The sequence below is a fragment of the Streptomyces sp. NPDC054975 genome, from assembly GCF_053609105.1.
In genome coordinates, this window is the sequence record NZ_JBSGWV010000051.1 from 1 (window position 1) to 44,957 (window position 44,957).

Annotated in this window: 41 protein-coding genes and 1 rRNA gene; 34 read left to right on the top strand and 8 right to left on the bottom strand. The window is 72.3% G+C overall.

Annotated elements, in window-relative coordinates:
• Positions 1 to 92 (top strand): 5S ribosomal RNA (gene rrf, locus ACWF79_RS29380); the annotation flags it as partial.
• A gap of 1,083 nt (positions 93 to 1,175) precedes the next feature.
• A complete protein-coding gene (locus tag ACWF79_RS29385) occupies positions 1,176 to 1,982 on the top strand; it encodes a hypothetical protein (protein ID WP_453731229.1) in 807 nt (268 codons plus the stop codon).
• A gap of 52 nt (positions 1,983 to 2,034) precedes the next feature.
• On the opposite strand, the gene ACWF79_RS29390 is transcribed toward ACWF79_RS29385, so the two are convergent.
• Complete coding sequence (locus ACWF79_RS29390; RefSeq protein WP_453731193.1) at positions 2,035 to 3,309, bottom strand: DUF1015 domain-containing protein; 1,275 nt, start codon at positions 3,307 to 3,309, stop codon at positions 2,035 to 2,037.
• An 86-nt stretch (positions 3,310 to 3,395) separates the two neighbouring features.
• Between ACWF79_RS29390 and ACWF79_RS29395 the strand changes: the two genes are divergently transcribed.
• The 4 genes from ACWF79_RS29395 (at position 3,396) to ACWF79_RS29410 (ending at position 7,513) form a co-directional block, all read left to right on the top strand.
• Positions 3,396 to 4,466, top strand: coding sequence for an HAD hydrolase-like protein (locus ACWF79_RS29395; RefSeq protein ID WP_453731230.1), 1,071 nt, complete (start codon positions 3,396 to 3,398; stop codon positions 4,464 to 4,466).
• Between the two features lie 61 nt (positions 4,467 to 4,527).
• The gene (locus ACWF79_RS29400; RefSeq protein WP_453731194.1) at positions 4,528 to 5,583 is read left to right on the top strand and encodes a FecCD family ABC transporter permease; all 1,056 of its coding nucleotides are present in this window, start codon (positions 4,528 to 4,530) and stop codon (positions 5,581 to 5,583) included.
• Positions 5,580 to 6,629: a FecCD family ABC transporter permease gene (locus ACWF79_RS29405; RefSeq protein ID WP_453731195.1), complete on the top strand. Its 1,050-nt coding sequence runs from the start codon at positions 5,580 to 5,582 to the stop codon at positions 6,627 to 6,629. The genes ACWF79_RS29400 and ACWF79_RS29405 overlap by 4 nt, the downstream gene beginning before the upstream one ends.
• Positions 6,630 to 6,682: 53 nt before the next feature.
• A complete protein-coding gene (locus tag ACWF79_RS29410) occupies positions 6,683 to 7,513 on the top strand; it encodes an ABC transporter ATP-binding protein (protein WP_453731196.1) in 831 nt (276 codons plus the stop codon).
• On the opposite strand, the gene ACWF79_RS29415 is transcribed toward ACWF79_RS29410, so the two are convergent.
• The gene (locus ACWF79_RS29415) at positions 7,502 to 7,849 is read right to left on the bottom strand and encodes an SCP2 sterol-binding domain-containing protein (protein WP_453731197.1); all 348 of its coding nucleotides are present in this window, start codon (positions 7,847 to 7,849) and stop codon (positions 7,502 to 7,504) included. The genes ACWF79_RS29410 and ACWF79_RS29415 overlap by 12 nt on opposite strands.
• Positions 7,850 to 7,892: 43 nt before the next feature.
• Here ACWF79_RS29415 and ACWF79_RS29420 point away from each other — a divergent pair, with 43 nt between their 5' ends.
• The 6 genes from ACWF79_RS29420 to ACWF79_RS29445 all read left to right on the top strand — a co-directional run bounded on the left by ACWF79_RS29420 (position 7,893) and on the right by ACWF79_RS29445 (position 13,847).
• Entirely contained in the window at positions 7,893 to 8,270 is a 378-nt protein-coding gene (locus tag ACWF79_RS29420) for a hypothetical protein (protein ID WP_453731198.1), read from the top strand.
• A gap of 7 nt (positions 8,271 to 8,277) precedes the next feature.
• On the top strand, positions 8,278 to 9,093 hold the full coding sequence (locus ACWF79_RS29425) for a TlyA family RNA methyltransferase (RefSeq protein ID WP_453731199.1): 816 nt from the start codon (positions 8,278 to 8,280) through the stop codon (positions 9,091 to 9,093).
• Positions 9,090 to 10,019, top strand: coding sequence for an NAD kinase (locus tag ACWF79_RS29430; RefSeq protein ID WP_453731200.1), 930 nt, complete (start codon positions 9,090 to 9,092; stop codon positions 10,017 to 10,019). Before ACWF79_RS29425 ends, ACWF79_RS29430 begins: the two co-directional genes overlap by 4 nt.
• 137 nt (positions 10,020 to 10,156) lie before the next feature.
• On the top strand, positions 10,157 to 11,875 hold the full coding sequence (gene recN / locus ACWF79_RS29435) for a DNA repair protein RecN (RefSeq protein ID WP_453731231.1): 1,719 nt from the start codon (positions 10,157 to 10,159) through the stop codon (positions 11,873 to 11,875).
• A 70-nt stretch (positions 11,876 to 11,945) separates the two neighbouring features.
• On the top strand, positions 11,946 to 12,671 hold the full coding sequence (locus ACWF79_RS29440) for a hypothetical protein (protein ID WP_453731201.1): 726 nt from the start codon (positions 11,946 to 11,948) through the stop codon (positions 12,669 to 12,671).
• Positions 12,672 to 12,761: 90 nt separating this feature from the next.
• Entirely contained in the window at positions 12,762 to 13,847 is a 1,086-nt protein-coding gene (locus tag ACWF79_RS29445) for a glycosyltransferase family 4 protein (protein ID WP_453731202.1), read from the top strand.
• A 177-nt stretch (positions 13,848 to 14,024) separates the two neighbouring features.
• Here ACWF79_RS29445 and ACWF79_RS29450 read toward each other — a convergent pair whose 3' ends face one another.
• Positions 14,025 to 15,647 (bottom strand): PucR family transcriptional regulator, encoded by a 1,623-nt coding sequence (locus tag ACWF79_RS29450; RefSeq protein ID WP_453731203.1) that lies wholly within the window; start codon positions 15,645 to 15,647, stop codon positions 14,025 to 14,027.
• Between the two features lie 161 nt (positions 15,648 to 15,808).
• Here ACWF79_RS29450 and ACWF79_RS29455 point away from each other — a divergent pair, with 161 nt between their 5' ends.
• Positions 15,809 to 17,329, top strand: a complete 1,521-nt coding sequence (locus tag ACWF79_RS29455; protein WP_453731204.1) for an APC family permease — start codon at positions 15,809 to 15,811, stop codon at positions 17,327 to 17,329.
• A gap of 25 nt (positions 17,330 to 17,354) precedes the next feature.
• The gene (locus tag ACWF79_RS29460) at positions 17,355 to 18,980 is read left to right on the top strand and encodes a flavin monoamine oxidase family protein (RefSeq protein WP_453731205.1); all 1,626 of its coding nucleotides are present in this window, start codon (positions 17,355 to 17,357) and stop codon (positions 18,978 to 18,980) included.
• A gap of 1 nt (position 18,981) precedes the next feature.
• Here ACWF79_RS29460 and ACWF79_RS29465 read toward each other — a convergent pair whose 3' ends face one another.
• Positions 18,982 to 20,370: an FAD-binding oxidoreductase gene (locus tag ACWF79_RS29465; RefSeq protein WP_453731206.1), complete on the bottom strand. Its 1,389-nt coding sequence runs from the start codon at positions 20,368 to 20,370 to the stop codon at positions 18,982 to 18,984.
• 154 nt (positions 20,371 to 20,524) lie between these two features.
• On the opposite strand from ACWF79_RS29465, the gene ACWF79_RS29470 reads away from it, so the two are divergent.
• Together ACWF79_RS29470 and ACWF79_RS29475 are read left to right on the top strand one after the other, a co-directional pair.
• On the top strand, positions 20,525 to 21,385 hold the full coding sequence (locus ACWF79_RS29470) for a hypothetical protein (protein WP_453731207.1): 861 nt from the start codon (positions 20,525 to 20,527) through the stop codon (positions 21,383 to 21,385).
• 9 nt (positions 21,386 to 21,394) lie between these two features.
• Complete coding sequence (locus ACWF79_RS29475; protein WP_453731208.1) at positions 21,395 to 21,706, top strand: hypothetical protein; 312 nt, start codon at positions 21,395 to 21,397, stop codon at positions 21,704 to 21,706.
• A 28-nt stretch (positions 21,707 to 21,734) separates the two neighbouring features.
• Here ACWF79_RS29475 and ACWF79_RS29480 read toward each other — a convergent pair whose 3' ends face one another.
• Entirely contained in the window at positions 21,735 to 23,537 is a 1,803-nt protein-coding gene (locus ACWF79_RS29480; protein ID WP_453731209.1) for a glycoside hydrolase family 15 protein, read from the bottom strand.
• Positions 23,538 to 24,000: 463 nt separating this feature from the next.
• Between ACWF79_RS29480 and ACWF79_RS29485 the strand changes: the two genes are divergently transcribed.
• The 13 genes from ACWF79_RS29485 to ACWF79_RS29545 all read left to right on the top strand — a co-directional run bounded on the left by ACWF79_RS29485 (position 24,001) and on the right by ACWF79_RS29545 (position 38,547).
• Complete coding sequence (locus tag ACWF79_RS29485; protein ID WP_453731210.1) at positions 24,001 to 25,650, top strand: CTP synthase; 1,650 nt, start codon at positions 24,001 to 24,003, stop codon at positions 25,648 to 25,650.
• A gap of 80 nt (positions 25,651 to 25,730) precedes the next feature.
• Positions 25,731 to 26,357 carry an NUDIX domain-containing protein gene (locus tag ACWF79_RS29490; RefSeq protein WP_453731211.1) on the top strand — a complete coding sequence of 209 codons (627 nt, stop codon included), beginning with the start codon at positions 25,731 to 25,733 and terminating at the stop codon, positions 26,355 to 26,357.
• 184 nt (positions 26,358 to 26,541) lie between these two features.
• Positions 26,542 to 28,527 carry a tetratricopeptide repeat protein gene (locus tag ACWF79_RS29495; RefSeq protein ID WP_453731212.1) on the top strand — a complete coding sequence of 662 codons (1,986 nt, stop codon included), beginning with the start codon at positions 26,542 to 26,544 and terminating at the stop codon, positions 28,525 to 28,527.
• Positions 28,528 to 28,674: 147 nt separating this feature from the next.
• The gene (gene ald / locus ACWF79_RS29500; RefSeq protein WP_453731213.1) at positions 28,675 to 29,790 is read left to right on the top strand and encodes an alanine dehydrogenase; all 1,116 of its coding nucleotides are present in this window, start codon (positions 28,675 to 28,677) and stop codon (positions 29,788 to 29,790) included.
• A gap of 435 nt (positions 29,791 to 30,225) precedes the next feature.
• Positions 30,226 to 31,251, top strand: coding sequence for a ParA family protein (locus ACWF79_RS29505; RefSeq protein ID WP_329125763.1), 1,026 nt, complete (start codon positions 30,226 to 30,228; stop codon positions 31,249 to 31,251).
• A complete protein-coding gene (locus ACWF79_RS29510; protein WP_453731214.1) occupies positions 31,236 to 31,772 on the top strand; it encodes a hypothetical protein in 537 nt (178 codons plus the stop codon). The genes ACWF79_RS29505 and ACWF79_RS29510 overlap by 16 nt, the downstream gene beginning before the upstream one ends.
• Before the next feature lie 46 nt (positions 31,773 to 31,818).
• Complete coding sequence (locus tag ACWF79_RS29515; protein WP_453731215.1) at positions 31,819 to 33,000, top strand: segregation and condensation protein A; 1,182 nt, start codon at positions 31,819 to 31,821, stop codon at positions 32,998 to 33,000.
• Positions 32,997 to 33,617, top strand: coding sequence for an SMC-Scp complex subunit ScpB (gene scpB, locus ACWF79_RS29520; RefSeq protein ID WP_453731216.1), 621 nt, complete (start codon positions 32,997 to 32,999; stop codon positions 33,615 to 33,617). Before ACWF79_RS29515 ends, scpB begins: the two co-directional genes overlap by 4 nt.
• On the top strand, positions 33,617 to 34,819 hold the full coding sequence (locus ACWF79_RS29525) for a pseudouridine synthase (RefSeq protein ID WP_453731217.1): 1,203 nt from the start codon (positions 33,617 to 33,619) through the stop codon (positions 34,817 to 34,819). Before scpB ends, ACWF79_RS29525 begins: the two co-directional genes overlap by 1 nt.
• A 113-nt stretch (positions 34,820 to 34,932) precedes the next feature.
• Positions 34,933 to 35,589: a nicotinamide riboside transporter PnuC gene (gene pnuC / locus ACWF79_RS29530; protein ID WP_453731218.1), complete on the top strand. Its 657-nt coding sequence runs from the start codon at positions 34,933 to 34,935 to the stop codon at positions 35,587 to 35,589.
• Positions 35,586 to 36,665, top strand: a complete 1,080-nt coding sequence (locus ACWF79_RS29535) for an AAA family ATPase (RefSeq protein WP_453731219.1) — start codon at positions 35,586 to 35,588, stop codon at positions 36,663 to 36,665. Before pnuC ends, ACWF79_RS29535 begins: the two co-directional genes overlap by 4 nt.
• Positions 36,662 to 37,507, top strand: coding sequence for an NUDIX hydrolase (locus ACWF79_RS29540; protein ID WP_453731220.1), 846 nt, complete (start codon positions 36,662 to 36,664; stop codon positions 37,505 to 37,507). Before ACWF79_RS29535 ends, ACWF79_RS29540 begins: the two co-directional genes overlap by 4 nt.
• Positions 37,504 to 38,547, top strand: coding sequence for an ADP-ribosylglycohydrolase family protein (locus ACWF79_RS29545; RefSeq protein ID WP_453731221.1), 1,044 nt, complete (start codon positions 37,504 to 37,506; stop codon positions 38,545 to 38,547). Before ACWF79_RS29540 ends, ACWF79_RS29545 begins: the two co-directional genes overlap by 4 nt.
• 62 nt (positions 38,548 to 38,609) lie before the next feature.
• On the opposite strand, the gene ACWF79_RS29550 is transcribed toward ACWF79_RS29545, so the two are convergent.
• The 3 genes from ACWF79_RS29550 to ACWF79_RS29560 all read right to left on the bottom strand — a co-directional run bounded on the left by ACWF79_RS29550 (position 38,610) and on the right by ACWF79_RS29560 (position 40,223).
• The gene (locus tag ACWF79_RS29550; protein ID WP_453731222.1) at positions 38,610 to 39,308 is read right to left on the bottom strand and encodes a nucleotidyltransferase domain-containing protein; all 699 of its coding nucleotides are present in this window, start codon (positions 39,306 to 39,308) and stop codon (positions 38,610 to 38,612) included.
• A gap of 10 nt (positions 39,309 to 39,318) precedes the next feature.
• Positions 39,319 to 39,807, bottom strand: coding sequence for a Rieske (2Fe-2S) protein (locus ACWF79_RS29555; RefSeq protein ID WP_453731223.1), 489 nt, complete (start codon positions 39,805 to 39,807; stop codon positions 39,319 to 39,321).
• A gap of 80 nt (positions 39,808 to 39,887) precedes the next feature.
• Positions 39,888 to 40,223 carry a DUF952 domain-containing protein gene (locus tag ACWF79_RS29560; protein ID WP_453731224.1) on the bottom strand — a complete coding sequence of 112 codons (336 nt, stop codon included), beginning with the start codon at positions 40,221 to 40,223 and terminating at the stop codon, positions 39,888 to 39,890.
• A 235-nt stretch (positions 40,224 to 40,458) separates the two neighbouring features.
• Between ACWF79_RS29560 and aroH the strand changes: the two genes are divergently transcribed.
• The 5 genes from aroH (at position 40,459) to der (ending at position 44,882) form a co-directional block, all read left to right on the top strand.
• A complete protein-coding gene (gene aroH, locus ACWF79_RS29565; protein ID WP_453731225.1) occupies positions 40,459 to 40,821 on the top strand; it encodes a chorismate mutase in 363 nt (120 codons plus the stop codon).
• Positions 40,818 to 41,906, top strand: coding sequence for a prephenate dehydrogenase (locus tag ACWF79_RS29570; protein ID WP_453731226.1), 1,089 nt, complete (start codon positions 40,818 to 40,820; stop codon positions 41,904 to 41,906). Before aroH ends, ACWF79_RS29570 begins: the two co-directional genes overlap by 4 nt.
• 129 nt (positions 41,907 to 42,035) lie before the next feature.
• Positions 42,036 to 42,722, top strand: coding sequence for a (d)CMP kinase (gene cmk / locus ACWF79_RS29575; protein WP_453731227.1), 687 nt, complete (start codon positions 42,036 to 42,038; stop codon positions 42,720 to 42,722).
• Positions 42,723 to 42,775: 53 nt separating this feature from the next.
• Entirely contained in the window at positions 42,776 to 43,363 is a 588-nt protein-coding gene (locus tag ACWF79_RS29580) for a lysophospholipid acyltransferase family protein (protein WP_453731232.1), read from the top strand.
• 70 nt (positions 43,364 to 43,433) lie between these two features.
• Positions 43,434 to 44,882: a ribosome biogenesis GTPase Der gene (gene der / locus ACWF79_RS29585; protein ID WP_453731228.1), complete on the top strand. Its 1,449-nt coding sequence runs from the start codon at positions 43,434 to 43,436 to the stop codon at positions 44,880 to 44,882.
• Positions 44,883 to 44,957 lie beyond the last annotated feature (75 nt).

Sequence of the window (44,957 nt, forward strand, 5' to 3'; positions counted from 1 at the left end):
CGCCCGGTTACATTCCGAACCCGGAAGCTAAGCCTTTCAGCGCCGATGGTACTGCAGGGGGGACCCTGTGGGAGAGTAGGACGCCGCCGAACAATCTTTCAGGACCCTTGGTCCCAGCGTTCACGCTGGGACCAAGGGTCCTTTTGTTTTTCTGATTCTTTCCGAAGCGCGTCGGGGTGCCGACTGCGCGAGAATGACTGCAGTACCCGAAGACAGGAGTCACGCCGATGTCCACCAACTCTCCCGACGACCGTCCGGAGCGCGAGCCGCGTCGCAGGGACGGTGGCGACCGGGGCGGCTTCCGTGGCCCACGTCGTGACGACAACCGGGGTGGTGGCGGCTTCCGCCGTGACGACCGTCCGCGTGACGATCGCCGTGATGACCGTCCGTCGTTCCGTCGGGACGACCGTCCCCGCGACGACCGTCGTGATGACAACCGTGGCGGTGGCTTCCGCCGTGACGACCGGCCCCGCGACGACCGTCGTGATGACAACCGTGGTGGTGGGTTCCGTCGTGACGACCGGGGCGGTGGCTTCCGTCGCGATGAGAACCGTGGCGGTAGCTTCCGGCGCGATGACCGCCGCGAAGAGCGTCCCTCGTTCCGTCGTGACGACCGTCCTGACAGCCGTGGCGGTGGTTTCCGCCGTGACGACCGTCCGCGTGACGACCGGCGTGATGACCGTCCGTCGTTCCGTCGGGACGACCGTCCCCGCGACGACCGTCGTGACGACAACCGTGGCGGTGGCTTCCGCCGTGACGACCGTCCCCGTGACGACCGTCGTGACGAGCGGCCGGCCTTCCGTCGTGACGACAACCGCGGTGGTGGGTTCCGTCGGGACGACCGGCCGCGTGACGACCGTCGTGACGAGCGTCCCTCGTTCCGTCGGGACGACCGTCGTGACGACAACCGTGGCGGTGGCTTCCGCCGTGACGACCGGCCCCGTGACGACCGGCGTGATGACCGTCCGTCGTTCCGTCGGGACGACCGTCCCCGCGACGACCGTCGTGACGACAACCGCGGTGGTGGCTTCCGTCGTGACGACCGGGCCCGTGGGCCCCGTCGTGACGACCGGCGTGACGACAGCCGGGGTGGGTACCGCGGGCGGGACGACAACCGGGGTGGCTACGGGCGGCGTGACGACCGTGACCGGCCCGACCGGGCGCCGATCAAGCGGCTGCCGATCCCGCCGGAGGTCACCGGTGAGGAGATCGACGACGATGTGCGCCAGGAGCTCATGAGCCTGCCCAAGGGGCTCGCCGAGGATGTCGCGCGTAACCTCGTCATGGTCGCCGACCTGATCGACGAGGACCCGGAGCAGGCCTACGCGTACTCGCGTATCGCCCTGCGGCTCGCCTCGCGTGTCGCCGCCGTCCGCGAGGCCGCCGGTTTCGCCGCGTACGCCACGCAGAAGTACTCCGAGGCGCTGGCCGAGTTCCGGGCCGCGCGGCGGATGACGGGTGGTGTCGAGCTGTGGCCCGTGATGGCCGACTGCGAGCGCGGCATGGGCCGGCCCGAGCGGGCGCTCGCCATGGCCGGTGAGCCCGAGGTGCAGAAGCTGGACAAGGCCGGGCAGGTCGAGATGCGGCTCGTCGCCGCCGGTGCCCGTCGCGACATGGGGCAGCTGGACGCCGCCATCGTGACGCTGCAGAGCCCCGAGCTCGCGTCCACCGCCGTTCACCCGTGGACCGCGCGCCTGCGGTACGCCTACGCGGACGCGCTGCTCGCGGCCGGTCGTGAGACCGAGGCCCGTGAGTGGTTCGCCAAGGCGCTGGAGGCGGACAAGGACGGGGCCACGGACGCCTCCGACCGCCTCGCCGAGCTGGACGGTGTCGAGTTCGTCGACGCCATCGACGAGTTGGACGAGGACGAGGACGCGGACGGAGTCGACGCCGGCTCTGCTGACGTCGCCGGTCCGGCCGACGAGGACGACCAGGCCGACGAGGCCGACGAGGACCGGGACGACCGGGACGACCGGGACTGATTGTGTGCGAAAGGGCGGCACCCCCTCGGGGGTGCCGCCCTTTTTCATGCCCTCAGTCGAGTGCCAGGCTTCTGAGCACCAGGCCCGTCGCCGGCTTCGGGCCGAACGACGTCGATTTGCGGGGCATGGTGACGCCTTGCCGTGCCAGGTCCCGTACGACGTCCTCCCGTACGGGATGCATGAGCACCGCCGTACCGCCCCGGCGTTCCGCCTGGGCGACGGCCGCCTCGGTGTCGTGGATGTAGCTGATGTCCTCGGGGGCGTCCGGGATGTGCCAGAGGTGGTCGAGGAGCGTGGCGTGCAGGACCGTGGCGTCCAGGGTGCGCCAGGCCTGCGGGCGGTCCGCCGGGATCGTGCGGGCGAGGAGTTCCGGGTCGGGACGGTCCACCAGGTGGAAGGCGCCGTCGCCGGCGAGGAGGAAGGCGTTGCCGTCCGAGGCGGCGGACGCCAGGGCCTCCATGGCCTCCGGCAGGGCGGCGTCGACGGTCCGGACCCGGAAGTCGTCGCCGAGGGCGGCGAGGGCGTCCGCCACGGGGAGGCGGTTGAGGAGGCGGTGGATGGCGCGGACGCGCAGGGGGTAGCGGGCCGTGTCGATGAGGAGGACGAGGCCGTAGTTCCAGGGGCCGGGCTGGGCGTGTTCCTCGCGGAGGCGGAGGTACGTCGCCCAGCGGTGGTGGCCGTCGGCGATCAGCGCCTGGTGCTCGGCCAGGCCGGCGGAGACCAGCGCGAGTTCGGCCGGGTCCGTGACCGCCCAGAGGCGGTGGCTGAAGCCGTCCTCGGTCGTGGTGGCCAGGAGGGGGGCGCGCCGGACGGTGCGTTCGATGACGTCGGCCGCTCCGTTGCCGTTGCCCCGGTAGGTGAGGAGGAGCGGTTCCAGGTTGGCGGCGGTGGTCCGCATCAGGGCGGCGCGGTCCTCGACGACGTGCGGCATGACGTCCTCGTGGGGCAGGACGATGCCCTCGGCCGGGGTGGAGAGTTCCAGGGCGCCGATGATGCCGCGCTGCAGGAGGCCGTCGCCGCTCTGCTCGTACACGTACAGCGCGGGCTCGGGGTCGGGCGCGAGGACGCCGTCCGCGAGCCAGCGGTCGAGGGTGACGGCGGCCTTGCGGTGGCGGGTGCCCGGGCTGAGGGCCTGCGGCAGGATCAGCCGGACGATGTTGTGGGGGTCGGCGGACTCGAGGTGGTGGAGCCCGTCGGGCCGGACGACGACGTCGTACGGGGGCGAGGTCACGGCGGCCAGGCTGCCGACCCGTTCGGGGACGTAGCGGAGTCCCCGGAAGGGGACCAGGCGCAGACCGTCTTCGGCCGCATGACCACGGGTGTTCATTGAGCAATCGTAAGTGCGCGGTGGCAATGAGCGATGATCGGGGGAGCGGGGACGGTCGGCCGACGGGTGAGGAGTACGTGGTGGGTATGGGTGACGGTGGTCAGGGTGGGCGGCCCAGGCGGGTGCCCGGTGGCAGTGTGGCGGCGCTGAGCGAGGCGTACGACACGGCGCTGCTCGACCTGGACGGTGTCGTGTACGCGGGCGGCGAGGCGATTCCGCACGCCGTCGACGCGCTGGCGGCCGCCCGGGCCGGCGGGATGCATCTCGCGTACGTCACCAACAACGCGCTGCGGACGCCGGACGCGGTGGCCGCGCACCTCACCGAACTGGGGGTGCCGGCGGAGGCCGGGGACGTCATCACGTCCGCGCAGGCGGTGGCGCGCCTCATCGCCGACGAAGTGCCCGCCGGTTCGCCGGTGTTGGTCGTCGGCGGGGAGGGGCTTCGGGTGGCGCTGCGCGAGCGGGGCCTGGAGCCGGTGGAGTCGGCTGACGTGGCGGGACTGGCGGCCGTGGTGCAGGGATACGGCGGGCCGGACATGCCGTGGTCGCGGTTCGCGGAGGCGGGCTACGCCGTGGCGCGGGGTGTGCCGTGGTACGCCTCGAACACCGACCTGACGATTCCGGGGGCGCGGGGGATCGGGCCGGGGAACGGGGCGGCGGTGGAGGTCGTACGGATCGCCACCGGCGGTGTCGTGGACCCGAAGGTGGCGGGGAAGCCGCTGCCGCCGATGCACCGGGAGACGGTGCTGCGGACGGGGGCGGAGCGGCCGCTGGTGGTCGGGGACAGGCTGGACACGGACATCGAGGGGGCGTTCAACGGGGGCGTCGACTCGTTGTTGGTGTTCACCGGTGTGACGGATGTGGCGCAGCTGCTGGCGGCGGTGCCCGAGCACCGGCCGACGTATGTGTCGGCGGACCTGCGGGGGCTGTTGGTGGGGCAGCCGGATGTGGTGGCGACGGGTGGGGAGTTCGTGTGTGGCGGGTGGCGCGCCCGGGTGAGTGGGGGCGCGCTGGTGCTGGAGGGCGGTGACGCCGACGGGGGCGCGGTGGACGTCATGGACGGGGTGCGGGCGCTGTGCGGGGCGGCGTGGTCGGAGGCCGGGGCGGGGGCTTGCGGCTTGGACGCGGGGAAGGCGCTGGGGGTGTTGGGGATGTGACGGCGGGGAGGGGCGGGGCCCGCGGGGAGGAGGGGAAGATAGGGTAGGTTAACCTAACCTCGTGTTGGTCGAGACTTCCTCCCGAGCGAGCGCGGAGGCCACCGAAACCCCTCAGACGACGGGCCGCAGGCATTCCGTGCGGGCGTTCGGGCTGGTCGTGGGCGTCGTGGTGCTGCTGCTGGTCTGTGTCCTGAGCATCGTGGTCGGCGCCAAACCGGTGCCGCTCGGCGATGTCTGGCACGGGCTGTTCCAGAACACCGGTACCGGGAACGACGTCATCGTCCATGACGTCCGTGTGCCCCGGACGCTGCTCGGGCTGTTGGTCGGCGTCGCCCTCGGGCTGTCCGGGGCCGTCATGCAGGGCCTCACCCGTAACCCGCTCGCCGAGCCCGGGCTGCTCGGCGTGAACGCCGGGGCCGCCGCGGCCGTCGTCTCCGCGATCGCGTTCCTCGGGATCACCGACGTCGACGCCTACGTCTGGTTCGCGTTCCTCGGCGCCGCCGTCGTCTCCGTTCTCGTGTACGTCCTCGGCGGCAGCCGCAGCGCCACGCCCGTGCGCCTCGCGCTCGCCGGGACCGCCGCCACCGCCGCGCTCTACGGGTACGTCAACGCCGTCCAGCTGCTCGACTCCGCCGCCCTCGACCGGCTCCGCTTCTGGACCGTCGGCTCGCTCGCCTCCGCCGACATGGACACCGTGCGCCGCGTGGCGCCCTTCATCCTCGTCGGCGTCGCCCTCGCCCTGCTGATCTCCCGGCCGCTCAACGCCATGGAGATGGGCGACGACACCGCCCGCGCGCTCGGCGCGAACCTCAACCGCACCCGCGTCCTCGCGATGGTCGCCGTCACGCTGATGTGCGGCGCCGCGACCGCCGCCTGCGGGCCGATCGTGTTCCTCGGGCTGATGGTTCCGTACCTCGTACGCGCCCTGACCGGCCCGGACATGCGCTGGATCCTTCCGTACGCCGCCGTCCTCTCGCCCGTCCTGCTCCTCGGCTCCGACGTGGTCGGCCGGCTCGTGGCCCGCCCCGCCGAGCTCCAGGTCGGCATCGTCACCGCGCTCGTCGGCGGACCCGTCTTCATCCATCTCGTACGCCGCAAGAGGATGGCCCAGCTGTGACGTCCAAGGCCGCCCCCACGCGCTCGATACGACCCGGCGGGGGGTTCTCCGTGCGGTACGAGCCCCGCGCCGCGCTCTCCGTGGTCGCGCTGCTCGCGCTCACCCTCGGCGCCGGGGTCGTGCTGATCGGCAGCGGAGACTTCCCCATCGCCCCCGGCGAGGTCGTCGCCACCCTCCTCGGCGACGGCACCCCCGTCCAGGAGTTCGCCGTCATGGACCTGCGGCTGCCGCGCGTCCTCGTCGCCGTCTTCGTCGGCGCCGCGCTCGGCATCGGCGGAGCCGTCTTCCAGTCGGTCTCCCGCAACCCGCTCGGCAGCCCCGACGTCATCGGCTTCGGCCAGGGCGCCACCGTCGGTGCCCTGGGCGTCATCGTCCTCTTCCAGGGCAGCGCCACGGCGGCCGCGGGCGGCGCCGTCGTCGGAGGCCTGATCACCGGCGCCGTGATCTACCTCCTCGCCTGGAAGCGCGGCGTCCACGGCTACCGGCTCGTCCTCGTCGGGATCGGCGCGGCCGCGATGCTCACCGCCGTCATCCACTTCCTCATCACCAAGGCCAACCTGGTCGACGCCACCCGCGCCACGGTCTGGATGACCGGCTCGCTGGAAGGGCGCGACTGGGCGCAGTTCTGGCCGCTGCTCGCCGTCTGCTGCGTGCTGATCCCGCTGGTCCTCGGGCACGGGCGGGCGCTACGGATGCTGGAGATGGGCGACGACTCCGCGTACGCCCTCGGCGTGCGGGTCGAGCGGGCCCGCATCGTGCTGATGGCCTCCTCCGTCGTGCTCGTCGCCGTGGCCACCGCCGCCGCCGGGCCCATCGTCTTCGTCTCCCTGAGCGCCCCGCAGCTGGCCCGCCGGCTGACCCGCTCGCCCGGCCCGAACCTCGCCGCCTCCGCCCTCATGGGCTCCGCGCTGCTGCTCGTCGCCGACTGGACCGCGACCAACGCCTTCGGCGACCGGCAGCTGCCGGTGGGAGTCGTCACCGGAGTCCTCGGCGGCTGCTATCTGCTCTGGCTGCTCGTCACCGAACGCAAGGCCGGGCGCATATGACGAAGACGGCGCAGATGGCCGACCCTCACGCGACACCACTCAGGAGTACCTCCATGGACCGTCAGGCCCAGCGGCTCACCGCCGAGTCGGTCACCCTCGCCTACGACCAGCGCGTCATCGCCCGCGAGCTGTCCGTCGCGATCCCCGACAACTCGTTCACCGTCATCGTCGGGCCCAACGCGTGCGGCAAGTCGACCCTCCTGCGCGCCCTCTCGCGGATGCTCAAGCCCTCGGAGGGCCGGGTGCTCCTCGACGGGCAGAGCATCCACAGCATGCCGGCCAAGAAGGTCGCAAGGACCCTCGGTCTGCTGCCGCAGTCCTCCGTCGCGCCCGACGGCATCACGGTCGTCGACCTGGTGGCCCGGGGCCGCTACCCGCACCAGGGTCTGCTGCGGCAGTGGTCGCCGGAGGACGAGCGGATCGTCCAGGAGTCGATGGCGTCCACGGGGGTCGCGGAGCTGGCGGAGCGGTACGTCGACGAGCTGTCCGGCGGCCAGCGCCAGCGGGTGTGGATCGCGATGGCGCTCGCCCAGCAGACCCCGCTGCTGCTCCTCGACGAGCCGACGACCTTCCTCGACATCCAGCACCAGATCGACGTCCTCGACCTGTGCGCCGAGCTGCACGAGTCCCAGGGCCGGACGCTCGTCGCCGTCCTCCACGACCTCAACCACGCGGCCCGGTACGCCACCCACCTCATCGCCTGCCGGGACGGCGAGGTCGTCGCGGAGGGGCCGCCGGCCGAGGTCGTCACGGCCGAGCTGGTCGAGCGGGTCTTCGGGCTCCGCTGCCAGGTCATCGAGGACCCGGAGACGGGAACGCCGCTGGTCGTGCCCGCGGGGCGGAAGGCGCGCGCCCAGCGGCGCCCGGCCGCGCTACAGAAGTGAGCGCAGTCTCAGCAGATCGCGGAAGCCGGCCTCCAGCCTGACCCGGCCGGAGCCCCAGGCCTTCGCGAAGTTCAGCTCGCCGTCCACCATCGCCACCAGGTCGTCGCCCGTCATCGCCAGGCGGATCTGCGCCTTGTCGGGCGGCGGGCCCGGGACCGTGTCCTGGACCCGGATCCGGCCGTCCGCGAGGCGGCCGGTGAACGTCGTGTCCAGGTCCGTGATGTGGCAGCTCAGGCTGCGGTCGAGCGCGGCGGCGCTGCGCACACCGCCGTCGGCGCGCGTGAGATTGTCCGAAAGTCTGTCGAGTGCGCTGCGGCACTCCTCGATCGTGGCCATCGCCGTCGACCGTACCCCAGAGCTTCGCGATAGCGTCGGGTACATGAACGACGTGACGGACGCAGCGCCGGAGGCGGACGCGGAAAGCGATCCGGGCCCTGCCGGTGCTCCTGGTGCTCCCGGCGCTCCGGACGAGGAGACGGGTTTCGAGACCGCCGCGCCCGCGCCTCTCGGCGTCGAGCGCGTTCCGACCGGCCGGGCCGTCGTGGACGCGCTCCTGGAGCGGCTGGCCGACGCCGATCGCCTCCCGGCGGACGGACACCTGGAGGTGTACGAGGATGTACACCGTGGACTGCGCGACGAGCTGACCTCGCTCGACGCCGTCCGCCCCGGTCCGGCCCCTGGTCCAGGACCGAACCCCGGGCCGACCCCCGGTCCCGGGCCGACACCGCCGACATCGTCGTACGACCTCAGGAGCTGAACCGAACGTGGCAGGAGTGGCACGCCGCCGTCTGGACGCCGAGCTGGTGCGCCGGAAGCTCGCCCGCTCGCGCGAGCACGCCAGCCAGCTGATCGCGGCGGGGCGGGTGAGCGTCGGCAAGACGGTCGCGACCAAGCCCGCCACGCAGGTCGAGACCGCCGCGGCCATCGTCGTCGCCCAGGACGACGCCGACCCCGACTACGTCTCGCGCGGCGGCCACAAGCTCGCCGGGGCGTTCGCCGCCTTCGTACCGCGGGGGCTGAAGGTCGAGGGGCGGCGGGCGCTGGACGCGGGCGCGTCGACCGGCGGCTTCACGGACGTCCTGCTCCGGGCGGGCGCCGCGCACGTCGTCGCCGTCGACGTCGGCTACGGCCAGCTCGCCTGGTCCCTGCAGAGCGACGACCGGGTCACCGTCAAGGACCGGACGAACGTACGCGAGCTGACCCTCGACGCCATCGACGGAACCCCCGTCGACCTGGTCGTCGGCGACCTCTCCTTCATCCCGCTCGGCCTCGTGCTCCCCGCCCTGGTGCGCTGCACGGCGCCCGACGCGGACCTCGTGCTGATGGTCAAGCCGCAGTTCGAGGTCGGCAAGGAGCGGCTCGGTACCGGCGGAGTCGTCCGCAGCCCCGAGCTGCGCGCGGACACCGTACGGAACGTGGCGCGGCAGGCGGCCGAGCTCGGGCTCGGGGTGGTCGGCGTGACAGCGAGCCCCCTGCCCGGCCCCTCCGGCAACGTCGAGTACTTTCTGTGGCTGCGGGCAGGGGCGCCCGCGCTGGATCCGGCGGATGTCGACCGCGCCGTGGCGGAGGGACCTCGTTGAGCTCAACGACCGCACCACCCGCACCTGTTACGGGTGCTCGTACTGTCTTCCTGCTCGCGCACACAGGCCGCCCGGCCGCCGTGCGCAGCGCCGAACTCGTCGTCCTCGGGCTGCTTCGCAGCGGGATCGGCGTCCGGGTCCTGGAGGCGGAGGCGGCCGATCTGCCGCTGCCGCCGTCCGTGGAGACCGTGCCCGAGGCCTGCACCGACGCGCTGGAGGGCTGCGAGCTGCTCGTCGTCCTCGGCGGTGACGGGACGCTGCTGCGCGGCTCGGAGTTCTCACGGGCGTCCGGCGTGCCCATGCTCGGGGTCAACCTGGGCCGGGTCGGCTTCCTCGCGGAGGCCGAGCGCGACGACCTCGACAAGGTCGTCGACCGGGTCGTGACCCGGGCGTACGAGGTCGAGGAGCGCATGACCCTCGATGTCGTCGTGTACGAGAACGGCGACGTGCTGCACCGGGACTGGGCGCTGAACGAGGCGGCCGTGCAGAAGGTCTCCCCGGAGCGGATGCTGGAGGTCGTGCTCGCCATCGACGGCCGGCCGGTCACCGGGTTCGGCTGCGACGGAGTGATCTGCGCGACCCCGACCGGCTCGACGGCGTACGCCTTCTCGGCCGGCGGGCCGGTGATCTGGCCCGAGGTCGAGGCGCTGCTCATGGTGCCGATCGGGGCGCACGCGCTGTTCGCCAAGCCGCTCGTGACGACGCCGGAGTCGGTGCTCGCGGTGGAGGTCGAGCCGCACACGCCGCACGGCGTGCTGTGGTGCGACGGCCGGCGGACGGTCGAACTCCCGGCGGGCGCGCGGGTCGAGGTCCGGCGGGGCGAAGTGCCGGTGCGGCTCGCCCGGCTGCACCACGCCTCGTTCACGGACCGGCTGGTGGCGAAGTTCGCGCTCCCGGTGTCGGGGTGGCGGGGCGCGCCGCACTGAGGTGGCCGGGCACCCTCGTGGCGTCCCACCCCCACGGGTGACAGCTACGCGTCCGACCTGCGGGTTCGCCGTGTTCCGGCAGGGGCCGTCGCACAGGTGGGGCCGGACCTCGTAAGGTCTTCCCCGTGTTGGAGGAGATGCGGATACGGTCGCTCGGGGTCATCGACGACGCGGTGGTCGAGCTGTCGCCCGGTTTCACCGCGGTGACGGGTGAGACCGGTGCGGGCAAGACGATGGTCGTGACGAGCCTGGGGCTGCTGCTCGGCGGGCGCGCCGACGCCGCCCTGGTGCGGATCGGCGCCGGTTCGGCCGTTGTCGAGGGGCGGATCACGCTGCCCGAGGGCACGGGCGTCGCCGTGCGCGCCGAGGAGGCGGGCGCCGAGCTGGACGACGGCGCGTTGCTCGTCAGCCGGACGCTCTCCGCCGAGGGGCGCTCACGGGCCCACCTCGGCGGGCGTTCGGTGCCGGTCGGGCTGCTCGCCGAACTCGCCGACGAACTCGTCGCCGTGCACGGCCAGACCGACCAGCAGGGCCTGCTCAAGCCCGCCCGGCAGCGCGGGGCGCTCGACCGGTACGCGGGCGAGGCCGTCTCCGTACCGCTGGCCGCGTACACGGACGCGTACCGGCGGCTGCGGGCCGTCGTCGCCGAGCTGGACGAGATCACCACCCGGGCACGGGAGCGGGCCCAGGAGGCCGACCTGCTGCGCTTCGGGCTCGGCGAGATCGAGGCCGTCGAGCCGCTGGCCGGGGAGGACGTCGAGCTGGCCGCCGAGGCGGAGCGGCTCGGGCACGCCGAGGCCCTCGCCTCCGCCGCCGCGCTCGCGCACGCGGCGCTGGCGGGCCAGCCCGAGGACCCGGAGGCCGTCGACGCGACGACCCTGGTCGCGGGGGCCGGGCGCGCCCTGGAGGCCGTACGGTCGCACGACCCGGCGCTCGCCTCGCTCGCGGACCGGATGGGCGAGATCTCGATCCTGCTCGCCGACGTGGCCGGGGAACTGGCCGGCTACGCCGACAACCTGGACGCGGACCCGCGCCGCCTCGCGGCCGTCGAGGAGCGGCGCGCGGCGCTGACGCAGCTCACCCGGAAGTACGGCGAGGACGTCGCCGCGGTCCTGGCGTGGGCGCAGGAGAGCGCGGCCCGGCTCACCGAGCTGGAGGGCGACGACGACCGGATCGGCGAACTGACCGCCGAGCGGGACGCGCTGCGGGCCGAGCTGTCCGTCCTCGCGCAGGCGCTCACCGACGCGCGTACGGAGGCGGCCGCCCGGTTCGCCGACGCCGTCACCGCCGAACTGGCCTCGCTCGCCATGCCCCACGCGCGCGTGTCGTTCGCCATCAGCCAGACCGAGGACCCCGACGGTGTCGAGGTCGGCGGCCGCCGGGTCGCGTACTCGCCGTCCGGCGCCGACGAGGTCGAGCTGCTCCTCGCCCCGCACCCGGGCGCGCCGCCGCGGCCGATCGCGAAGGGCGCGTCCGGAGGCGAGTTGTCCCGCGTGATGCTGGCGGTTGAGGTCGTCTTCGCGGGTACGGACCCGGTGCCGACGTACCTCTTCGACGAGGTCGACGCGGGCGTCGGCGGCAAGGCGGCCGTGGAGATCGGCCGGCGGCTGGCGAAGCTCGCCAAGACCGCGCAGGTCGTCGTGGTCACCCACCTTCCGCAGGTCGCGGCCTTCGCCGACCGGCAGCTGCTGGTGGAGAAGACCAACGACGGCTCCGTGACCCGCTCCGGCGTCACCGTCCTGGAGGGCGAGGACCGCGTCCGCGAGCTGTCGAGGATGCTGGCGGGCCAGGAGGACTCGGAGACGGCCCGCGCCCACGCGGAGGAGCTCTTGGCCACGGCGCGGGCGGAGGGCTGACGGAGCCCGCCGTGGGCGGCCCTCGGGGGCGCTCGCCCCACCCGCGTGGCCGCCGCCTACGCTGGGGCGCATGATCGGGAAGCTGGGCAGGGCCGGGGCGTTCGTGCTGGCCGCGGGGGTCGGCCGGGCCGTGTACGGGGCGCTGCGGCGGCGGGACGACCCGCGGTGGCGGCGAGAGAACCATGCCGGGCGGAGCGTCGACCTGTACGCCGGTCCCGCCACCGCCCTCGGCGCCGCCGTGGCGACGGGGAATCCGCCGGTCGCCTTCGCCGTGCTGGCCGCCGGGGCCTGTGGGGCGTACGACGACTGGAAGGGCGACGGGCGGCGGGGCTTTCGGGCGCATCTCGGGGCTCTGCGGGGCGGAGAGGTGACCAGCGGGGTCGTGAAGCTCGTCGGGGTCGGCGCGGCCGGGCTCGTGGCCGGGGCGGTGCTCAAGGAGCGGCCCGTCGACAAGGTCCTGGCCGGTGTCGTGATCGCGGGGACCGCGCACCTCGTCAACCTCGTGGACGTCGCCCCCGGGCGCGCCGCGTTGACGGTGCTCGGGCTCGGCGCGCCCGGGCTGCTGCGCGGGTCGCTCGCCGCCGCGCCGATGGGCGCCGCGGCCGCCGTCCTCGCCGACGACCTCGGCGAGCGGACCATGCTGGGCGACACGGGCGCGCACGCGCTCGGCGCCGCCATCGGCGCGGCGATCGCCGCGCAGAACGGACGGCTCGGACTCACCGTCCACGCGGTCGGGCTCGTCGCGGCAGCGGCGTACGGAGACCAGGTCAGTACTCTCGCGCGCTCACCCGTGTGAGTGATAGCGCGCGGCGAGTTGAGGCCTCGGACACGGCCACGACGGGGCTTCGGTGCCGGAACGTGCGTACGGACTGGCATCCTTGGGCCCGTGACACAGCTCCGTACGGTCCAAGTGCTGGGCGGCGGCAGCGCGGGCAGTAGCGCTCACGTCCGATCACTTGCCTCGGGGCTCGTGGCGAGGGGCGTGCGGGTGACCGTGTGCGCCCCCGTCGAACTCGACCACGCCTACGACTTCGTCGGCGCCGGCGCGCACTTCGTGCCCGTCCCGCGCCGCAACGACCCCGCGACGGTCGCGCAACTCCGCAACGCGTGCATCGGCGCCGACGTCGTGCACGCCCACGGGCTGCACGCCTCGGTGCGGGCGACGCTCGCGCTGTCGGGCGGGGTGCGAGGGCCCGCGCTGGTCACGACATGGCACACGCGCAACCACGTGGACGGGGCGCGCGGTGGGCTGTTGCGGCTGCTCGAACGAAGGACGGCGCGGGCGGCCGCCGTCGTCCTCGGGACCTCCTCGGAGCTGGTCGACCGGGCGCGGCGGCGCGGGGCCCGTGACGCGCGGCTCGCGCCCGTGACGGTGCCCGCGTCAAGGGCGCCGGTCTGTCTGCACGACGGCAAGGCGCGGGCGGAACTGGGGGCCGTGGACCGCCCGTTGCTGATGGCGGTTGGTGCGCTGGTGCCCGAGCGCGGTTACGACTTGCTGCTCGACGCGGCGCGGGAGTGGCGGGACATGGACCCGCAGCCGCTGCTGGTGATCGCGGGGGAGGGGCGCGAACGGGCCGCGCTGCAACGGCGGATCGAGGCCGAGGGGCTCGCGGTCCGGCTGATCGGGCGCCGGGACGACGTGGCGGAGTTGCTGGCGGCGGCGGACGTGGCGGTGCTGCCGTCGCGTTGGGAGGCCCGCGCCCTGCTGGCGCAGGAGGCGCTGCGGCTCGGTGTGCCGCTGGTCGCGACCGCGGTGGGCGGGGTGCCGGAACTGGTCGGCGACGCGGCGGAGTTGGTGCCGTGGGGGGACGCGGGGGCCCTGGCGGCGGCGGTGCGAGGCTTGTTGGAGGACACGGACCGGCGGATGGACCTGGCGGCGGCGGGGCGGGTGCAGGCGCGGACGTGGCCCACGGAGGACGAGACGATCGCGCATGTGCTGAGCGTGTACGACGAGTTGACGGGGCGGCGCTGAGGCGGTGGCCGGGGCGGTTCCCTCCGGCCCCGCCGCTGCGACGGTGGCCGGGGCGGTTCCCCCCGCCCCGCCGCTGCGACAGTGGCCGGGGCGGTTTCCCCGCCCCGCCGCTGCGACGGTCCGGAGCGAGGGGAACCGGCCCGGCCCTCCCCGGTGTGAGCTGGGTGGTTCGGCGGGTCAGGGCGTGTGGCGTCTGGCTCGGAGGGCCAGGGAGAGGGCCAGGACGGTCTGGGGGTCGTCCAGGTCCGTGCCGAGGAGTTCGGAGATGCGCGCCAGGCGGTTGTAGAGCGTCTGCCGGTTGAGGTGGAGTTCGCGGGCCGTCTCCGCCTTGCGGCCCGCGTGGGCCAGGTAGGTCTGAAGGGTGGGGAGCAGCGGGGGCCGGGAGGTCCGGTCGTGGTCCCGCAGCGGGCCGATCGCCCGGTCCACGAAGGCCGCGAGGTCCGGGTGGTCGCGCAGGCGCCAGAGCAGCAGGTCGATGTCCAGGCGGCGCGCGTCGTACCAGGGGCGGTCCGAGAGGCCCTGCGCCGCCGTCGCCGTCTCTGCCGCGTGCCGAAGGGACGCCGACGCCGCCGCCCAGCTGCCCGCCACGCCCACCACGACCACCGGCGGGTGGCCGCCCCCGCGTTCCAGGCCCGCCCGCTCCACGCCCGCCCGCAGCGCCGCCGCGACCCGGTCGGCCACCGCCGTACGCTCCGACTCCGAGCGCAGGCCCAGCAGCAGCGGCACCCGGCCTTCCACCGGGCGTACGCCCAGCAGGACCGGGACGCCCACCGAGGACAGCTCCTCCAGGACCGCCCTCGCCAGCAGCGCCCAGTTGCCCGACGGGGACAGCTCGGACGCCAGGCGCATCACGACCGGAAGGAGCGGGCCGTCGCCCGGGCGGAAGCCCAGGACCCGGGCCTGCGCCGGAGCGTCCTCCGCCGTGATCCGGCCCTCCGCCAGGTCCGTCAGGAAGTCGCCCCGGCCCCGCGCCGCCAGCTCCTCCTCCTGCCGCGCCTGCATCAGGACGACCGCCAGGATCCCCGCCGCCCGCTCCGCCGCCATGCGGTGCACCTGGGACAGGGGACCGTCCACCGGCAGCAGCACCAGGCGCGCGCGGACCGCGCCCGTGCCCGGTCCGCCCCCGGGGACGTCCACCAGCACCGCACCCGTCGGCGGGCCCGACTCGCGCGCCGCCCGCTGGCCGCGCAGTCCGTCCCACACCTGGAGCGGGTCCGCCGCGCCCGACTCCGTACCCGCCGCGTACAGCAGCTGGCCGTCCGCCGTCTCCAGGAAGACCGGGTTCGCCGTGAAGTCCGCCAGGATCCGCAGCACCTGCGGCACTCCGCCGCCGCCCAGCAGCGCCTCCGTGCACTGCCGGTGGACCTCCTCCGCCTGCCGCAGCAGTGCGTAGTGGCCGTTCACGATCTCGGTGTGGATCTCCTCCGTGACCGCGACGAAGGGGACCTCCCGGTGCAGCTGCACCAGGGGCAGGCCCGCCGCTCGCGCCGTGTCGACGATCGTCCCCGGAAGGCGGGAGAACCTCGGGCCCAGCTCCACCACCAGCGCCGCGATGCCCCGGTCCGCCAGCCGGCGGACGAAGGCGCGCTGCTCCGCCGGGCGGGTCCCGAGCCCGAGGCCGGTCGTGAGCAGCAGCTCGCCGCCCTTGAGCAGCGACGCGATGTTCGGGACCTCGCCCGCGTGCACCCAGCGCACGGTCCGGTTCAGCCGGTCCGCGCAGGCGACCACCTCCGGGAGGCCGCTGCGGAGCCCGGGCAGCTCCAGCGCCCGCTGCACGGTGATACCGCCCTGACTGTCCATGGAGCCGGACGCTACCTCCGTCCATGTGTCGGCAACATCACCTCCTGGTCACGGCACCCGACACTTCGTCCATTCCGTCGACAACTCGTCGCCCCGGCAGGCCATTTGTGCGACTGCATGTCGATTGTGGTGTACGTCACGCCGGAGGATCCTCTCCGGCCATGGCAGAGAACCCCACCCCCGAGGTGCAGCGCCTCAAGGCGAACTCGGTCGGCCTCGTCGGCGTCGTCTTCATGGCCGTCGCCACCGCCGCCCCGATCACCGCGATGACAGGCAACCTTCCCATCGCCGTCGGCTTCGGCAACGGCACCGGCGCGCCCGCCGGCTACCTCTTCGCGACTCTTGTGCTGACCGTCTTCTCCGTCGGCTACGTGGCCATGGCCAAGCGCATCACCGCCGCCGGCGCCTTCTACGGATACATCTCACACGGCCTCGGCCGGATCGCCGGCATGGCCTCCGGCATGCTCGCCGTCCTCGCGTACATCGTCTTCGAGGCCTCGATCGTCGGTGTCTTCGCGTACTTCACCAAGACGACGGTCGCCGACCAGCTCGGAGTGGACCTGCCGTGGGTCGTGTACGCGGCGGCGATGCTGGCCGTGACCGCCGTCCTCGCGTACTTCGACATCAACCTCACCGCCAAGGCGCTCGGCGTGATGCTCATCGCCGAGATCGCGGTCCTGTTCGCCGTCGCGACCGCCGTACTGATCGCCGGCGGCGGCCCCGACGGCATACCGGTCGAACCCATCAACCCCGCCAACGCCTTCACCGGGGCCTCCGCCGGACTCGGTCTCTTCTTCGCCTTCTGGTCCTGGGTCGGCTTCGAGTCCACCGCGATGTACGGCGAGGAGTCCCGCGACCCCAAGCGCGTCATCCCCCGCGCCACCCTCGTCTCCGTCATCGGCGTCGGCCTGTTCTACATCTACGTCTCCTGGATGACCATCGCCGGGAACGGGCTCGCCGGGTCCGTGAAGCTGTCGTCCTCCGCCTCGCCCCTCGACCTGTTCTTCGCCCCCACCCAGTCCTTCATCGGCGCGTGGGCCGTCGACGCCTTCCAGTGGCTGCTGCTCACGGGCTCCTTCGCCTGCGGCATGGCCTTCCACCAGTGCGCCTCCCGCTACCTCTACGCCATCGGACGCGAGGGCTTCCTCCACCCGGCTCTCGGCCGTACGCACCGCCGGCACGGCTCTCCCTACATCGCCTCCTACGTCCAGAGCGCCATCGCGGTCCTGCTCGTCGGCGGCTTCTGGCTCACCGGCCAGGACCCGTACATCCACCTCTACACGCTGCTCGCGATCCTCGGCACGATGGCCATCCTCATCGTCCAGACCCTCTGCTCCTTCGCCGTCATCGGGTACTTCCGCAAGAACCACCCCGAGGACCGCCACTGGTTCAGGACGCTCACCGCGCCGCTGCTCGGCGGCCTGGGGATGACCGCCGTGGTCGTCCTTCTGATCATGAACATGGAGACCGCCGCCGGGCTCGCCGCCGACTCCCTGCTCTTCAAGGCGATCCCGTGGATCGTCGGCGCGGTCTTCTTCGGCGGCTTGGGGCTCGGCTTCTACCTCAAGGCCAGGCAGCCCGAGCGCTACGAGATCATCGGCCGGATCGTCCTGGAGGACGCGGCCGAGCGCGACGCCGACGAGCGAACCGCCCCCGCCCCAGCCGCCGTACCGCAGAGCTGAACCCTCACCCTCCCAGGAGCGCTCCATGGCACGCACCAATCCGATGCACCTCCTGAACCGCCTCGCCGCCGAGCACGCCGACGCCCGTCGACTGCGCCTCCCCGTCAGTGAGTTGAGGGGGCTCAGGTCCGACCCGGTCGGCCGCCGCTCCCTCCTGAAGTACGCCGCCGCGGCCGGAATCGCCGTCTCCGCGGGCACGGCCGTCGCCCGGCCCGCGGTGGCACGGGCCGTGACCCCCGCCCGCGTCGCCGTCGTCGGCGCCGGCATCTCCGGGCTCACCGCCGCCCTCACCCTCCAGGACGCGGGCGTCCGACCGACGCTGTACGAAGCAGATCCGGCCCGCGTCGGCGGCCGCATGTGGACCCAGCGGAGCCACTGGGCGTACGGGCAGACCTCCGAGATCGGCGGCGAGCTCATCGACACCAGCCACAAGAAGATGCTGGAGCTCTGCCGCCGCTTCGACCTGCCCGTCGAGGACTTCCTGGGCGGCGGACCCAAGGGCGCGGAGGAGGTCCTCTGGTTCGACGGGACGTACTACCCGCGCCACCAGGCCGACGAGGACTTCAACGCCGTCTACCAGTCCCTGCGCCGCGACCTGTCCGAGGCCGGTGAGGTGAAGTGGAACCAGTCCACGCCGACCGGCACCGCCCTCGACAACATGTCCATCCACGAGTGGATCGAGTCGAGGGTCCCCGGCGGCCACGCCTCGCCGCTCGGCCAGTTCATCGACGTCGCGTACAACGTCGAGTACGGCGCGGAGACCACCGAACAGTCCTCGCTCGCCCTCGTCCTGCTCATGGGCTACCAGACCAATCCGGGCAACTTCAACATCTGGGGTCTGTCCAACGAGCGCTACCACATCACCGGCGGCAACGACCAGCTCCCGAACGCCATCGCGGGCGCCCTCGCCCCCGGCACGCTGCGGCGGGGCTGGTCCCTGACCGCCGTACGCGCCAACGCGGACGGCACCCAGACCCTGACCTTCACCGAGGCAGGCGCCACCCGCACCGTCACCGCCGACCACACCGTCCTGTGCCTGCCGCTGCCGATCCTCAAGCAGCTCGACCTCACCCAGGCAGGGTTCGACCCGCTGATGAAGAACCTGCTGCGGGATGCCCGGATGGGCCACTGCACCAAGCTCAACATGCAGTTCGGCACCCGACCGTGGCGCGGTACCGGCGCCTGGCCCGGCGTCTCGGCCGGTGACTGCTTCACCGACACCGAGGTCCAACAGACCTGGGACACCACGAAGATCCAGGGCGGTACGGGAGGCATCCTCATCCAGTACGGCGGCGGCAACCTCGCCAAGGCCCTCACACCGGCGGGGCCCTTCTCCACCGAGTCCGACCCGTACGTACGGAGCCTGGTGACCCGGTACCTCGGCGGCATCGACGCCTTCTTCCCCGGGACCTCCCAGGCGTACAGCGGGCGTGCCCAGCTCTCCGCCTGGCACCGCCACCCGTACGCACTGGGCGCGTACTCCTGCTGGCCGGTCGGCTATCTGCACCGGTACGCCGGGTACGAGGGCACCGCCCAGGGCAACGTCCACATCGGCGGCGAGCACTGCAGCTACGACTTCCAGGGCTTCATGGAGGGCGGCGCCACCGAGGGCGAGCGGGCCGCGCGGGAGGTGATCGCGGCCCTGTCGTGAGTCACGCGGCCGGCGTGATGTTGTGGTTGAAGCGGAACACGTTGTCGGGGTCGTACGCGGCCTTGACGGCGGCGAGCCGGCGGTAGTTCTCGGCCCCGAAGCCCGAGACGACCCGGTCCTCGCCCTCGGAGCCGATGAAGTTCAGGTACACGGCTCCGGTCGACCACGGCCGCACGTCGGCCCGTACGTCCCGCACCCACTGCCTCGCCCGCTCGTCGTCCGCCGGGTCCTCCCAGGTCGCGAACGGGTGGACGGCCCAGGGCGAGGAGCGCCACGGGATCGGGTGGTCGGCGGGAGCGTTCGCCACGGCGCCGCCCATCATGAACAGCACGTGCTGGGTGGCCGTGGGCAGCGGGATCTGCTCGGCGCGGGCGCAGAAGACGTCCACGGCCTCGTCCGGGAACTCGGCCAGATACTCGGCCGACCAGTAGTTCCGCAGGCCCGGCGGGTCGTCGATCATGCACTGGAGATCCGCGTACGCGATGTCGGAGACCATCTCGATCACGGGCTTCAGGTCGATCAGCGGGGACGACAGCTCGCGGACCGCGGCGACCGGACCGGCGCAGGTGAACAGGGTGCCGCAGAGCAGCTTGCCGACGAGGTGCTCGGGGACGAACGGCTCGGGAGGTGCCGGGAGGTAGATGACCCCGCCGCCGATCTCGTCCGGGGCGCGGGCCGCGAGCTCCCGGAAGGTGCGGACCACCTCGGGCGCCGACTCGGGCAGGAAGAAGAGCATCGCGAAGCTCATCTCGGGAAGCTCGTGCAGGCGCAGGGTGAGCGAGGTCGCCACGCCGAAGTTCCCGCCGCCGCCGTGCAGCGCCCAGAACAGCTCCGGGTGCGTCTCGGCGTCCGTGTGCACGTGCTTGCCCTCGGCGGTGATCAGCTCCGCGGCGAGGAGGTTGTCACAGGCGAGCCCGAACTTCCGCTCCAGCCACCCCGATCCGCCGCCGAGCGTGAAGCCGCCGACGCCCGTGGTGGAGACCCGGCCGCCGGTGGTGGCCAGGTGGAAGGGCTGGGTCGCGCGGTCCAGATGGCTCATGGTCGCGCCGCCCTCGACCCGTACCGTCAGGTTCTCGGGGTCGGCGACGACCGCGTGCATCCGGCGCAGGTCGACGACGAGGCCGCCGTCGACGACGCACGTACCGGCGACGCTGTGTCCACCGCCGCGCACGGCGATGGGCAGCTCGGTCTCCCGGCCGAAGAGGACCGCGTTCGACACGTCCTCCGGCGTCGCGCACTGGGCGATGACGGCGGGCCGCCGGTCGATCATGCCGTTGTGGATCTTCCGCGCCTCGTCGTAGCCGCCGTCGCCCGGCACGTACACCTCACCGGCGAGATCCTCACGGAGCCCGGCGAGCGCGGCTTGCGGAACGCTGTCCTGGGGAGCCATGGGAGTGCCCCCCTTTCCTGGGGGGGGACAGGACCTCTTCAGCGTATTCCGGCCCGTTCGAACCCGCGCCCCGGCCGCTCGCTAGGATGCGGCGAGGGAGTTCGTGATCATGCAACCAGCCATGATCGCGACGTAGTTGCCGTGGGGGGCGGGGATGAGTGAGCTCTACGCAGACGGAGAAACCGACGTCGAGGAGACCACGCGACCCGAAACCCCCGAGCTCCCGGCCGCAGACGACTCCGACGAGCCCCTCGCACCGGTGGACGATGACGAGGTCGGCGACGGGGAGGGGGACCTGGAGGACGGGGACGACCCGGACACCGCGGAGCCGGACGCCCCTGCGGAGCCGGACGGTCTCGACGAGTCCGACGAGTCCGACGAGTCCGACGACGGCATGGAGGCCCGGTCGGAGGACGTCGAGCCTCTGGAGTCGGACGAGACCGAGGCCGAGACCGACGACGCGGAGGGCATCTCCGAGACCGACGCGAAGATCGCCGAGCTCGAGAAGCAGGGGCACGGGCCCCAGCGACACCTTCATCCGACCACGGAAGCCCTCAAAGACCGCACGGGTGAGCCGAAGACCGACGCGAACGACGACGTGGTCATCAAGAACAATGGGCACGTGCGGACCATCAACCATGTGAACCCGGAGACCGGCACCACTCAGGAGCCGACCGCGGACGGTGGGACCAAGCCGCATTTTTGCGGTGACTACGCGACAAAATTCTCGAATCCGGAGGATTATGTGCGCGCCGAGGAGTATCTGCGCGCGAAGGCGCTTGAATCCGGCGATCCGAAGGTCGAGGCCAGTATCGAGGATATTTTTGGCCCCGGAGACCACTCGGACAGGTTCGAGGGCTACTACGTGGACCCCAGCGATCCGCAGGCCGCAGACGATTCTGTGAACCACCTTCCCGTGGACTTCCAGGACGGCAGCATCTTTGCCGTCTATGACCGGGGCACGGGCGATCTCAAGACGATGTACCCCAGTCCCGAGCCGGGACGACACCCCTAGGAGACGTGCATGGACGCAAAGACGAAGTCCTTCATCGGCAGCGCCTTCGGCCCCGACTACATGAATGAGCCGGAAGAACTCAAGAAGGGCCTCCAGGGAAGTCTTGCCAACCCGGGGCCCTTCTCGAAGACGACCGCGGCGCAGCGTGACGGATTCGCCGAGGTGATCCGCACCCGGGAGATGTCGCTCGTCGAGTGGGAGGACATCACGGAGGGGATTCTCGACTTCTCCAGCGAGGACGAGCTGTACGCGTTTCTCGAGAAGGCGTACGACTACTACTTCGGTGACGCTGTCGAATTCCCGTACCCGCCCCAGGACTGAATCCGCGGGACGGCGGCATCGCGCTGCATCAGCCCCCGTACGCCCCGCTCGCCGTCAGGCGGAGGGCCGTGTCGATCAGGGGGACGTGGCTGAACGCCTGGGGGAAGTTGCCCACCTGGCGCTGGAGGCGGGAGTCCCACTCCTCCGCGAGGAGGCCCAGGTCGTTGCGGAGGGCCAAGAGGCGTTCGAAGAGTTTGCGGGCCTCGTCGACCCGGCCGATCATCGCCAGGTCGTCGGCCAGCCAGAACGAGCAGGCCAGGAACGCGCCCTCGTCGCCCTCCAGGCCGTCCACGCCGGCCTCCTCGCCCGCCGTCGGGTAGCGCAGTACGAAGCCGTCCTCGGTGGACAGCTCGCGCTGGATCGCCTCGATCGTGCCGATGACCCGCTTGTCGTCCGGCGGCAGGAAGCCCATCTGCGGGATCAGCAGCAGCGAGGCGTCCAGCTCCTTGGAGCCGTACGACTGCGTGAAGGTGTTCCGCTCCTTGTCGTAGCCCTTCTCGCAGACGTCCCGGTGGATCTCGTCGCGCAGCTCGCGCCAGCGCTCCAGCGGGCCGTCGGCGTCCCCGGACTCGATGAGCTTGATCGTGCGGTCCACCGCCACCCAGGCCATGACCTTGGAGTGCACGAAGTGACGGCGCGGCCCGCGCACCTCCCAGATGCCCTCGTCGGGCTCGTTCCAGTGCGTCTCCAGGTACCGGATCAGCTTGAGCTGGAGCAGCGAGGCGTAGTCGTTGCGGGACAGGCCCGTCATGTGCGCCAGGTGCAGGGCCTCGGTGACCTCGCCGTACACGTCCAGCTGGAGCTGGTTGGCCGCTCCGTTGCCGACCCGGACCGGGCCGGAGTTCTCGTACCCCGGCAGCCAGTCGAGCTCGGCCTCACCGAGCTCCCGCTCTCCCGCGATCCCGTACATGATCTGCAGGTTCTCCGGGTCGCCGGCGACCGCGCGCAGCAGCCAGTCCCGCCAGGCACGGGCCTCCTCGCGGTAGCCGGTGCGCAGCATCGACGACAGCGTGATCGCGGCGTCGCGCAGCCAGGTGTAGCGGTAGTCCCAGTTCCGAACGCCGCCGATCTCCTCCGGCAGGGAGGTCGTCGGCGCCGCGACGATCCCGCCGGTCGGCGCGTACGTCAGTGCCTTCAGGGTGATCAGCGAGCGGACCACGGCCTCCCGGTACGGGCCGTGGTACGTGCAGTGCTCCACCCACTCGCGCCAGAAGTCCTCGGTCGCCTCAAGGGAACCCTCCGGGTCCGGCAGCGGCGGCGCCTCCTTGTGCGAGGGCTGCCAGCTCACGGTGAACGTGATCCGGTCACCGGGGGTGACGGTGAATTCGGAGTACGTCGTCAGGTCCTCGCCGTGCGTCTCCACGTCCGTGTCCAGCCACACCGAGTCGGGGCCCGCGACGGCGACCGTACGGTCCCCGACCTTGTGGACCCACGGCACCACACGGCCGTAGCTGAACCGCATCCGCAGCGCGGAGCGCATGGGCACCCGGCCCGAGACGCCCTCCACGATCCGGATCAGCTGCGGCGCCCCGTCGCGCGGGGGCATGAAATCGGTCACCCGGACCGTGCCGCGCGGGGTGTCCCACTCGGACTCCAGGATGAGCGAGTCGCCCCGGTAGCCGCGGCGGTCGGCGGGCGCCGGGGGAGCGCCGTCGGGGCCGGCCGGACCGACCCGCCAGAACCCGTGTTCCTCGGTCCCGAGGAGTCCCGCGAAGACGGCGTGCGAATCGAAGCGGGGCAGGCAGAGCCAGTCGACACTGCCGTCCCGGCAGACCAGGGCGGCGGTCTGCATGTCTCCGATGAGTGCGTAATCCTCGATGCGCCCGGCCACGTGCTCTCTCCAGATCGAACGGCCACGTCCACCCCTGAGGGCGGTTACTACAGATCAGCGGTCAACATACGCTGACGATCGGCGGCGAGTGTCCGAGCAGGATACGACGCGCTTCGACGCGCTCTCGTAACGCCATTGCGCCGATCAGGTGAGTATCCCTTGACGCCGCGCCTGCCCGGGCTCCTACCCCGGTCCCGACGCCGTTCCGGCCCGGGTCCGACGCCGCGCCTGCCCCGGCGCGGACCGCGCATTCGCAAGGCGCGTAGCCGTCCGTGCGCGCCTGACTGCCCCGTGTGGCCGGAAGCGGTCTCCCGATGTCGCTGATACCCTGGTACCCCGTGGACCGGTGGAAAACGGCGACAGCCGAGGACCCCGCAACCGCAGCGACGGCACCCCCCGATTCTTCCGGAGGGCACGCCGGAACGCACCTCCAGAACGCGACCACGGGAGCCCCCTCTTGGCGATGCCGCCCAAAACCACGACGACCAAGCACATCTTCGTCACCGGGGGTGTCGCGTCCTCCCTCGGGAAGGGCCTGACCGCCTCCAGCCTGGGTGCGCTCCTCAAGGCGCGGGGCCTGCGGGTCACGATGCAGAAGCTCGACCCGTACCTGAACGTCGACCCCGGCACGATGAACCCGTTCCAGCACGGCGAGGTGTTCGTCACCAACGACGGCGCCGAGACCGACCTGGACATCGGTCACTACGAGCGCTTCCTCGACGTCGACCTCGACGGCTCGGCCAACGTCACCACCGGCCAGGTCTACTCGCAGGTCATCGCCAAGGAGCGGCGCGGCGAGTACCTCGGCGACACCGTCCAGGTCATCCCGCACATCACCAACGAGATCAAGTCCCGGATCCGCCGCATGGCGACCGACGACGTCGACGTGGTCATCACCGAGGTCGGCGGCACCGTCGGCGACATCGAGTCGCTGCCGTTCCTGGAGACCGTCCGACAGGTCCGCCACGAGGTCGGCCGCGACAACGTCTTCGTCGTGCACATCTCGCTTCTGCCCTACATCGGCCCCTCCGGCGAGCTGAAGACCAAGCCGACCCAGCACTCCGTCGCCGCCCTGCGGAACATCGGTATCCAGCCGGACGCGATCGTGCTGCGCGCCGACCGCGACGTCCCCACCGCCATCAAGCGCAAGATCTCGCTGATGTGCGACGTGGACGAGGCCGCCGTCGTCGCCGCCATCGACGCCAAGTCGATCTACGACATCCCGAAGGTGCTGCACACCGAGGGCCTGGACGCGTACGTCGTCCGCAAGCTGGACCTGCCGTTCCGTGACGTGGACTGGTCCACCTGGGACGACCTGCTCGACCGCGTCCACAACCCGGAGCACGAGGTCACCGTCGCGCTCGTCGGCAAGTACATCGACCTGCCCGACGCGTACCTCTCGATCACCGAGGCCATGCGGGCCGGCGGCTTCGCCAACAAGGCGCGGGTCAAGGTCAAGTGGGTCACCTCCGACGACTGCAAGACCCCGGCCGGCGCGCAGAAGCAGCTCGGCGACGTCGACGCGATCCTGATCCCCGGCGGCTTCGGCGACCGCGGTGTCAACGGCAAGATCGGCGCGATCCAGTACGCCCGTGAGAACAAGGTGCCGCTGCTCGGCATCTGCCTGGGCCTGCAGTGCATCGTGATCGAGGCCGCCCGCAACCTGGCCGACATCCCGGACGCCAACTCCACCGAGTTCGACGCCGGCACCGCCCACCCGGTCATCTCGACCATGGAGGAGCAGCTCGCGTACGTCGAGGGCGCCGGTGACCTGGGCGGAACGATGCGCCTCGGTCTCTACCCGGCGAAGCTCGCCGAGGGCTCGATCGTGCGCGAGGTCTACGGCGACCAGCCGTACGTGGACGAGCGCCACCGCCACCGCTACGAGGTGAACAACGCCTACCGCGCGGAGCTGGAGAAGAAGGCGGGCCTCGTCTTCTCGGGCACCTCCCCGGACAACAAGCTCGTCGAGTACGTCGAGTACCCGCGCGAGGTGCACCCCTACCTGGTCGCGACCCAGGCCCACCCGGAGCTGCGCTCGCGTCCGACGCGCCCCCACCCGCTCTTCGCGGGCCTGGTCAAGGCGGCCGTCGAGCGCAAGACGGGCAAGTAGTACGAGGAGTTAACGTTGCCGGGGTACGCAGGCCTCAACCGGGCCGGTACCCCGGCTTTCGTGTGTGTGGGAGGACGAACATGGAGTTGCAGGACACCCCGCAGGAGTGGCAGGTCGTCGCGACGGCGACCCCCTTCCAGGGAGGGAAGACGAGTGTCCGCACGGACGACGTGGTCATGCCCGACGGCACGGTCGCGCGCCGCGACTACCAGGTCCACCCCGGGTCGGTCGCGGTCGTCGCCGTCGACGACCAGGACCGGGTGCTGCTCGTGAAGCAGTACCGGCATCCCGTGCGGCAGAAGCTCTGGGAGATCCCGGCCGGCCTCCTCGACGTACCGGGGGAGAACCCGCTGCACGCCGCGCAGCGCGAGCTGTACGAGGAGGCGCACGTCAAGGCCGAGGACTGGCGGGTCCTGACCGACGTGTACACGACGCCCGGTGGGTGTGACGAGGCGGTACGCATCTTCCTGGCGCGGGACCTGTCGGAGGCGCACGGCGAACGCTTCGAGGTCGCCGACGAGGAGGCCGACATGGAGCTGGCCCGGGTCCCGCTCGCGGACGTGGTCCGGGGCGCGCTCGCGGGCGACCTGCACAACAACTGCCTGGTCCTGGGCGTCCTTTCGTTGGCGGCGGCGCGCGCGGGGCAGGGCGTCGACGCGCTGCGGCCCGCGGACGCGGAGTGGCCGGCGCGCCCGTTCGAGGCGTAGCCGGGCCGCACCCGGCGAGGGCGGGCGGCCGCAAGCCCCTGATCTGAACATCCGCTGATCCGATCGGGGGATTGTCCCGCCCTGCTCCGCCAGGGACGGCGGGCGCGCTGAACTACGCTCGGGATCGCCCGTGCGGAGACCCCCGCGGGATCGGCTCGTGCGCAGGTGGACGGGAGCGTGGCCCGTGACGGATCAGGCGGTGGTAGCGGGCGGGGTGCGGAACTTCTACGGCCGCCAGCGCGAGTTGAAGGCCCTGCACGCCGACATCGAACGGACCGGACTCGACACCCTTGCCGGCCACAAGGCTCCCCGCGCCCGCGTCCTCCTGATCGCCGGGCGCCCCGGCTCGGGGCGGACCTCGCTCGCCGAGGAGCTCGTCGCCGGACTCACCGACGCCTACCCGGACGGGGTGTTCCGCGCCCGGCTCACCGAACCCGGCGGGGACCCCGTCCCCACCGCGCGCGCCGCCCAGGGGCTCCTTGGGGACCTCGGCGTCGCCGAACCGCCCGGCGCGGGAGAGGACGAGCTGACCGAGCTGGTCCGCGAGGCCCTCGCCCACCGCCGTGTCCTCCTTCTCCTCGACGACTGCGTCGACGCCGAGCAGGTCGACCCGCTGATCCCCGACAACCCCGACGCCCTCGTCGTCGCCGTCGCCAAAGGGCCGCTCACCGGCATCCCCGACGTCCGGCCCTGCACCCTCGGCGGCCTCGACCCGAAGTCCGCGATCGAGATGCTCACCGGTTTCACCGGCTCCGTCCGGGTGACCGTCGACCCGCAGGCGGCCGAGAGCCTCGCGGAGGAGTGCGGTGGCCAGCCCGCCGCCGTCGTCCTCGTCGGCGGCTGGCTCGCCTCCCGTCCCAAGGCCTCCGTCGCCGACCTCACCAAGCGGCTGCGCGCCCTCTCCGGCGACCCGCTCTCCCGCGCGTTCCAGCTGGTCCACGACTCCCTCGCCCAGCCGGCCGCCCGGATACTGCGCTACCTCACCCTCGCCCCGCTCGGCCGGGCCGACGCCCACACCGCCTCCGCCCTGGCCGGCTGCTCCGTCTCCGCCGCGGCGACCACTCTGGCCGGCTTCGTCGCCCTGGGACTGGTCGCCGAGGAGGCGGACGGGCAGTACGCCCTCCCCGGCCATCTCGTCCCCCTTCTCCGCGAACAGATGGAGGAGCGTGACCGGCCCGCCGAGGTGCAGCTCGCCCGCGCCCGGATGCTGGAGCGGACCGTTCGGCTCCTCCAGTCCTGCCGCGCGGTCACCGAGCACGAGGACGCCGCGGCCCGCACGAAGCTCGCCGGACTGCCCCGAGCCCTGCGCTTCCCGAACGTGTCCGCCGCCGCGGAGTGGCTGGAGAGCCGCCGGCCCGTGCTGCTGGCCTCCGCCCGTCTCGCCGTCGCCGACGGCGAGCTCGACACCCTCGCCCGCCGGCTCGTCGCCGCGCTGGTCAGGGCGGAGACCGCGCACCGGGGCGCCGAGGCCGCGGCGCCCGAGCTCTACGGCCTGCACCGGCTGGTCCTGGACGTGGCCGAGCGGCGCGGCCTGCACCGCGAACGGGCCGCGGCCCTGCTCAATCTCGCCGATCTCGACGCCAGGACCGGCCGCACCCAGGACGCCCTGGCCCGCTACCGGGCCGCCCTGGACGCCGGACGCGCCGCGAACGACCCGTACGCGATCGGCCGCGCGATGGAATCCGTAGGCGGTTCCTACCAGGAGCTGGGGGACTGGCAGCGGGCCGGTGACTGGTACGGCCGGGCCCTCGCCCAGCGCCTCGCCCGCGACGAGCGGGCCGACCAGGCCCGGCTCTACGGACGGCTCGGCGCGGTGCAGACGTACGCCGGCCGCTACGGCGAGGCCCTGCGGAACTGGCGCGCCGCCGCCGCGGGCTACCGCCGTCTCGCCGATCTGCCCGGCTACGCGCGGGCGTTGAGCGAGGCGGCGCGGGTCCAGGAGTACGCGGGGCGGCCCGAGGAGTCCCTGCGGACCTGCGAGGAGGCGGTGGAGTGGGCCCGGCGCGCCCAGGACGTACGGCTCCAGGCGGCGCTCCAGCTCCGGCTCGCCGACACCCTCGACCGGCTCGGCGACCCCGCCGCGGCCCGTTTGCACCGGTCCGCGGCCGAAAGGCTCCTTGGAAGCGAGCCTTCCGCCTACGAAATCCGTAGTGCTTCCGGCGAAGATTAATGCTTTGCAAGGCTAGACACGGGGAACTCCTTCATTAGACTGGGTGCGCCGCGATCGACCGCGGTCTGCCCCGGTGTGCTCCTGTACATCCGGGTATGTATCGCAGTGCACCCCCGTTATCCCCTGATTCAAGGACCGTGATCGACGATGAAGGTCGGCATCCCCCGCGAGGTCAAGAACAACGAGTTCCGCGTGGCCATCACCCCTGCCGGTGTCCACGAGCTCGTCCGCAACGGCCACCAGGTCTTCATCGAGCAGAACGCCGGTGTGGGTTCCTCGATCACGGACGAGGAGTACGTCTCGGCCGGTGCGCAGATCCTGCCCACCGCCGACGAGGTCTGGGAGACCGCCGACCTGCTGCTGAAGGTCAAGGAGCCCATCGCGGAGGAGTACCACCGCCTCCGCAAGGACCAGACCCTCTTCACCTACCTGCACCTGGCCGCCTCCAAGGAGTGCACGGACGCGCTCCTGGAGTCCGGCACCACCGCCATCGCCTACGAGACGGTGGAGACCGCGAACCGCGCCCTGCCGCTGCTCGCCCCGATGTCCGAGGTCGCGGGCCGGCTGGCCCCGCAGGTCGGCGCCTACCACCTGATGCGCTCCGTCGGTGGCCGCGGCGTGCTCCCCGGCGGCGTCCCCGGCACCCACGCCGGTGAGTGCGTCGTCATCGGCGGCGGCGTCTCCGGCTGGAACGCCACCCAGATCGCCGTCGGCATGGGCTTCCACGTGACCCTGCTCGACCGTGACATCAACAAGCTCCGCGAGGCCGACAAGATCTTCGGCACCAAGGTGAAGACGATCGTCTCCAACGCCTTCGAGCTGGAGAAGGCCGTCGTCGAGGCCGACCTCGTCATCGGTGCCGTCCTCATCCCGGGAGCCAAGGCCCCGAAGCTGGTCACCAACGAGCTCGTCGCCAAGATGAAGCCCGGAAGTGTCCTTGTCGACATCGCGATCGACCAGGGCGGCTGCTTCGAGGACTCGCACCCGACCACCCACGCCGAGCCGACCTTCCAGGTCCACAACTCGGTCTTCTACTGCGTCGCCAACATGCCGGGCGCGGTGCCGAACACCTCCACGTACGCCCTCACCAACGCCACGCTGCCCTACATCGTGTCGCTGGCGAACAACGGCTGGGTCGAGGCGCTGCGCCGCGACGCCGCGCTCGCCCTGGGCCTCAACACCCATGACGGCAAGGTCGTTTACAAGGAGGTCGCCGAGGCGCACGGCCTCGACCACGTCGAGCTGACCAGCCTCCTGGGCTGAGCTCCTTAGACGTCGCGTCAACCCGCGCCGTCAACCTCACGCATCCGGCCACGTCCGGGGCCCCGTGCAACTCGCCTCGAACGTAACCCTTTAACCGTTTCGCACACCCCCGAAACGTCCGGATGCATGGCTGCGCACCCTTGACAGAGGGGTGTTCGGTTGCCGACACATCGGGCCGGGAACGGCGGATTGTGTTGCTGCGGAGCGGTGACACGCCATAGAGTCGCCAACCGTCGGCATGGTGCCACGCTGACCTATCGATAAATGTTCCTGGTCACATCCAAGGAGGTAAGACGACTTGTGAATGAGTCGACATTTACTCCCGGGGGCGGACAGCCAGGAATCCCTGTCGGCTCCGTCGCCGTCCGGACGTTCGCGACCGCCGCGAACCACGCGACCCAGGCGACGCATCAGCCCGTGACGACAGCCCACACGATGAAGATGATGGACGGCCTACACGTGAACGCCACGGCCGGCAACGAGAGTGGCCGAGAGTCCACCCACTTCGCCGCCTACGACGAGGTGCCCGAGGGGCACTTCTACGACCCTGACGCCGAGTACGAGCCCGACCCGGAGTACGCGGCCACCCTCGCACCCGACGCTGCCCGTCAGCGCCGCGAGCGGATCGGCCCGACCGGACGGCCCCTGCCGTACTTCCCGATCCCGGGCCCGCTGACCGACCACGGTCCCGCGAAGATCATCGCGATGTGCAACCAGAAGGGCGGCGTCGGCAAGACCACGTCGACCATCAACCTGGGCGCCGCGCTCGCGGAGTACGGACGGAGGGTGCTGCTCGTCGACTTCGACCCGCAGGGAGCCCTGTCGGTCGGTCTCGGTGTGAACCCGATGGAGCTCGACCTCACCGTCTACAACCTGCTCATGGAGCGGGGCATGTCGGCGGACGAGGTGCTGCTCAAGACCGCCGTGCCCAACATGGACCTGCTGCCCAGCAATATCGATTTGTCTGCGGCCGAGGTGCAGTTGGTCAGCGAGGTCGCGCGCGAGTCGACCCTCCAGCGCGCCCTGAAGCCGCTGATGAACGACTACGACTACATCGTGATCGACTGTCAGCCCTCGCTCGGCCTGCTGACCGTGAACGCCCTGACGGCGGCTCACAAGGTCATCGTGCCGCTGGAATGCGAGTTCTTCGCGCTGCGCGGTGTGGCCCTGCTGACCGAGACGATCGAGAAGGTCCAGGAGCGGCTCAACCCCGAGCTGGAGCTCGACGGCATCCTCGCCACGATGTACGACTCCCGGACGGTGCACAGCCGTGAGGTGCTCGCGCGGGTCGTCGAGGCCTTCGACGACCACGTGTACCACACGGTGATCGGCCGGACCGTGCGCTTCCCGGAGACCACGGTCGCCGGTGAGCCCATCACGACGTACGCGTCGAACTCCGTGGGTGCCGCCGCCTATCGCCAGCTCGCCAGGGAGGTGCTCGCCCGGTGTCACGCCGAGTGAGTCTGCCCGGCGCCGACGAACTGTTCCGTACCACCGGGGGGATGGCGCTGCAGTCCTCCTCGCCCCGTGGCCGGGTACCGGCTCCGGCGGGTGAGAGCGACACCGGGGCGGCGGCGGAGGGCTCGGGCTCTGCGTCGGGCTCCGGCTCGGGCTCCGTCTCCGGTTCCGCCGAGCACGCGGCGGCGCAGCCCGCGGAGCAGCCGGAGCCGCGGTCCCGCGCGGCGGAGGCCTCGGCCGCCCCGGCTCCCGCTCCGGCCCCGGCGCCCGCCCAGGCGCGCCGCCGCGGCCGGTCGCCGAACCGGCGGCCGAGCGGACGCGAACGGCACGACGAGAAGATCACGGTCTACGTCTCCGCCGAGGAGCTGATGGACCTGGAGCACGCCCGGCTGGTGCTCCGGGGCGAGCACGGCCTGGCCGTGGACCGCGGCCGGATCGTCCGCGAGGCGGTCGCGGTGGTCCTGGCGGACCTGGAGTCCCGGGGCGACGCGAGCATCCTCGTGCGCCGCCTGCGCGGTCGCTGAGGGTAGCCTGCGGGCTGCAACGCCCCCCGCCCCTCTCTGGACCCCGATGCCCCCACCCCCTGCCGAAACGTCCCGCCCCCCGCGCCGCCGCGCCCTGGGCAAGGGCCCGGGCGCGACACCCGCGGCCCCGCCCGGGGAGCCTCAGCCGGCAGCCGAGGCGCGGGAGCCCGAAGCGGACGAGCTCCTGCCGGCAGCCGAGGCGCGGGAGCTCGAAGCGGAAGAGCCCCTGCCCGTAGCCGAGGCGGGGCCGGAGCCGTCCTCGGAGCCCTCGACCGACGCGACCGCCGTGCCGGACACGGGGGCGGGGACGGTTCCCGCAGCCCCTGCCTCCGTTCCCGCAGTCCCCGTCGCCCCCGCCCCCGCCCCCGTAGTCCCCGTTCCCGTCGCCCCCGCCCCCGAGGCGGCCCGGGAGTCCGGTGGCGCGGAGGCGCCCGTGGGCGACGGGCGGTTCACCCTTCGGCTGGCGAACTTCGAGGGGCCCTTCGACCTGCTCCTCCAGCTCATCTCCAAGCACAAGCTCGACGTCACCGAGGTCGCGCTCTCCAAGGTCACCGACGAGTTCATGGCCCACATCCGTGCGATGGGGCCCGACTGGGACCTCGACCAGACCACCGAGTTCCTCGTCGTCGCCGCGACGCTGCTCGACCTCAAGGCCGCCCGGCTGCTGCCCGCCGCCGAGGTGGAGGACGAGGCCGACCTCGCGCTCCTGGAGGCGCGGGACCTGCTCTTCGCGCGGCTCCTGCAGTACCGCGCGTACAAACAGATCGCCTCGATCTTCGAGGACCGCTGGGAGAGCGAGGGGCGGCGGCACCCCCGGACCGTCGGCCTGGAGGCCCACCACGCCGAGCTGCTCCCCGAGGTGGTCATCTCCATCGGCGCCGAGGGCTTCGCCAAGCTCGCCGTCAAGGCCATGCAGCCCAAGGCCAAGCCGCAGGTGTACGTCGACCACATCCACGCCCCGCTCGTCAGCGTCCGCGAGCAGGCCGGGATCGTCGTCGCCCTCCTGCGCGAGCGCGGGCGCGTCAGCTTCCAGGAGCTCGCCGAGGACGCGGGCGACACCCTCACCGTCGTCGCCCGCTTCCTCGCCCTCCTGGAGCTCTACCGGGAGAAGGCCGTCGCCCTCGACCAGGACGACGCCCTCGGTGAGCTCACCGTCACCTGGGTCGGTGGGGACAGCGAGACGCAGGTCACCGACGAGTTCGACCGATCCGTGGAGGAGAAGGCATGAGCGACACCGACCACGACCTCAAGCCCGCCCTCGAAGCCGTCCTGATGGTCGTCGACGAGCCGGCCACCGAGGCCCACCTGGCCAAGGTCCTGGACCGCGGCCCGCGCGAGGTCGCCGACGCGCTGCGCGAGCTCGCCGACGAGTACACCGTCCAGCGCCGGGGCTTCGAGCTGCGCCTCGTCGCCGGCGGCTGGCGCTTCTACTCCCGCCCGGAGCACGCCGCCGCCGTCGAGGCGTTCGTCCTCGACGGGCAGCAGGCGCGCCTCACCCAGGCGGCCCTGGAGACCCTCGCGGTCGTCGCGTACCGCCAGCCGGTCAGCCGATCGCGCGTCTCCGCCGTGCGCGGAGTGAACTGCGACGGGGTCATGCGCACCCTCCTCCAGCGCGGTCTGGTGGCGGAGGCGGGCGCGGAACCCGAAACAGGTGCGATCCTGTACAGGACGACGAACTACTTCCTGGAACGGATGGGCCTGCGCGGCCTGGACGAGCTCCCGGAGCTCGCGCCCTTCCTCCCCGAGGCGGACGCGATCGAGGCGGAGACGCTGGAAGGGGTCCCGTCGTTCGATCCGGATCTCCCGGATCGTGAAGACGCTGACGACAAGACGACGGACATTTGATGCGAAGCAGCAGCGGCAGGAACAGCGGAAACAACGGCGGGAGCCGTGGTGGCAACAGCGGTGGCCGCGGCAATTACCGGGGCGCCGGCAACAGCCGTGACGACCGGCAGGGCGGCGGCAGCGGCGGCGGAGGTCGCGGCGGCAGCGGTGGCGGTTACCGGGGTGCCGGTGGCGGCGGTGGCCGCGACGACAGGCAGGGCGGCGACCGGCCGCGCAACCCGCGCCCCGAGGAGCGCCGCTACGACGTGGGCAGCGCGTCCGAGGCCCCGAAGAAGGGCCGCGGGGCCGCGGCTCGCGGCGGCGCCAAGGGCGGCCCCAAGTCGCCCCAGGGCGGCACCCCGCCCCGTCGCGGCCCGCACGGGCAGCGACAGTCCCCGGCCCGCTCGCGTGAGCTCGATGCCAAGATCGAGCAGCGCAACCGTGAGCGGTACGAGAACCGTCCCGAGATCAAGACCCCGAAGACCTTCCCGGGCGCCGAGCAGGAGGGCGAGCGGCTGCAGAAGGTGCTCGCCCGCGCCGGCATGGGCTCCCGCCGAGCCTGCGAGGAGCTGATCGAGCAGGCCCGCGTCGAGGTCAACGGCGAGATCGTCCTGGAGCAGGGCAAGCGCGTCGACCCGGAGCGGGACGAGATCAAGGTGGACGGCCTGACCGTCGCCACCCAGTCGTACCTCTTCTTCGCGCTGAACAAGCCGGCCGGTGTCGTCTCCACGATGGAGGACCCCGACGGCCGCCAGTGCCTCGGCGACTACGTCACCAACCGCGAGACCCGGCTCTTCCACGTCGGACGGCTCGACACGGAGACCGAGGGCATCATCCTTCTCACCAACCACGGTGAGCTGGCCCACCGCCTCACGCACCCGAAGTACGGCGTGAAGAAGACCTACCTGGCCGCCATCACCGGCCCGCTGCCCCGCGAGGTCGGCAAGCGGCTCAAGGAGGGCATCCAGCTGGAGGACGGCTACGCCCGTGCCGACCACTTCCGCGTCGTGGAGCAGACCGGCAAGAACTACCTGGTCGAGGTCACGCTGCACGAGGGCCGCAAGCACATCGTGCGCCGGATGCTCGCCGAGGCGGGCTTCCCGGTCGAGAAGCTGGTCCGCACCTCCTTCGGCCCGATCGGTCTCGGCGACCAGAAGTCCGGCTGGCTGCGCCGCCTGACCAACACCGAGGTCGGCATGCTGATGAAGGAAGTCGGCATGTAGCCCGTCGCCGTACGAGAAGAAGCCCGTGACCGTCCGCCGGTCACGGGCTTCTTCGTACTTGTGGACGAAGTCCGCCACCCTTTATAGTCAGGCTGACTCTTAAGGAGGTGGGCGTGAGCCTCGCCGACGTACTCGAACCCCTGCAGCAGCCGCTCTTCACGCTGCTCGACACCCCGGTCAGCTGGACCGAGGTCCTCGGCTTCGGCAGCGGAGCCCTCTGCGTCTGGCTCGTCGCCCGCCAGCACCTCGCCAACTGGCCCATCGGCATCGCCAACAACCTCTTCTTCGTCCTGCTCTTCACGCAGGCGGGGCTGTACGCCGACGCCGGCCTCCAGATCGTCTTCATCACCCTCGCCGTGTACGGCTGGTGGACCTGGACCCACGGGGGTGGACCAGGCTCCGACACCCTGCCGGTGCGCCGCACCACGCGCACCGAGTGGACGTGGCTGCTCACGGCGGGGGCGGTGGGGACCCTCGGTCTGACCCTGCTGCTCGACCGCGCCACCGACTCGACCGTCCCCTTCTGGGACGCCCTGACGACCGCGCTCTCCCTCATGGCGACCTACGGCCAGTGCCGGAAGCGGCTGGAGTCCTGGTGGCTCTGGATCGCCGCCGACATCGTGTACGTCCCGCTGTACGCGTACAAGGAGCTGTACCTGACCTCCGTGCTGTACGTCGGCTTCATGGCGCTCTGCGTCCTCGGCCTGCGCGGCTGGAGCCGCGACCTCGCGGCCCAGCGGCGTACGGTCGAGAAGGAGGCGGTCGCATGAAGCGCTACGGACACGGCCTGGTGCTCGGCAAGTTCTATCCGCCGCACGCCGGCCACCACCACCTCGTCCGCACCGCCCGCGATCGTTGCGAGCGCCTCACCGTGCTCGTCTGCGCCTCCTCGGTGGAGACCCTGACCCTGGACGAGCGCGTCGCCTGGATGCGGGAGATCCACCCCGACGTGCTGGTCGTGGGGGCCGTCGACGACATCCCCGTCGACCTCCACGACCCCGATGTGTGGGCCGCCCACATGGCCGTCTTCCAGGGTGCGGTGCGCGAGCCGGTCGACGCCGTCTTCACCTCGGAGTCGTACGGAGAGGAGCTCGGCCGCCGTTTCGGCGCCGAAGCCGTCTGCGTCGACCCGGACCGTACGCTCTTCCCCGTCTCCGGCACCGCCGTCCGCAAGGACCCCGTCGGCTCCTGGGACTTCCTCGAAGCTCCGGTGCGGGCCGCGCTCACCCGCCGTGTCGTCGTCCTCGGCGCCGAGTCCACCGGTACGACCACCATGGCCCGCGCCTTGGCCGAGCACTACCGGGCCCGGGGCGGCGTCTGGGCCCGTACGCGCTGGGTACCGGAGTTCGGGCGGGAGTTCAGCGAGCTCAAGCTCGCCGAGCTGCGCGCCCGGCGCCCCGAGGCCACCTGGGAGGACGTGGCCTTCCACTCCGAGGACTTCCCGCTGATCGCGCTGCGCCAGGCCGAGCTGGAGGAGGAGGCGGCGCGCAGCGGCTCGCCCGTGCTCTTCTGCGACACCGACGCCTTCGCCACCACGATCTGGCACGAGCGGTACATGGGCACCGCCAGCCCCGCGACCGGCGCGGTCGCCGCGCGCGGCCGCCAGCACCTGTGGCTGCTGACCGACCACCGGGGTGTCGCGTTCGAGGACGACGGGCTGCGGGACGGGGAGCACCTGCGGCCCTGGATGACGGCGCGCTTCCACACCCAGCTCGCCCACACCGGCCGCCGTACGGCCGTGCTGACGGGGCCGCACGAGGAGCGGCTCGCGGCGGCGGTCGCGGCGGTGGACGGGCTGCTCGGCGAGGGCTGGGACCTCGCCGACCCTCTGCCGGAACGCCGATGACCCCGCCCCCCGGCCCGTCCGCGGCCCCGCCCCCCGGGCCGCGCCCCGGCTCGTCCTCGGCCCGGCCCCCCGCCTTCCCCGACTCGTCCTCCGGCCCGTCCGCGGCCCCCGACGGCTACGACCCCGACGGCTACGACCCCGGCGCCTTCGAGCCGTTCGCCGTCACCGCCGACCTCGCCGTCTTCACGATCCGCGCCGAGCGGCTGCACGTGCTGCTCGTCGAGCGCGGCCGGGAGCCGTACGCCGGAGCCTGGGCGCTGCCCGGCGGCTTCGTGCGGCCCCGCGAGTCCGCGGAGGCCGCGGCCCGCCGCGAACTGGCCGAGGAGACCGGCCTGTCCGAGGACACCGTCTCCGGCCTCCACCTGGAACAGCTCCGCACGTACAGCGAGCCGGACCGCGACCCCAGGATGCGGGTCGTCTCCGTCGCCTTCGCCGCCCTCGTCCCGGACGCGCCGGAGCCGCGTGGCGGCGGTGACGCGGCGCGGGCGGGGTGGATGCCCTTCGGCACGCACGGCGGGCTCGCCTTCGACCACGACCGGATCCTCGCCGACGCGCACGAACGGGTCGGCGCCAAGCTCGAGTACACCTGCCTCGCCACCGCCTTCTGCCCGCCCGAGTTCACGCTCGGCGAGCTGCGGCAGGTGTACGAGACGGTCTGGGGCGTCGAACTCGACCGCCCCAATTTCCGGCGCAAGGTCCTCGCCACCCCTGGCTTCGTCCAGGCCGTGGAAGGACCGCCGCGCCTCACCGGCGGACGGGGGAAACCGGCCGCTCTCTACCGGGCGGGGGAGGCCACGGCCCTCCACCCGCCGTTGCTGCGACCGGAAGGACGATCCATATGACGCTCCACGCGACGAAGCGGGCGAAGCGGACGAAGCAGGCGGCCACGGGCTCGTTGATCGGGCTGGCCCTCGGGGACGCGCTCGGTTACCCGACCGAGTTCGACGACGTGCCCGCGATCCTGGCGAAGTGCGGCCCCTGGCGGACCATGGAACTGCCGGTGAAGGGCGGCACGGCGTACATCACGGACGACACGCAGATGACGCTGGCCGTCGCGCGGGGCATCCGGGGGTGCCAGGAGCGCGGGGTGGCGGGCCCGGAGCGGTTCGCCGCGCTCGTACGCCAGGAATTCGTCGCCTGGTACCACTCTCCGGACAACGACCGGGCGCCGGGCAACACGTGCCTGCAGGCGTGCGACCTCCTCGACAGCGACCGTGTGTGGCAGGACGCCAGCCAGATCGACTCCAAGGGGTGCGGGGCCAACATGCGTGTGGCGCCGCTCGGGCTCGTGCCCGGGCTGAGCGAGGAGCAGCGGGCCGGCGCGGCGCAGCTGCAGGCGGCCCTGACGCACGGCCACCCCACCGCGCTCGCGGCCTCCGACCTGACGGCCCGCGCCGTGTACCTGCTGGCCCAGGGCGTCGAACCGGCGGGCCTGGTCGGGCACCTGCGCTCGTACGCGTACGAGAACCGCTCCGTGTACCGCGAGACCTGGCTCGGCGACCTGTGGACCCGCTCCCAGCACCCCTCGGCCCGGCACTTCGCCGAGCGCGGCTGGGACGAGTGCCTCGCGGTCCTGGAGAAGCTGGACGCGGTCCAGCGCACGGCGGACCCGGAGCTCGACCCCTGCACCTACACCGGCGACGGCTGGATCGCCGAGGAGGCGCTCGCCACCGGTCTCCTCTGCTTCCTGCTCTTCCCCGAAGAGCCCCTCACGGCCCTCCGCCGCGCCGCCTGCACCCGGGGCGACTCGGACTCGATCGCTTCCCTCGCGGGCGCTTTCGCGGGCGCCCACCTGGGCGCGGGAGCCTGGCCGAAGGAGTGGGAGAACCCCATCGAGCACCGCGGCGAACTCCTGACCCTGGGCGCCCTCTGGGACGCGTGAGCCCCGGCTGGGAGGCGCCCGGGGCGGTGGAGGTCCTGCATGACGTCGTGGTGCGGGTGCGGCTAGAGGGGGTTCAGGGTGTGGAGGGCTGAGGTGCGGCGGGCGCGGATCAGGAAGTCCTCCACGCGGGCCTGATCCGGGGCCGCCGGGAGGGGGGAGGTCGTGGCCGCCGCGTCGGCCTCCTCGGTGAGGCGGGTCATCCAGGACTCGATCTCCGCCCACGGGACCTCGCCGCGCTTCACCGCCAGGAGCCGGTCGCGGTCGGTGCCGACGTGGATGGTGAGTTCGCCGGTGCGCAGCAGGTCGCGGCAGCTCATCAGGAGGCGCAGCAGATGCATCGCGTGCTTCCAGCGCGGCTCCCCGTACCGGCGGACGTCCGCGTCGAGCTTCCTGCGCTGCCCGTCCGCGTACCGGACGAAGGTCTGGTGCGCCTGGCGGGAGAGGAACGCGCCGCGCAGGTCCACCAGTTCACGGCCGGTGTCGTCGATGTGCTCGACGACGGGGGAGTGCAGGCACTCCAGGACGTTCGGGTTCGCACGCAACGCCAGTTCGCAGAATCGTTCCAGCTCCCAGCTGAACTGCTCCTCCGCGGGCCCTTCCACATGCGCCGGCGGCTTGTCGAAGCGCCAGAACAGCGGCGTGGGGGCCAGGAAGACGCCCCGGCGGTCGGTGTCGCTGTCCTCGGTCTCCAGACCGAAGGCACGCGACCCCATGACGCAGGAGTAGATCGTGTGGTCGCGCACCAGGTCTGCCGAAGTCATGCGGATCAGGCTACGCGAGGGTGATGGAGTCTCCCGACACGGTGATCTCCTCGGCCGGCAGCGGGCGCGTGGCCGGCCCGTTGGCCACCGAGCCGTCCGTGATACGGAACCGGGAACCGTGGCACGCGCAGTTGATCGTGCCGTTCTCGACCTTGGCGACGATGCAGCCCTGGTGGGTGCAGACCGCCGAGAACGCCTTGAACTCGCCGGCGGAGGGCTGGGTGACGACGACCTTCTCCTCCTTGAAGATCGTGCCGCCGCCGACGGGCACGTCGGTGGTCTTCGTGAGCGCGTCGTCGTCGTCCTCGCCGGGCTCCGTCGCGGTGGGCGAGGGCGTCGTCGGCGTGGTCGGCTCGGACGTGGTGGCGGCGCCCGTGGGCGTCGGGCTGTCGGTCGTACCGCCGTTGTCGCCGTCGGAGCCGCAGCCGGTGGCCAGGGCGGCGACGGAACCGGCACCGGCCATCAGCACGGTACGGCGGGGCGTGGCTTCTGCAGTCATGCCGTACAGCTTGGCCGCGCGCCCCTCCCCACGGTCCGCAACACGCCAGGCCGAGCCCGGCATGGTCCGGAAGGCACCGCCTACACCCAGGGCGTCAGCTCCCTCGCCCGGCCGTCGGAGTCCCGGCGCACCTCCAGGACCGAGGTGACGGCGGCCCGCTCGATCGGCCCGTAGACGTGCGGGAAGAGCCTGTCCTCCGAGCCCTCCCAGCGCACCTCGGCGCTCAGCCGCGCCTCGTCGAGGACCAGGACGAGAAGCGGACCGTGCGCCTCCCGGTAGTGGGCGTCCGCGACCGTCAGCGCCGCGTGCTCGTCCGGCGAGCAGTGCACGAAGCCCTCCGAGGCCAGCGAGGGCGGGGCGTAGGGGAGTTCGGGATCGGCGGACCATTCGTCCAGCGGTACGACGTGCAGCAGCATGCCGACAGTTGTACCGCGCGGTCCGCGACCGCCGCCTACCCCGGTGGCGGCAGAGTCCGGTCCGAGCGACATTGGCCCTGTTCCGTACCGCCGGTGAGGGGCAGGACCATGGCAGAAAACGATCTCGGCAGTCTTCCCGTCTCGGAGGGCGGTCGCCGCGGCGGCGTGTCCGCGGCGCTGACTAGGCTGATCGGAGCACTCTCGAACGATTCCAAGGTCAGGTAAGGAGCACGTCGTGGCGGTACGAGCGGTCCGAGGCGCCGTCCAGTTGGAACGGGACGAGGCCGGACACATGCGCGAGCAGGTCGAGGAGCTGCTCACCGCCGTCCTGGAACGCAACGCGCTCAGCACCGACGACCTGATCAGCATCTGGTTCACCGCCACGCCCGATCTGCACAGCGACTTCCCGGCCGCCGCCGCGCGCCGGATCGGCATCGACGACGTGCCGCTGATCTGCGCGCAGGAGCTGGACGTCGAGGGCGCCATGCCGAGGGTCGTACGACTCCTCGCGCACGTCGAGTCGGAGCTCCCCAAGTCCGCGATCGCGCACGTCTACCTCGGTGCCGCGGCCGCCCTGCGCAAGGACATCGCCCAGTGAGAACCGCGCTCGTCATCGGAACCGGCCTGATCGGCACCTCGGTGGCGCTCGCGCTCGCCGGGCGCGGCATCGCCGTCCACCTCCGCGACCACGACCCCGCCCGCGCCCGCACCGCCGCGGCGCTCGGCGCCGGCACGGACGAGGCGCCCGAGGGGCGCGTCGACCTCGCGATCGTCGCCGTACCCCCGGCGCACGTGGCCACCACGCTGGCCGCGGCCATGCGCGAGGGCGTCGCACGCGGCTACCTGGACGTCGCGAGCGTCAAGGGCGGCCCGAAGCGGGAGCTGGAGGCGCTGGGGCTCGATCTCACCGCGTACATCGGCACGCACCCGATGTCGGGCAAGGAGCGCTCCGGACCGCTCGCCGGGACCGCCGACCTCTTCGAGGGGCGCCCCTGGGTCCTCACACCGACCCGCGACACCGACACCGAGGTCCTGAACCTGGCCCTGGAGCTGGTCGCGCTCTGCCGCGCCGTCCCGGTCGTCATGGACGCCGACGCGCACGACCGCGCGGTCGCCCTCGTCTCGCACACCCCGCAGCTCGTCTCGTCGATGGTCGCCGCCCGCCTGGAGGAGGCCGACGAGACGGCCGTACGCCTCTGCGGGCAGGGCATCCGCGACGTCACCCGGATCGCCGCCTCCGACCCGCGCATGTGGGTCGAGATCCTGTCGGCGAACCCCGGCCCCGTCGCCGACGTCCTCGCGGGCGTCGCGGCCGACCTGGACGAGACCGTCCGGGCGCTCCGCTCGCTCCAGTCCTCCGACGAGGACAAGCGCCGAGAGGGCACCGACGGCGTCGAGGACGTCCTGCGGCGCGGCAACGCCGGGCGCGCCCGGGTCCCGGGCAAGCACGGCGCGGCGCCGACGCAGTACGAGACCGTCGCCGTCCTCATCAGCGACCAGCCGGGCGAGCTGGCCCGCATCTTCGCGGACGCGGGCCGCGCGGGCGTCAACATCGAGGACGTCCGCATCGAGCACGCGACGGGGCAGCAGGCGGGTCTGGTCCAGCTCATGGTCGAGCCGTCGGCGGCGCCGACGCTGGGCGCGGCGCTGAGGGAACGGGGCTGGGCGCTGCGGACGGGATGACGGCGTGGGGCCCCGAGGACGGAGTCTGGGGGCGCCCGACCACGGTGGGGGCCGAACGGGTGGCCGCCAGTCGGTAACCTTGGGGTGGCCCCCCGCGTCCTGCGAGGCCCTACCGCGTACCCCAGGAAGGTGTTCCCCACCGTGGAAACCGTGATCGTCGCCATCGACGGGCCCTCCGGCACGGGCAAGTCGAGCACCTCGAAGGCGGTTGCCGCCAAGCTGGGGCTGAGCTACCTGGACACCGGTGCGCAGTACCGGGCGATCACGTGGTGGATGATCAGCAACGGCGTCGACGTCCACGACGCCGAGGCCGTCGCCAACGCCTCCGCCAAGCCCGTGATCGTCTCCGGCACCGACCCGGCCCGCCCGACGATCACTGTCGACGGCGCCGACGCCTCCGGACCCATCCGTAGCGAAGAGGTCACCTCCAAGGTCAGCGCCGTCAGCGCCGTCCCCGAGGTACGCGCCCTGATCACCGAGCTTCAGCGGACCATCGCCAAGGAGGCCGAGGGCGGCATCGTCGTCGAGGGCCGGGACATCGGCACCACCGTCCTCCCGGACGCCGACCTCAAGATCTTCCTCACCGCGTCCCCCGAGGCCCGTGCCGCCCGCCGCTCCGGCGAGCTCAAGGGCGCCGACGTGACCGCCACCCAGCAGGCCCTGATCAAGCGGGACGCGGCCGACTCCAGCCGTAAGACCTCCCCGCTCGCCAAGGCCGACGACGCCGTCGAGGTCGACACCACCGACCTCACCCTGGACCAGGTCATCGAGTGCGTCGTGACCCTCGTCGAGGAGAAGAGGGCGGCCGCGAAGTGACGCAGCCCTCCGCGAAGGGCGCCGCCGTCGGGCGTGGCATCGGCATCGGGCTGATGTACGGCCTGTGGAAGCCGCGCGTCCTCGGCGCCTGGCGCGTGCCGGCCGCCGGCCCCGTCATCCTCGCCGTCAACCACGCGCACAACATCGACGGCCCCATGCTCATGGGCACGGCCCCCCGCCCGGTGCACTTCCTGATCAAGAAGGAAGCCTTCGTCGGGCCCCTCGGGCCCTTCCTGGAGGGCATCGGGCAGCTCAAGGTCGACCGGGACAGCACCGACCGGAACGCGATAGGCAACGCCCTCGCGGTCCTGGAGCACGGCGGCGTCCTCGGGATCTTCCCCGAGGGCACCCGCGGCGAGGGCGACTTCGCCTCCCTGCGCGCCGGCCTCGCCTACTTCGCCGTCCGCAGCGGCGCGCCGATCGTCCCCGTCGCCGTACTGGGAAGTTCCGACCGCCCCGGGCGGTTGGTCAAGGCGCTGCCTCCGCTGCGCAGCCGCGTCGACGTCGTCTTCGGCGACGCCTTCGAGGCCGGCGACGGCAGCGGCCGGCGCACCCGCAAGGCGCTGGACGAGGCCACCGTACGTATTCAGGAGCGGCTGACCGCCCACCTGAAAAACGCCAGGCGCCTCACCGGGCGCTGAGCGAGACTCTGAGTAGTGGGCCCCGAGGCTCGGGGACCCACCGACCACGAATGATCAAGGAACGGACTTCATGAACGACCAGCACGACCACGGGGCACTTGGCGACGCCGAGTACGCGGAGTTCATGGAGCTCGCCGCGGAAGAGGGCTTCGACGTCGAGGAGGTCGAAGGCGCGATCGAGGAGGCCGGGCACGGCCCGCTCCCCGTCCTCGCCGTCGTCGGCCGCCCCAATGTCGGCAAGTCGACCCTGGTGAACCGGATCATCGGCCGCCGCGAGGCCGTCGTCGAGGACAAGCCCGGCGTCACCCGCGACCGCGTCACCTACGAGGCCGAATGGGCCGGCCGCCGCTTCAAGGTCGTCGACACCGGCGGCTGGGAGCAGGACGTCCTCGGCATCGACGCCTCCGTCGCCGCCCAGGCGGAGTACGCCATCGAGGCCGCCGACGCCTGTGTCTTCGTCGTGGACGCCACCGTCGGCGCCACCGACACCGACGAGGCCGTCGTCAAGCTGCTGCGCCGCGCCGGCAAGCCCGTCGTCCTCTGCGCCAACAAGGTCGACGGCCCCTCCGGCGAGGCCGACGCCACCGCCCTGTGGTCGCTGGGTCTCGGCGAGCCGTACCCCGTCTCCTCGCTGCACGGCCGCGGTACGGGCGACATGCTCGACGCCGTCCTGGAGGCCCTCCCCGAGGCTCCCTCGCAGACCTTCGGCAACGCGATCGGCGGCCCGCGCCGCATCGCCCTCATCGGCCGCCCGAACGTCGGCAAGTCCTCGCTCCTGAACAAGGTCGCCAACGAGGACCGCGTCGTCGTCAACGAGATGGCCGGCACCACCCGCGACCCCGTCGACGAGCTGATCGAGCTCGGCGGCAAGGTCTGGAAGTTCGTCGACACCGCCGGCATCCGCAAGAAGGTCCACCTCCAGGAGGGCGCGGACTACTACGCCTCCCTGCGCACCGCCGCCGCGGTCGAGAAGGCCGAGGTCGCCGTCGTCCTCATCGACACCACCGACAACATCTCGGTCCAGGACCAGCGCATCATCACGATGGCCGTGGAGTCGGGCCGCGCGCTCGTCATCGCGTACAACAAGTGGGACGAGCTGGACGAGGAGCGGCGCTACTACCTGGAGCGCGAGATCGAGACCGAGATGCAGCAGGTCTCCTGGGCTCCCCGGGTCAACGTCTCCGCCAAGACCGGCCGCCACATGGACCGGCTCGTCCCGGCCATCGAGACCGCGCTCGCCGGCTGGGAGACCCGCGTCCCCACCGGCCGGCTGAACGCCTTCCTCGGCGAGCTGGTCGCCGCCCACCCGCACCCGATCCGCGGTGGCAAGCAGCCCCGCATCCTCTTCGGTACGCAGGCGGGCACCAAGCCGCCCCGGTTCGTCCTCTTCGCCTCCGGCTTCCTGGAGGCCGGCTACCGCCGCTTCGTCGAGCGCCGGCTGCGCGAGGAGTTCGGCTTCGAGGGCACGCCGATCCACATCTCGGTGCGGGTCCGCGAGAAGCGCGGCCGCAAGAAGTAGTCGCGGCGTGCGTGTCGTGACGTGAGTACGGCGGAGGGCGCGGGGGGGGGGGGGCCCCCCCCCCCCCCCCACCCC

Excerpts from the sequence above, each read along its gene's own strand:
- ACWF79_RS29580 (WP_453731232.1), top strand. The coding sequence starts at position 42,776 with ATGTACGGCCTGTGGAAGCCGCGCGTCCTCGGCGCCTGGCGCGTGCCG.
- der (WP_453731228.1), top strand. The coding sequence starts at position 43,434 with ATGAACGACCAGCACGACCACGGGGCACTTGGCGACGCCGAGTACGCG.
- ACWF79_RS29455 (WP_453731204.1), top strand. The coding sequence starts at position 15,809 with ATGGCAGAGAACCCCACCCCCGAGGTGCAGCGCCTCAAGGCGAACTCG.
- ACWF79_RS29485 (WP_453731210.1), top strand. The coding sequence starts at position 24,001 with ATGCCGCCCAAAACCACGACGACCAAGCACATCTTCGTCACCGGGGGT.
- ACWF79_RS29390 (WP_453731193.1), bottom strand. The coding sequence starts at position 3,309 with ATGAACACCCGTGGTCATGCGGCCGAAGACGGTCTGCGCCTGGTCCCC.
- ald (WP_453731213.1), top strand. The coding sequence starts at position 28,675 with ATGAAGGTCGGCATCCCCCGCGAGGTCAAGAACAACGAGTTCCGCGTG.
- ACWF79_RS29490 (WP_453731211.1), top strand. The coding sequence starts at position 25,731 with ATGGAGTTGCAGGACACCCCGCAGGAGTGGCAGGTCGTCGCGACGGCG.
- ACWF79_RS29525 (WP_453731217.1), top strand. The coding sequence starts at position 33,617 with ATGCGAAGCAGCAGCGGCAGGAACAGCGGAAACAACGGCGGGAGCCGT.
- ACWF79_RS29505 (WP_329125763.1), top strand. The coding sequence starts at position 30,226 with ATGAAGATGATGGACGGCCTACACGTGAACGCCACGGCCGGCAACGAG.
- ACWF79_RS29440 (WP_453731201.1), top strand. The coding sequence starts at position 11,946 with ATGATCGGGAAGCTGGGCAGGGCCGGGGCGTTCGTGCTGGCCGCGGGG.
- ACWF79_RS29415 (WP_453731197.1), bottom strand. The coding sequence starts at position 7,849 with ATGGCCACGATCGAGGAGTGCCGCAGCGCACTCGACAGACTTTCGGAC.
- ACWF79_RS29420 (WP_453731198.1), top strand. The coding sequence starts at position 7,893 with ATGAACGACGTGACGGACGCAGCGCCGGAGGCGGACGCGGAAAGCGAT.
- ACWF79_RS29545 (WP_453731221.1), top strand. The coding sequence starts at position 37,504 with ATGACGCTCCACGCGACGAAGCGGGCGAAGCGGACGAAGCAGGCGGCC.
- ACWF79_RS29395 (WP_453731230.1), top strand. The coding sequence starts at position 3,396 with ATGGGTGACGGTGGTCAGGGTGGGCGGCCCAGGCGGGTGCCCGGTGGC.
- ACWF79_RS29475 (WP_453731208.1), top strand. The coding sequence starts at position 21,395 with ATGGACGCAAAGACGAAGTCCTTCATCGGCAGCGCCTTCGGCCCCGAC.
- ACWF79_RS29535 (WP_453731219.1), top strand. The coding sequence starts at position 35,586 with ATGAAGCGCTACGGACACGGCCTGGTGCTCGGCAAGTTCTATCCGCCG.
- ACWF79_RS29515 (WP_453731215.1), top strand. The coding sequence starts at position 31,819 with ATGCCCCCACCCCCTGCCGAAACGTCCCGCCCCCCGCGCCGCCGCGCC.
- ACWF79_RS29550 (WP_453731222.1), bottom strand. The coding sequence starts at position 39,308 with ATGACTTCGGCAGACCTGGTGCGCGACCACACGATCTACTCCTGCGTC.
- ACWF79_RS29470 (WP_453731207.1), top strand. The coding sequence starts at position 20,525 with ATGAGTGAGCTCTACGCAGACGGAGAAACCGACGTCGAGGAGACCACG.
- ACWF79_RS29460 (WP_453731205.1), top strand. The coding sequence starts at position 17,355 with ATGGCACGCACCAATCCGATGCACCTCCTGAACCGCCTCGCCGCCGAG.
- scpB (WP_453731216.1), top strand. The coding sequence starts at position 32,997 with ATGAGCGACACCGACCACGACCTCAAGCCCGCCCTCGAAGCCGTCCTG.
- ACWF79_RS29450 (WP_453731203.1), bottom strand. The coding sequence starts at position 15,647 with ATGGACAGTCAGGGCGGTATCACCGTGCAGCGGGCGCTGGAGCTGCCC.
- ACWF79_RS29540 (WP_453731220.1), top strand. The coding sequence starts at position 36,662 with ATGACCCCGCCCCCCGGCCCGTCCGCGGCCCCGCCCCCCGGGCCGCGC.
- ACWF79_RS29555 (WP_453731223.1), bottom strand. The coding sequence starts at position 39,807 with ATGACTGCAGAAGCCACGCCCCGCCGTACCGTGCTGATGGCCGGTGCC.
- ACWF79_RS29465 (WP_453731206.1), bottom strand. The coding sequence starts at position 20,370 with ATGGCTCCCCAGGACAGCGTTCCGCAAGCCGCGCTCGCCGGGCTCCGT.
- ACWF79_RS29560 (WP_453731224.1), bottom strand. The coding sequence starts at position 40,223 with ATGCTGCTGCACGTCGTACCGCTGGACGAATGGTCCGCCGATCCCGAA.
- recN (WP_453731231.1), top strand. The coding sequence starts at position 10,157 with ATGCGGATACGGTCGCTCGGGGTCATCGACGACGCGGTGGTCGAGCTG.
- ACWF79_RS29410 (WP_453731196.1), top strand. The coding sequence starts at position 6,683 with ATGGACCGTCAGGCCCAGCGGCTCACCGCCGAGTCGGTCACCCTCGCC.